This is a genomic window from Ignavibacteriales bacterium (assembly GCA_016214905.1).
Taxonomy (GTDB): Bacteria; Bacteroidota; Ignavibacteria; order UBA10030; family SZUA-254; genus PNNN01.
In genome coordinates this window covers 173015-230685 of sequence record JACRMQ010000004.1, presented here as the reverse complement: position 1 = coordinate 230685, position 57671 = coordinate 173015, and the positions used below count along the sequence as shown (strand labels likewise).

General features: G+C 39.7%; 61 protein-coding genes (2 of these 61 running past the window's edge). 40 read left to right on the top strand and 21 right to left on the bottom strand.

The features are described 5' to 3' along the window. Window positions 1-91: the 3' portion of a DHCW motif cupin fold protein gene (locus tag HZB59_02800; protein ID MBI5020341.1), read on the top strand. 269 nt of this gene lie to the left of the window's left edge; 91 of the gene's 360 nt are visible here — the last part of the coding sequence; its start codon lies beyond the left edge, outside the window; the stop codon is at window positions 89-91. 29 nt (window positions 92-120) lie between these two features. Here the strand turns inward: HZB59_02800 and hslU are convergent, their stop codons facing one another. The 7 genes from hslU to glmM all read right to left on the bottom strand — a co-directional run bounded on the left by hslU (window position 121) and on the right by glmM (window position 7036). Further along, window positions 121-1512: an ATP-dependent protease ATPase subunit HslU gene (gene hslU / locus HZB59_02795; protein ID MBI5020340.1), complete on the bottom strand. Its 1392-nt coding sequence runs from the start codon at window positions 1510-1512 to the stop codon at window positions 121-123. A 2-nt stretch (window positions 1513-1514) separates the two neighbouring features. Further along, window positions 1515-2051, bottom strand: coding sequence for an ATP-dependent protease subunit HslV (hslV, locus tag HZB59_02790; GenBank protein MBI5020339.1), 537 nt, complete (start codon window positions 2049-2051; stop codon window positions 1515-1517). A gap of 20 nt (window positions 2052-2071) precedes the next feature. Then, window positions 2072-3517, bottom strand: coding sequence for an RNA polymerase factor sigma-54 (rpoN, locus tag HZB59_02785; protein MBI5020338.1), 1446 nt, complete (start codon window positions 3515-3517; stop codon window positions 2072-2074). Window positions 3518-3541: 24 nt separating this feature from the next. Continuing rightward, window positions 3542-4117, bottom strand: a complete 576-nt coding sequence (locus HZB59_02780) for a DUF3109 family protein (protein ID MBI5020337.1) — start codon at window positions 4115-4117, stop codon at window positions 3542-3544. An 82-nt stretch (window positions 4118-4199) separates the two neighbouring features. Next, on the bottom strand, window positions 4200-5321 hold the full coding sequence (gene dprA, locus HZB59_02775; protein MBI5020336.1) for a DNA-protecting protein DprA: 1122 nt from the start codon (window positions 5319-5321) through the stop codon (window positions 4200-4202). A 68-nt stretch (window positions 5322-5389) separates the two neighbouring features. Continuing rightward, on the bottom strand, window positions 5390-5662 hold the full coding sequence (locus HZB59_02770; protein ID MBI5020335.1) for a EutN/CcmL family microcompartment protein: 273 nt from the start codon (window positions 5660-5662) through the stop codon (window positions 5390-5392). 6 nt (window positions 5663-5668) lie between these two features. After that, the gene (gene glmM, locus HZB59_02765) at window positions 5669-7036 is read right to left on the bottom strand and encodes a phosphoglucosamine mutase (GenBank protein MBI5020334.1); all 1368 of its coding nucleotides are present in this window, start codon (window positions 7034-7036) and stop codon (window positions 5669-5671) included. A gap of 147 nt (window positions 7037-7183) precedes the next feature. Here glmM and HZB59_02760 point away from each other — a divergent pair, with 147 nt between their 5' ends. The 12 genes from HZB59_02760 (at window position 7184) to HZB59_02705 (ending at window position 18018) form a co-directional block, all read left to right on the top strand. Next, a complete protein-coding gene (locus tag HZB59_02760; protein ID MBI5020333.1) occupies window positions 7184-8470 on the top strand; it encodes a hypothetical protein in 1287 nt (428 codons plus the stop codon). A gap of 149 nt (window positions 8471-8619) precedes the next feature. Further along, window positions 8620-9165: an AmmeMemoRadiSam system protein A gene (amrA, locus tag HZB59_02755; GenBank protein ID MBI5020332.1), complete on the top strand. Its 546-nt coding sequence runs from the start codon at window positions 8620-8622 to the stop codon at window positions 9163-9165. Then, on the top strand, window positions 9162-9989 hold the full coding sequence (gene amrB / locus HZB59_02750) for an AmmeMemoRadiSam system protein B (GenBank protein ID MBI5020331.1): 828 nt from the start codon (window positions 9162-9164) through the stop codon (window positions 9987-9989). The genes amrA and amrB overlap by 4 nt, the downstream gene beginning before the upstream one ends. Window positions 9990-9998: 9 nt before the next feature. Beyond that, complete coding sequence (locus tag HZB59_02745) at window positions 9999-10934, top strand: DUF2520 domain-containing protein (protein ID MBI5020330.1); 936 nt, start codon at window positions 9999-10001, stop codon at window positions 10932-10934. Further along, window positions 10931-11995: a glucose-1-phosphate thymidylyltransferase gene (locus HZB59_02740; protein MBI5020329.1), complete on the top strand. Its 1065-nt coding sequence runs from the start codon at window positions 10931-10933 to the stop codon at window positions 11993-11995. The genes HZB59_02745 and HZB59_02740 overlap by 4 nt, the downstream gene beginning before the upstream one ends. A gap of 22 nt (window positions 11996-12017) precedes the next feature. Further along, entirely contained in the window at window positions 12018-12800 is a 783-nt protein-coding gene (locus HZB59_02735; GenBank protein MBI5020328.1) for an enoyl-CoA hydratase/isomerase family protein, read from the top strand. Further along, on the top strand, window positions 12797-13252 hold the full coding sequence (locus HZB59_02730; protein ID MBI5020327.1) for a hypothetical protein: 456 nt from the start codon (window positions 12797-12799) through the stop codon (window positions 13250-13252). The genes HZB59_02735 and HZB59_02730 overlap by 4 nt, the downstream gene beginning before the upstream one ends. Window positions 13253-13271: 19 nt before the next feature. Next, window positions 13272-14741 (top strand): glycine--tRNA ligase, encoded by a 1470-nt coding sequence (locus HZB59_02725; protein MBI5020326.1) that lies wholly within the window; start codon window positions 13272-13274, stop codon window positions 14739-14741. A gap of 26 nt (window positions 14742-14767) precedes the next feature. Next, window positions 14768-15703, top strand: a complete 936-nt coding sequence (locus HZB59_02720) for a fibronectin type III domain-containing protein (protein MBI5020325.1) — start codon at window positions 14768-14770, stop codon at window positions 15701-15703. 23 nt (window positions 15704-15726) lie between these two features. Continuing rightward, window positions 15727-16104 carry a hypothetical protein gene (locus HZB59_02715; protein MBI5020324.1) on the top strand — a complete coding sequence of 126 codons (378 nt, stop codon included), beginning with the start codon at window positions 15727-15729 and terminating at the stop codon, window positions 16102-16104. Between the two features lie 6 nt (window positions 16105-16110). Continuing rightward, window positions 16111-17265: a hypothetical protein gene (locus tag HZB59_02710; GenBank protein MBI5020323.1), complete on the top strand. Its 1155-nt coding sequence runs from the start codon at window positions 16111-16113 to the stop codon at window positions 17263-17265. Between the two features lie 6 nt (window positions 17266-17271). After that, window positions 17272-18018 carry a ZIP family metal transporter gene (locus HZB59_02705; GenBank protein ID MBI5020322.1) on the top strand — a complete coding sequence of 249 codons (747 nt, stop codon included), beginning with the start codon at window positions 17272-17274 and terminating at the stop codon, window positions 18016-18018. A gap of 10 nt (window positions 18019-18028) precedes the next feature. Here the strand turns inward: HZB59_02705 and porQ are convergent, their stop codons facing one another. Next, window positions 18029-18985: a type IX secretion system protein PorQ gene (gene porQ / locus HZB59_02700; protein MBI5020321.1), complete on the bottom strand. Its 957-nt coding sequence runs from the start codon at window positions 18983-18985 to the stop codon at window positions 18029-18031. 232 nt (window positions 18986-19217) lie between these two features. Here porQ and HZB59_02695 point away from each other — a divergent pair, with 232 nt between their 5' ends. The 5 genes from HZB59_02695 to HZB59_02675 all read left to right on the top strand — a co-directional run bounded on the left by HZB59_02695 (window position 19218) and on the right by HZB59_02675 (window position 23517). Next, window positions 19218-19844, top strand: a complete 627-nt coding sequence (locus HZB59_02695; protein MBI5020320.1) for a hypothetical protein — start codon at window positions 19218-19220, stop codon at window positions 19842-19844. Next, entirely contained in the window at window positions 19796-21424 is a 1629-nt protein-coding gene (locus HZB59_02690; protein MBI5020319.1) for a T9SS type A sorting domain-containing protein, read from the top strand. The genes HZB59_02695 and HZB59_02690 overlap by 49 nt, the downstream gene beginning before the upstream one ends. A 150-nt stretch (window positions 21425-21574) precedes the next feature. After that, window positions 21575-22447, top strand: coding sequence for a deoxyribose-phosphate aldolase (gene deoC / locus HZB59_02685; protein ID MBI5020318.1), 873 nt, complete (start codon window positions 21575-21577; stop codon window positions 22445-22447). A gap of 64 nt (window positions 22448-22511) precedes the next feature. Then, complete coding sequence (locus HZB59_02680; protein MBI5020317.1) at window positions 22512-22970, top strand: SPOR domain-containing protein; 459 nt, start codon at window positions 22512-22514, stop codon at window positions 22968-22970. Next, window positions 22951-23517, top strand: coding sequence for an SPOR domain-containing protein (locus HZB59_02675; protein ID MBI5020316.1), 567 nt, complete (start codon window positions 22951-22953; stop codon window positions 23515-23517). The genes HZB59_02680 and HZB59_02675 overlap by 20 nt, the downstream gene beginning before the upstream one ends. A gap of 8 nt (window positions 23518-23525) precedes the next feature. On the opposite strand, the gene HZB59_02670 is transcribed toward HZB59_02675, so the two are convergent. Further along, the gene (locus HZB59_02670) at window positions 23526-25226 is read right to left on the bottom strand and encodes an Ig-like domain-containing protein (GenBank protein ID MBI5020315.1); all 1701 of its coding nucleotides are present in this window, start codon (window positions 25224-25226) and stop codon (window positions 23526-23528) included. A gap of 121 nt (window positions 25227-25347) precedes the next feature. Here HZB59_02670 and HZB59_02665 point away from each other — a divergent pair, with 121 nt between their 5' ends. Then, window positions 25348-26265: a 2-dehydropantoate 2-reductase gene (locus HZB59_02665; GenBank protein MBI5020314.1), complete on the top strand. Its 918-nt coding sequence runs from the start codon at window positions 25348-25350 to the stop codon at window positions 26263-26265. On the opposite strand, the gene mltG is transcribed toward HZB59_02665, so the two are convergent. Genes mltG through tsaD form a run of 3 tightly spaced genes read right to left on the bottom strand, consistent with a single transcriptional unit; the run spans window position 26250 to window position 30551 of the window. After that, entirely contained in the window at window positions 26250-27266 is a 1017-nt protein-coding gene (mltG, locus tag HZB59_02660; protein ID MBI5020313.1) for an endolytic transglycosylase MltG, read from the bottom strand. The genes HZB59_02665 and mltG overlap by 16 nt on opposite strands. Beyond that, window positions 27250-29520: a YfhO family protein gene (locus HZB59_02655; GenBank protein MBI5020312.1), complete on the bottom strand. Its 2271-nt coding sequence runs from the start codon at window positions 29518-29520 to the stop codon at window positions 27250-27252. The genes mltG and HZB59_02655 overlap by 17 nt, the downstream gene beginning before the upstream one ends. Continuing rightward, complete coding sequence (gene tsaD / locus HZB59_02650; GenBank protein ID MBI5020311.1) at window positions 29520-30551, bottom strand: tRNA (adenosine(37)-N6)-threonylcarbamoyltransferase complex transferase subunit TsaD; 1032 nt, start codon at window positions 30549-30551, stop codon at window positions 29520-29522. Before tsaD ends, HZB59_02655 begins: the two co-directional genes overlap by 1 nt. A gap of 228 nt (window positions 30552-30779) precedes the next feature. On the opposite strand from tsaD, the gene HZB59_02645 reads away from it, so the two are divergent. The 16 genes from HZB59_02645 (at window position 30780) to HZB59_02570 (ending at window position 44377) form a co-directional block, all read left to right on the top strand. Then, window positions 30780-32483, top strand: coding sequence for a hypothetical protein (locus HZB59_02645; protein ID MBI5020310.1), 1704 nt, complete (start codon window positions 30780-30782; stop codon window positions 32481-32483). Window positions 32484-32574: 91 nt separating this feature from the next. Further along, the gene (locus HZB59_02640; protein ID MBI5020309.1) at window positions 32575-33774 is read left to right on the top strand and encodes an efflux RND transporter periplasmic adaptor subunit; all 1200 of its coding nucleotides are present in this window, start codon (window positions 32575-32577) and stop codon (window positions 33772-33774) included. 56 nt (window positions 33775-33830) lie between these two features. Then, entirely contained in the window at window positions 33831-34499 is a 669-nt protein-coding gene (locus HZB59_02635) for an ABC transporter ATP-binding protein (protein MBI5020308.1), read from the top strand. 10 nt (window positions 34500-34509) lie between these two features. Then, window positions 34510-35670 carry an ABC transporter permease gene (locus HZB59_02630; protein MBI5020307.1) on the top strand — a complete coding sequence of 387 codons (1161 nt, stop codon included), beginning with the start codon at window positions 34510-34512 and terminating at the stop codon, window positions 35668-35670. A gap of 9 nt (window positions 35671-35679) precedes the next feature. Further along, window positions 35680-36855, top strand: a complete 1176-nt coding sequence (locus HZB59_02625; protein MBI5020306.1) for an ABC transporter permease — start codon at window positions 35680-35682, stop codon at window positions 36853-36855. A 16-nt stretch (window positions 36856-36871) separates the two neighbouring features. After that, a complete protein-coding gene (locus HZB59_02620) occupies window positions 36872-37333 on the top strand; it encodes a hypothetical protein (GenBank protein MBI5020305.1) in 462 nt (153 codons plus the stop codon). 79 nt (window positions 37334-37412) lie between these two features. Next, complete coding sequence (locus tag HZB59_02615) at window positions 37413-37604, top strand: 50S ribosomal protein L28 (protein ID MBI5020304.1); 192 nt, start codon at window positions 37413-37415, stop codon at window positions 37602-37604. A gap of 101 nt (window positions 37605-37705) precedes the next feature. Then, window positions 37706-38314 carry a CDP-alcohol phosphatidyltransferase family protein gene (locus HZB59_02610; protein ID MBI5020303.1) on the top strand — a complete coding sequence of 203 codons (609 nt, stop codon included), beginning with the start codon at window positions 37706-37708 and terminating at the stop codon, window positions 38312-38314. Next, window positions 38286-38783, top strand: a complete 498-nt coding sequence (locus tag HZB59_02605) for a phosphatidylglycerophosphatase A (protein ID MBI5020302.1) — start codon at window positions 38286-38288, stop codon at window positions 38781-38783. The genes HZB59_02610 and HZB59_02605 overlap by 29 nt, the downstream gene beginning before the upstream one ends. A gap of 55 nt (window positions 38784-38838) precedes the next feature. After that, window positions 38839-40080, top strand: coding sequence for a competence/damage-inducible protein A (locus tag HZB59_02600; protein MBI5020301.1), 1242 nt, complete (start codon window positions 38839-38841; stop codon window positions 40078-40080). A gap of 3 nt (window positions 40081-40083) precedes the next feature. After that, the gene (thpR, locus tag HZB59_02595) at window positions 40084-40662 is read left to right on the top strand and encodes an RNA 2',3'-cyclic phosphodiesterase (GenBank protein ID MBI5020300.1); all 579 of its coding nucleotides are present in this window, start codon (window positions 40084-40086) and stop codon (window positions 40660-40662) included. 7 nt (window positions 40663-40669) lie between these two features. Further along, window positions 40670-41077, top strand: coding sequence for a response regulator (locus tag HZB59_02590; GenBank protein ID MBI5020299.1), 408 nt, complete (start codon window positions 40670-40672; stop codon window positions 41075-41077). 32 nt (window positions 41078-41109) lie between these two features. Then, a complete protein-coding gene (gene recA / locus HZB59_02585) occupies window positions 41110-42174 on the top strand; it encodes a recombinase RecA (GenBank protein ID MBI5020298.1) in 1065 nt (354 codons plus the stop codon). Between the two features lie 19 nt (window positions 42175-42193). Next, window positions 42194-42853 carry a RecX family transcriptional regulator gene (locus tag HZB59_02580; GenBank protein MBI5020297.1) on the top strand — a complete coding sequence of 220 codons (660 nt, stop codon included), beginning with the start codon at window positions 42194-42196 and terminating at the stop codon, window positions 42851-42853. Next, window positions 42854-43525, top strand: a complete 672-nt coding sequence (locus HZB59_02575) for a ribonuclease H-like domain-containing protein (protein ID MBI5020296.1) — start codon at window positions 42854-42856, stop codon at window positions 43523-43525. Window positions 43526-43534: 9 nt separating this feature from the next. Beyond that, window positions 43535-44377: a WYL domain-containing protein gene (locus tag HZB59_02570; protein MBI5020295.1), complete on the top strand. Its 843-nt coding sequence runs from the start codon at window positions 43535-43537 to the stop codon at window positions 44375-44377. 59 nt (window positions 44378-44436) lie between these two features. Here HZB59_02570 and HZB59_02565 read toward each other — a convergent pair whose 3' ends face one another. Together HZB59_02565 and HZB59_02560 are read right to left on the bottom strand one after the other, a co-directional pair. Then, window positions 44437-44985: a biotin transporter BioY gene (locus HZB59_02565; protein MBI5020294.1), complete on the bottom strand. Its 549-nt coding sequence runs from the start codon at window positions 44983-44985 to the stop codon at window positions 44437-44439. 11 nt (window positions 44986-44996) lie between these two features. Next, a complete protein-coding gene (locus HZB59_02560; GenBank protein MBI5020293.1) occupies window positions 44997-45848 on the bottom strand; it encodes an alpha/beta fold hydrolase in 852 nt (283 codons plus the stop codon). A gap of 161 nt (window positions 45849-46009) precedes the next feature. Between HZB59_02560 and HZB59_02555 the strand changes: the two genes are divergently transcribed. The 4 genes from HZB59_02555 to uppP are packed head-to-tail and all read left to right on the top strand — an operon-like array spanning window position 46010 to window position 51118. Beyond that, complete coding sequence (locus HZB59_02555) at window positions 46010-47557, top strand: amino acid permease (protein ID MBI5020292.1); 1548 nt, start codon at window positions 46010-46012, stop codon at window positions 47555-47557. 9 nt (window positions 47558-47566) lie between these two features. Continuing rightward, window positions 47567-49015 carry an amino acid permease gene (locus HZB59_02550; protein MBI5020291.1) on the top strand — a complete coding sequence of 483 codons (1449 nt, stop codon included), beginning with the start codon at window positions 47567-47569 and terminating at the stop codon, window positions 49013-49015. A 33-nt stretch (window positions 49016-49048) separates the two neighbouring features. After that, entirely contained in the window at window positions 49049-50263 is a 1215-nt protein-coding gene (locus HZB59_02545; protein ID MBI5020290.1) for a cation:dicarboxylase symporter family transporter, read from the top strand. A 15-nt stretch (window positions 50264-50278) separates the two neighbouring features. Beyond that, window positions 50279-51118, top strand: a complete 840-nt coding sequence (gene uppP, locus HZB59_02540) for an undecaprenyl-diphosphatase UppP (protein MBI5020289.1) — start codon at window positions 50279-50281, stop codon at window positions 51116-51118. Between the two features lie 269 nt (window positions 51119-51387). Here the strand turns inward: uppP and HZB59_02535 are convergent, their stop codons facing one another. Both HZB59_02535 and HZB59_02530 read right to left on the bottom strand, forming a co-directional pair. Continuing rightward, on the bottom strand, window positions 51388-51942 hold the full coding sequence (locus HZB59_02535; protein MBI5020288.1) for a zf-HC2 domain-containing protein: 555 nt from the start codon (window positions 51940-51942) through the stop codon (window positions 51388-51390). After that, window positions 51939-52514: a sigma-70 family RNA polymerase sigma factor gene (locus HZB59_02530; GenBank protein MBI5020287.1), complete on the bottom strand. Its 576-nt coding sequence runs from the start codon at window positions 52512-52514 to the stop codon at window positions 51939-51941. The genes HZB59_02535 and HZB59_02530 overlap by 4 nt, the downstream gene beginning before the upstream one ends. A gap of 148 nt (window positions 52515-52662) precedes the next feature. Here HZB59_02530 and HZB59_02525 point away from each other — a divergent pair, with 148 nt between their 5' ends. Further along, window positions 52663-53016, top strand: a complete 354-nt coding sequence (locus HZB59_02525; GenBank protein MBI5020286.1) for a hypothetical protein — start codon at window positions 52663-52665, stop codon at window positions 53014-53016. 63 nt (window positions 53017-53079) lie between these two features. Here HZB59_02525 and HZB59_02520 read toward each other — a convergent pair whose 3' ends face one another. The 5 genes from HZB59_02520 to HZB59_02500 all read right to left on the bottom strand — a co-directional run. Beyond that, window positions 53080-53568 carry a ferritin gene (locus tag HZB59_02520; protein ID MBI5020285.1) on the bottom strand — a complete coding sequence of 163 codons (489 nt, stop codon included), beginning with the start codon at window positions 53566-53568 and terminating at the stop codon, window positions 53080-53082. A gap of 109 nt (window positions 53569-53677) precedes the next feature. Then, on the bottom strand, window positions 53678-55192 hold the full coding sequence (locus tag HZB59_02515; GenBank protein ID MBI5020284.1) for an amino acid permease: 1515 nt from the start codon (window positions 55190-55192) through the stop codon (window positions 53678-53680). 45 nt (window positions 55193-55237) lie between these two features. Then, the gene (locus tag HZB59_02510) at window positions 55238-55465 is read right to left on the bottom strand and encodes a DUF2007 domain-containing protein (protein MBI5020283.1); all 228 of its coding nucleotides are present in this window, start codon (window positions 55463-55465) and stop codon (window positions 55238-55240) included. A gap of 81 nt (window positions 55466-55546) precedes the next feature. Further along, a complete protein-coding gene (gene tadA, locus HZB59_02505; protein ID MBI5020282.1) occupies window positions 55547-57349 on the bottom strand; it encodes a Flp pilus assembly complex ATPase component TadA in 1803 nt (600 codons plus the stop codon). Window positions 57350-57544: 195 nt separating this feature from the next. Then, window positions 57545-57671: the end of a hypothetical protein gene (locus HZB59_02500; protein ID MBI5020281.1), read on the bottom strand. 884 nt of this gene lie beyond the right edge of the window; the window shows 127 of its 1011 coding nt (coding positions 885-1011); the start codon falls outside the window, past its right edge; it ends in the stop codon at window positions 57545-57547.

Genomic DNA, 57671 nt, shown 5'->3' with positions numbered 1-57671 from the left:
GGATGAACTGAGTTCACACCGTTCAAAATCAAAAGACGGAATAAAATTGCTTATAATCGATGGTGATTTTTTGAAACAAAGGATTGAATAAAAATACCCGCCATCATCCTACAGTACGGATTATAACACGTACCTGCTTAAATCTTTATTCTTAATTATACCGCTGAGTGCGTCTTCCACCATATCTCTTGTTATGTTGATAGTTGTATTGGAGTATTTATCAGGCGCATCGAATAGTATTTCTTCCAACAAAGTCGTCATAATCGTATGCAACCGGCGGGCGCCAATGTTTTCCACCTGCGAGTTTACCTCTGCCGCTAATTTAGCAATCTCACGTATCGCATCTTTACCGAAATTGAGCGTAACCTGCTCGGTAGCGAGCAATGCTGTGTACTGAGTTATCAGCGCGTTCTGCGGTATCGTAAGTATTTTTACAAAATCTTCTTCTGTTAAACTTTCAAGTTCAACACGTATCGGGAAACGTCCTTGCAATTCAGGTATCAAATCGCTTGGTTTTGCAACATGAAACGCGCCTGAAGCGATGAAAAGTATATGATCGGTTTTTACCATCCCGTACTTCGTCATCACCGTTGATCCCTCAACAATCGGAAGCAGGTCGCGTTGAACACCTTCGCGCGAAACATCGGGACCACCAGAATGTCCGCGTTCCCCTGCTATCTTATCTATCTCATCAATAAAAACAATACCTGAATTTTCAACCCTCTCAAGAGCTTCTTTCACAACAGAATCGGTATCGATAAGTTTTTGAGTTTCTTCCTGAATAAGATGCGCGCGAGCTTCGCCAATCGTCATCTTGCGCTTTTTTGTTTTCTTCGGCATTATGTTTCCGAACATCTCCTGAATGTTCATACCCATCTCTTCGGTGTTGAACGGACCGAACACTTGCATGGCAGGCATCGAGGAGGTGGTAACATCTAATTCTAAAACCCGGTCCTCCAACTCTCCGTTTCGTAGCTTCTCACGGAATTTTTCGCGTGTTGCTTTATTATCTTCAGTTTCAACTGCATCTTCAACTGCCTGCGGATTCGTATCATTTTGCTGTTTGCGTCGTATTGGAGGCAATAAAAGATCGAGTATTCTATCTTCAACCAGACGAGTAGCTTTATCCTGCACTTCCTCTGCTTTTTCGCCTTTAAGCATGTTAACAGAGAATTCCATCAGATCGCGCACCATCGATTCAACATCACGCCCCACATAACCAACTTCCGTAAATTTTGAAGCTTCCACTTTGATGAACGGAGCATTCACTAACTTGGCAAGCCGCCTCGCAATTTCGGTTTTACCAACACCTGTCGGTCCAATAAGGATGATATTGTTCGGCATTATCTCTTCGCGCAATTGGTCAGATGTCTGCAATCTGCGCCATCTGTTTCTGATCGCAATCGCAACCGATTTCTTCGCGGCATTCTGTCCGATAATATATTTATCAAGTTCTTTTACAATCTCACGCGGCGTCAACTCGCGCGCCGGTGACTTTTTTGATTTTTTCATCTTTATAATTCTTCTATTGAAATATTCTTATTCGTGTAAATGCAAATATCGGATGCAGCATCTAAAGAAAGCGTTACAATTTCTTTTGCATTCATTGAGGTATGCTTTTTCAGCATACGTGCCGCGGCAAGAGCGTAGGTTCCACCTGAACCAATGGCTACAATACCATCATCAGGTTCGATTATCTCACCTGTACCCGAGATAACCAACGCTTGTTCTTTATTCAGGACTGCGAGAAGCGCTTCAAGCTGGCGAAGATATTTATCTGTGCGCCATAGTTTGGCAAGCTCGACTGCAGCTCTTAAAAGGTTACCGTGATATTGTTGGAGACGGTCTTCGAAACGTTCAAAAAGTGTGAAGGCATCGGCTGCCGCACCTGCAAATCCGGCAAGTACAGTATCGTTGTACAATCGCCGCACCTTCTTTGCGTTCTGCTTCATGACTGTTGAGCCGACGGTTACCTGTCCGTCAGATCCGATTACGGTTTTTCCATTATGCGTTAATCCGATTACAGTTGTAGAATGTATTACTTCAATCATGGGATTGTTAGACCTCCAATCTAAATTTTTCTTCTTAAACGTGCTACAGGAATTTTCATGGCCTCGCGGTATTTAGCAACGGTGCGGCGTGCGATATTCAGTCCTTGCCCGTTCAGCATCTCTGCAATTTTATCATCGCTCAGCGGATTGTTATTATCCTCCGCATCGATTATTATTTTCATTTTGTTTTTAACTTCTTTATTAGACACTTCTTCTCCCGATTGTGTGGTGAGTTTATCACTGAAGAAATGCCTCAACTCGTAAACACCGTATTCAGTTTGCACATATTTACCGTTCACCACGCGGCTGATTGTCGAGATATCCATACTGATGACTTCTGCGATATCTTTGTAAATCATAGGACGGAGATTTTCGCCAGTTTCAAAAAATACCTTTTGCTTTTCTACAATCGTACGCATCACCCTGAGCATCGTATCACGCCTTTGATTGATTGATGCAATGAACCATTTTGCGGCCTCAAAACGTTTTCGGATGAAATCCTTTACGCCGTCTTCCTGACCTTTTTTATTCTTCTTCGACATCAACTCTTTATATCCCTTGTTTATGCGGATGGGAGGAATATTTCTATCGTTCAAAGAAATGATAAAATCACCGTCGTCGCGTTCAACCGTGAAATCGGGAATTACGTAATTTTGCTGTTGAGTTATTCTTCCTTCTCCCGGTTTAGGATTCAGCTTTTGAATCAGTTCTATCACGGGTTTAAGTTGTTCAATCGTGATATTCAGATTCTTAGAGAGTTCTGCGAAATGTTTCATCGTGAAATCCTCGAAGTAATCACGGAGGATTATCATTGCCTTATCTGCCAAATCTGGACTTAATTCGCCGACCTCAAGTTGAACCATCAAACATTCGCGCAGGTTTCTTGCGGCAATACCAGGCGGTTCCATACGCTGAATCAATTTTAAAATATCTTCGGCTCTTTCGGTAGTTATCATCAATCCGTGCGAGAGATTGAGATCCTGGACGATCAATGATAATTCGCGCCTGAGATATCCATCCTCATCGATATTACCGACAATCTCATCTCCTAAAAGTTTCTCTTCATCGTTTATATCGAGAAGAAGAATTTGATCGTGCAGTTTTTGTGCGAGAGTTATTTCGGCGGGTTGAGGAAAATCTTCACGGTCTTCATCGTAATTGCGGGATACGGTGGCTTTATACCCGTCAAGATTATCATTCATAAAATCTTCAAATGTATATCCATCTTCATTGTTCGACGGCTCAGCTTTTTGGATTTCGGCTGCCACTTCTTGAGCATCCTGAACTTTATCTTCTTCTTGCTGCTGGGTAAGCTCATCGACTTCTTCTAAGAGCGGATTCATCTCCAATTCAGCTTGTATCCGTTGTTCAAGAGCGAGAACCGGCAACTGCAGCAATTGCAGATACTGAACCTGCTGCGGTGTGAGCTTCATCTGAAGCGTTTGTCTTTGAGAAAGATGTAACATTTATGATTATATATTTTAATTATTTTATTTCAAACTCTTATTTGATCTTCGTTCGCACTCTTCCAAAAATTCGGCATACCATCTCTCGCCATATTTGCGAACGAGTGCTTCTTTAATGAAATCGTGCAAATAAATATTTTCGCTGATACCTTTTACCCGTGCAGTTGAGCATTCGGCAATCGATTCGTATCTTACCCGTTCTCCATCTGATCTGCCGACGCGGAGCGGAAATAAATGACACGATATCGGTTTCCTGAATTCAACTTTACCTTCAAACCATGCCCGTTCAACCGAGCATTTTGCAATTTCATTTTCATAATAAACGAACACACAATCCTTTCCATCGAGACAAACAGTCGCGTACATCCCCGGCGCACCTTCAACTATTCCTTCCTTCTCGATGAGCGATTTATTTTCTTCACTCAGATAATTTATCGCCGCCGGTAATGCCCTGTGAAGCATTTCAACTTCATCATCAATCAGCGGAGCGCCTCTGCCTCCTGCCATTGTGCAGCAAGCGCCTTTACAATCAGAGAGAGAACACGCGAAACGCTCATACGCAATATCTTCTTCTATCTTTGTTTCGCCTATTTTAAACATTGCAGTATAAAATACAAAAGTTTTTAGAAAGGAAAAAATATTACAAAAAGGTAGGATAGTGTAAAATACATCTTACATCGCATCAAAACCTTATGAACATCTTCCCCGGAAGTTGTTTCACAATTCCTTTGAATTCAAGATTGAGAAGATTCACTAGTACATCGGAAATCGATAATTTAGATTTTTCGGAAAGCTCATCGATATGTGTAGGATTTTCTGATAGAAGGTCATAAATATTTTTTTCACTTGGAGGAATGGGTGTCATCTGTTTCAATTCACGATGAGATGTTGATTTTAGAATCGGCTTTAATCCGACAATTAACTCATTTATCACGTCGTCAATGCATTCGACCAATTTTGCTCTTCCCTCTCTGATCAGCAAATTACATCCTCTGCTTTTTTTTGAGTTTACGTTTCCGGGAAGAGCGAACACCTCACGATTTTGATCGAGCGCGGTATTAGCAGTGATCATTGCGCCACCACCGATGTCTGTTTCAACCACTATCGTGCCAAGTGTCAACCCGCTGATTATTCTGTTTCGTTTAGGGAAATTTACGGCATCGGGTTTTGCACCCATCTCATATTCACTTATCACAGCACCATTTTTTGTTATCTTTTCAAATAAAGTTCGGTTCTCAGGCGGATATATCACATCGATTCCGGAACCAATCACCGATAAAGTCCTGCCACCCGACTTCAGCACGTTTGTGTGAGCAACTGTATCGATTCCACGGGCAAGTCCGCTTACCACTATAATTCCGAGACGGGATAATTCATCGCAAAATCTTTCCGTGATGGAGATTCCATACTCAGATGGATTTCTTGTACCAACAATTGCTATTGAGTATCGATCGGTTTCTTGAAATGTACCTTTATAAAAAATAAACGGCGGCGGATCATATATTTTCTTTAAAAGCTCAGGATATGATTTTTCCCATAGCGAAACAATTTTACCTTCACTTTTATTTAAACGGGAAAGTTGTCTCTCTGAATACTTTTGTGCCTCGTCGTATTGTGAGCTTCTGTAAAAATGAACGATAACGGATGCTAACTTTTTACTGAAGCCATCGCAAACTCCTATCTCACGAACTGAAGCATTTATAATCGATTGAGTGTCTCCGAAGTGCGTAACGAGTGTTCGTATCCTGTTGGCGCCCATCCCGGGAATTTGTGTAAGAACTAAAAGATCTTTTACGGATACCATTACTTCCCCCCTATATTTTTATTTATCCTTTTTCATAATTGTTCGCAATTATAATTCTTAATCTGCTCTTACTCTTTAATCTCCATCCCATCCACAACAGCGACAATCACGGAATGCACCGGTGCTTTTTTATCTTTTAGCACCTGCGCGGCGCCCTGTCCTTCTTGATTCACTAAAACCGTATCACCTACACCCGCATCAACGGAATCGAGAGCAATAAGATCGCGTCCGATCAATTTACCTTCAAGATCAATAGGTTGAACAATAAGCATCTTTTGGTTTTTTAGGTGATCATTTTTTTGTGTTGCGACGAGAGTACCAATAACCTTGCATAGTGTCATAATTATTTATTTCAATTGTTGTTTAAAATCTTCAACTAACTCTTCCGCTTTAGTCATGGTGGGCGCTTCAGCTATTATCCGTATGATAGGTTCTGTGTTCGATTTACGGAGATGAACCCATGAATCAGGGAAATCAATTTTTAAACCGTCATCTGTGTTGATTTTTCCAATATGCTCGTATATCGTTATCAATCGCTCGAATAATTTTGATGTTTTCTTCCCGGCTACACTTATTTTTGATTTTGCAATTGAATACTGTGGCAGAGATTTTTTTAATTCCGATAAACTGCTGCCGTGCTCAACCAACTGTTGCAACATTAATGGAATGCCAACGATAGCATCTCTTCCATAATGGACTTCCGGCAGAATAACACCGCCGCTACCTTCACCACCAACGATTGCTCCGATCTCTTTCATCTTTTTCGCGACGTTAATTTCTCCGACTGCAGTCCGCATTACTGATCCACCGAATAATTTTGTTACATCATCAACCGCACGAGTTGTAGAAAGATTAACAACCACCTTGAGTGGTGAATTATTAGTGGTTATTTGTTTTTGCTTTTCGAGAATGAATTTAACAATCGATGTAATCGTATATTCTTCGCCGATCGGTTCACTGCGCTCATCAATAAAAACGAGTCTGTCGACATCTGGATCGACAACAATTCCAATATCTGCCTTTTCTTTCTTAACGCGGTCACATACAGCAGTCAGATTTTCGGGAATCGGTTCCGGTGTCCTCGTGAATACTCCGCTTACATCGCAATTCATTTCGATAACAACACATCCAAGCTGTTTCAGCATTTTCGGAACAATATCACCACCAGCCGCATTTATACTATCAATTACAATTTTGAATTTTCTGTTTTCGATCTTATTTTTGTCAATGTATTTCAATTTCAATACTTCATCGATGTGCCGCTGAATGAAGGTATCATCATTTTTATGCAATCCAACTTTATTCCACTCAGCATATTTGAAGTCTCCCCTATCAGCGATATCCCACAAATGTTTATTTTCATCTTCATCAAGAAAAAGTCCTGTTGATGAAAAGAACTTTAATCCGTTCCACTCAATAGGATTATGACTTGCAGTGATGGATATACCACCAGCCGCGCCGAGTTTTTCTACCGCAAGCGCAACTGTCGGAGTTGGAACAACACCTAACGCAACCACATTACATCCCATCGAAATCAATGTTGATGAAACAATATTGCCTATAACTTTTCCTGTAATTCTGCCATCGCGACCGATAACGATTGTACCACCGCCACAATATTCAGCGTATGCGGCTGTATACTTAACAATAATTTCGGGAGTAAGTGTATCGCCCACGATGCCGCGAATTCCCGATATGCTTACCATTAAAGACATTGAATTGAGTAGTTGATTAAATGAGTATTTGAGTAAACAATTTTAAATTAATATAGTAGAAATGTAGCAAAGATGGAGATGAGAAGCAAAATTTGGTTTTAACTTCTATATTTATTACAATCAAATAATAACATTTGAGGTGGAAAAATGAGGAAGTTATTTTTTACACTCTTGTCGACTTTAATTACCATCAATCTATGTAATGCGCAAGGTGAAGCAGCAGCCGTTTTTCTTCTGATCTCACCAACAACTGAAGCAAACGGAATGGGTGAAGCATCAATCGCGATCCCAATGAACGATCCACTTGCTGCTTTGCGAAATCCGGCACAACTGGGACTCCAAAGTGCAAATAATTATTTTTCTTATTCAACAAATGCAAGCAACTGGCTTCCGAATTTCAACATATCTGATCTCCGATACCGAACTGATGGTTTTACAGGTGGCGTTAATTTTCAAAATATATTCGGCCAGGGACACAATCTAAGTTTTGGATATGGATATTTTCATACGTTATTAAATTTAGGAGAATTTTCAAGACGTGGTGAAAACAACGAAGATCTAGGCACCTTTTATCTAACTGAATATGCAAATCAATGGACAGTAAGTTCAGCTATCGATTATTATCTAAAACTCTCAATTGGATTTTCATATAAAGCAATAACGACATTACCTATGGTAAGCTATAATTATAACTATTTCGGTGGTAACGTAAAGGCAAAAGATTATGGAATCATACTTGACATTCCCATCATTCGTTTGAGCAACGATCTTTTCGAAACACCTCAACAAATTACACCTGATATTTATTACTCAGCCGGCATTTCTTTGGGAATGGCCTGGCAAAATATCGGAGATCGATTTAAAACTGGTTTGTACTATAGTGATCCATTACCACGTATCGGACGAGTCGGAGTGGGTATAAATATTTGTTTTGATTACCGAAAAGGAAATTACTCTTTTCAATTATTTGGATTCAAATGGACAGTCGAAGCAAGCGACATGCTAATAGACCGCTGGAGAGAAATCAGAGATCAATATGGAAATCTAATCAAACGTGCCGGTTGGTCTTACAGGGGAGGTTTAGGTGATATAAAGTTTTTTGACGAAGTGATATTGGGACATTCAAACTACCGGACAGAAAGAAGAAGAGGTTGGAATTTAACTCTTATGGAAATGATAAATGTTCGTTACGGTAGATTAACCGACAGAATGGGTAACAGACATGTTAGAACAGATGGAATCGGATTTCAATCAAAAGGATTATTTCAAATCATTAAAATTATTGCTCCTGATATCGACAAAAGTCCCATTAATAATTTTATTTTAAATCATCTGGATTTTCGATATGATCAATCTACTTGGAGTACAGCAGAAACTGATCACCCATTAGACAATACTAAATTTGAAGGATTCAGTTTTTCAATTTATAAATAAAGTTAGTGCAAATCTTGTTTCTACACTTCATAGACAGATTTGATCATATCAAACGCTCGTTTGAATCCAATAACATTCCGAGTTTGATTCTTGAATCTCACATATAAATTCCGTAAGTTTCTTTTAAGATATTTCATTTCAACAAACAGATGCTTACAGAAGAAGAAAAAGAAATACTTCTAACAATTGCACGAAACTCCATAGAAGCGGCTGTGAAAAGAATACCTTACTCCCTGCCGCCAATTAAAAACCCTTCACTCATAGAAAAGTGTGGCGCTTTTGTAACATTGCACAGTAATGGAGAATTACGCGGATGTATCGGTTACATAGAAGGGATCATACCACTCTTTGAAACTGTGCAAGAAGTAGCTGTAAAAGCCGCACTTGAAGACCCTCGCTTCGAGCCTGTGACAGTTGATGAACTTGATAATATCGATTTAGAAATTTCGGTTCTCTCTCCTCTTAAGAAAATTAAGGATGTAAATAAAATCGAAGTAGGTAAACATGGGCTTGTAATCAAGCGAGGTTATTCACGGGGACTCCTGCTCCCGCAAGTCGCTGTTGAATATAACTGGGATCGAGAGGCATTCTTAAGTCATACATGTCGCAAAGCAGGAATCGGTGCCGATCAATGGAAAGATCAAGCAACAGAAATATATATTTTTAGTGCAGAAATATTCAGTGAAAAGAAATGAGTAAAAACGTCCGCTTGCCGGCTGTTGCAGGAACATTTTATCCTGCCGACCCTTCGATATTGACACAGGATCTCAATAGTCTGATTGATGATGCTGAAAAAACGGCAGTCCATGGAAAAATAGTTTCTTTAATCGTCCCGCATGCCGGATATATTTATTCCGGTCTCACCGCGGCTCATGCATACAAGCTAATTGAAGGAATAAAATTCCAAACCGTCGTCGTGATCTCTCCGAGTCATAGAGAATATTTTGGTGGCATTTCGATTTTCGACGGAACTCATTACAGAACTCCTCTCGGAGATATACAGATCGATACTCATTTAAGAGAATTACTTGTAACAGGTGATAAGATAATCGAATCATCTCTCCGTGGACACGGAGGAGAACATGCAATCGAGATTCAATTACCGTTTCTGCAATTAGTACAAAAAGATTTTAAGCTGCTTCCAATAGTAATCGGCGATCAAAGTGCCGATAATTGCTATCATCTCGGAAAACGTCTCGGTGAAATCCTCAAAGATAAAAATGTTCTAATCATAGCATCCACCGATTTGTCTCACTTTCATGAATCGAAATCGGCAAGAAAGCTCGACCAGATTGCGATTGATAAGGTTTCGAAATTCGATTATGAAGGATTGATGTACGATTTAGAATTTGAAAAGACAGAAGCTTGCGGCGGTGGACCAATGGTTGCGACGCTGATGGCATCAAAATTCTTAGGAGCCGATTCTGTTAAAATTCTTCACCATTGTAATTCAGGTGACATTACAGGTGAACATGATTCAGTCGTAGGTTACTTTTCTGCGGTGATATTAAAATCATAATATTCATTAATGGCATCAAAGCTTCCCAAAATATCGATTATCGGCACCGGAAATGTTGGCGGTGCTCTTGCTCTTGCTCTCACAGATAAAGGTTACAAAATTGCAAGCATCATAGACTTAAACGGTAGCAGAATTTTAAACATTTCAAAAATTATCAAATGCGAAAAAGTAGGGGTAACGGTTGCCGATGTCGCATTGTCGTCTGATATAATATTTATTACTGTGAACGATAATCATATCGCCAACGTGGTGTCTGATCTTCTGAAGAATAAAAAACTATATCTCAAGAAGATGCTCATCATCCATTGTTCAGGTGCGTATCCTTCGAAGATACTCGAACCGCTGAGAAAAAAAGGAGCATTGATAGGCGCTATGCATCCTATTCAAACATTCCCATCTTCTCAAACTCCAGGAAAATTAAAAACAAAGTTTCGTGGAATATATTTCGGTATCAGCGGAAGTGAAGAATCGCTCAAGTGGATTCAGCAGATTGTTAAAAACCTTGAAGGAAAAGCGCAAGTTATTCCGGATGATTTAAAACCTCTTTATCATGTTGCATCAGTCTTCGCCTCAAATTATGAAATGATTTTATTGAATTCGTTGAGTGAGCTGACAGCAAAGTTACGTCTCTCAATCCCATGGTCGGAGTTATTTGGACAATTGCTCACCGCTTCGATGGAAAATATGATGAAAGATGGAATTGGTAAAGCGCTAACCGGACCAATCGTACGCGGGGATATTGAGACTTTAGACCTTCATCTAAAAACACTCAACGAACATTCACCTCACCTTCTACCCCTCTATACAATCTGCGGAGTCGAAGTCGCAAGGTCAGCAAAAGAGAATAAACGATTAACCGATGAGGATTTTACAGAAATAATTCTTAAATTCAGAAAGTTTATTCAATCAAGTTCAATCAAAAAAATTATAAAGGGAAAAAAGTGAAAGCTCTCATAGCCAGCGGCGGGAAAGGAACCCGTCTTCGCCCGTTAACCCACACCCAGAATAAGCACCTTATCCCGATTGCCAATAAACCGATATTGTACTACGCGATAGAGGCGGCTGTAGATGCAGGTATAAAACAGATCGGTATCATCCATACTGCCGATAGCAGCGAAGTACCAGATGCCATAGGTAACGGAAAACGTTGGGGCGTTAAGATCACCTACATCCCTCAAAAAACTCCCGCAGGTCTTGCTCATGTAGTGAAGATAGCCCAAAAGTTCATCGGCAAAGATAACTTCATTTTTTATCTCGGTGATAATATGGTTGTTGGGGGTGTAAAACGATTCATCGATGAATTTGAGAAAAGTGATTGCAACTGCTGGCTTACTCTCTCAAGAGTGAAAGATCCTGAAAGATTCGGTGTTCCGGTCATCAAAAATAATAAAATTGTAAAAGTTGAAGAAAAACCAGCTAAGCCAAAAAGTCAATTTGCCGTTGCAGGAATATATATTTACGACAGTCATATTTTTGAAGCTGTAAAAAATATTAAACCAAGCGAACGTGGTGAACTTGAAATTTCGGATGCCCATACTTATTTAATTGAAAAAGGATACAAGGTTGGGTACAGTGAAATTACCGGCTGGTGGAAAGATACCGGAAAGCCTGCCGATCTGCTTGAAGCAAATCGGTTGATACTTGATAATATTGAACCGAATTTTAAAGGTGAAGTTGATAAAGTATCATCCGTTCTCGGAAAAGTTATTTTGGATGAAGATTCAAAAGTCATAAACAGCGTTGTAAGAGGACCTGCGATAATCGGTAAAAATACAATAATCGAAAACAGTTACATCGGACCGTTCACATCTATCGGCGATAGAACAACGATTCGCAATGCTGAGGTTGAATACAGTATAGTCCTGAGAGATTGTAAAATTCATAATGTCAAATTACGAATCGAAGGCAGCATCCTTGGCAACGATGTCGAAGTAGTTGACGCGATTGGAAAGCCGCTCGTGCACCGTTTTATGATCGGAGACCAGAGCAGGGTTGAAATTGCGTAGAATTTATTAAACAGGAGATATTATGGACTTTCAAACTATACTTGTTGATATTAAAGATAAAATCGCAACTGTCATCTTCAATCGACCGGACAAATTGAATGCGGTCAACCTTCAAGTAATTGATGAACTCCGACAAGCATTCGAAGCTTTCATCAACGACTCAAATGTCGGCGTGATTGTTTTAACCGGTGCAGGCGAAAAAGCATTTGTTGCCGGATCTGATATAAGTGTGCTTGCAACTTATGACACATCGGCTGCAAAAAAATATTCTGAAGTCGGGAATGCGCTTCTCAGCTACATTCAGAATTTCCCAAAACCTGTTATCGCGGGGATAAATGGATTCGCACTCGGCAGCGGATGTGAAATCGCAATGGCATGTCATATCCGGATTGCTTCCGAGAATGCAAAATTCGGACAGCCTGAGGTAAATTTAGGTTTAATACCTGGTCACGGCGGAACTCAACGTCTCGCGCGCATTGTTGGAATCGGTAAGGCAATGGAACTGACACTTACTGGAAATGTAATTGATGCGGCAGAAGCACTGCGTATCGGACTTGTAAACAAAATTGTCCCATTAGCTGAATTGAAACCAACTGTTGAAGCCATGGCACAAACAATTTTATCTAAAGCTCCCACTGCTGTTGCCCTTGCAATCAAGGCATTGAATTCTAATCTTGAAATGTCGTTAGAAAACGGATTGAAATATGAAGCTGAACTGTTCAGCAAATGCTTTTCAACTGAAGATATGAAAGAAGGAACAAAAGCTTTTATCGAGAAACGCAAACCCAACTTCCCGGGTAGATGAAAATACTTTTTTTCAATATCGTTTTACTGGCTTTTTCATCTTTAGGAATGCAGTTATTATCACAATCATCCGATAATTCCAACGATGAATTCAATTCACTCAAAGATCGTGCATTTAAAATTGATGCCGAAGTTGATTCAATTCTAATACATGCGAAAATCAAACCGGATGCGATAAAGAAGAAGATCATAAATACAACCGATCCTGAAATCAAACGAATTGAACGCCGGATAAATATACAGGAAGATTTTTCTGTAATAGAATTAAATAAATCGCTTAACTTGATGGCGCAGAAATATGGCGGCAGAGCGATCGGCTCAGAAAATACTAAGGAGAAATCAGTAACAATACATATAAAATTGGATAGGTATATTATTGAATCAATTATATTAAAAACCACAAAAGAGATAAAGCCTTTAGTTGTGGATAAGCAAAAGAAAAAGAAGAAATAATTCATATCATTAGGATATTATGGCAAAACAAAATACAGAAGCACAATTAATGGAAAAACTCGTCTCACTCTGCAAGCGAAGAGGATTTATATTTCAATCATCGGAAATTTACGGCGGATTAAACGGCGCGTGGGATTACGGTCCACTTGGTGTAGAGCTTCTGCGCAACATCAAAGATGAATGGTGGAAATCAATGACCTACCGAGATAACGTTGAAGGTCTTGATGCGGCAATCCTGATGCACCCGCGTGTCTGGGAAGCATCCGGTCATGTTGAAAATTTCACAGACCCGATGGTCGATTGCAAACAATGCAAATCGCGTTATCGTCTTGATATCCTTTTCGAAGAAATATCTCTTAAAAAACAGAAAGATGTTTTACGTGAAATTGACCCACAAAAATATCAAGGTCAACAAAAAGATGAATTTATAATCGAAGAATTCAAGAAATTATCAGAAACAACTCCAAGCTCTGTGCTCTCCGCTCTAAGCTGCCCTAATTGTGGCAACAAGGGAACTTTCACAGATGCCCGCAAATTCAACCTGATGTTTAAAACATTTGTTGGACCTGTTGAAGATTCGGGTGCCGTTGTTTACCTCCGCCCCGAAACCGCCCAGGGAATTTTTGTGAATTTTTTAAATGTGCAATCTGCTTCGCGGCAGAAGTTACCATTCGGAATTGCGCAAATCGGTAAAGCGTTTCGTAACGAAATCAACACTAAGAATTTTCTTTTCCGAACCCGTGAGTTCGAGCAGATGGAAATGCAGTTCTTCGTAAAACCCGGAACAGATGACAAATATTTCGAGTACTGGCGGGCTGAAAGGATGCAGTGGTTCATAGATTTAGGAATGAAAAAAGAAAAACTTCAATGGCACCAGCATCCACCGGATAAACTAGCGCATTACGCTAAGGATGCGTACGACATTGAATACCTCTTCCCTTTTGGCTGGGGTGAGATCGAGGGGATTCATAACCGTACAAATTTCGATCTTTCGCGGCATGAGGAATTTTCGGGCAAGACGATGAAATATTTTGATGAAGAAACAAAAGAAAAATTTACCCCCTTCATCATCGAAACATCCGCAGGCGCGAGCAGATCGTTGATGGCTTTTCTTGTAAATGCTTACCAAGAAGAAGAAGCCCCATCAGCAGAGGGACAAATGGAAACACGCGTAGTTTTGAAATTCCACCACAAACTATCTCCGGTTAAAGCTGCAATCTTCCCTCTTGTTAACCGCGATGGAATGCCGGAAATATCGAAGAAGATCGAGGCAGATCTTCGACCGCATCTGAGAGTGTTCTATGACGATAGCGGCGCCGTTGGCAGACGTTATCGCAGACAAGACGAAATTGGAACTCCCTTCTGCGTTACCGTAGATTCGGAAACTTTGCAAAATCAAACCGTAACCGTTCGTGAAAGAGATTCAATGCTGCAAGAACGTGTTGCGATTGATCAGTTACTTAATTATCTTAAAAACAAATTGAGCTAAACATAAATCATATCAAAGGAGCAATTATGAAAACTCATTCATTAATATTGACAACGTTAGTTATAAGCATCATTTTGATCGGTTCCCTGCTGATCACCGGATGCGACAATAACTCTACAAGCACAGAGAAAACAGCGCTATCGCCGGTAACTAATTTAAAAGCATATTCTGCAGGCAATACATCAGTTGGATTAACATGGACTGCCTCATCTTCAGAGAATGTATCTGATTTCGGTGAATATTCAATAGATATCAAAAATCCGGCTGGTGTCATCGTAGCATCGACCAGCGCTTCAAAAGGAGACACAGATTTCGTTGTAATAAGTCTAACTGAAGGTGTAATTTATACATTCGAAATGACCGCTATAGTTATTGAAGGTGCAACAAATTATAAAAACAGCACGCCTGTAACCGTAAAATGGTCACCCGCCCAGCGGTTAAACTCGGATGATATCGGAGTTGATATTAAAGTTTATGAAACATCAAGTTCCAGCAGTTTCGGCAGCGGTTTAATTTTATATCATCCCACTGCTCATAAACCGAAAGTAGTTTCAATTGGAAATCCGGGTGCTGACAGTTCGTATATAGATTTATATTTAAAAACCAGCACTACAACTCCCGGCTCAGTAACATTACAGAGCGCTTCGTTATTTAAATCCGCTTGGCGTTTAACGCGATTTTCAACTGTCAACCGGAATGTAGAAACTTTGGATAATGCTCAACTGGCACCTCCAGACACAAACACCTACAGCTTAACAGCTATCCAATTTGATTCTACAGCAGCCGTTTCAACATCACGGATTTATTATGTAAAAGGTGATAACGGAAATTATGGTCGCATTCTTGTTCAACGTGCTTCCAACGGGACCTTAATCTGGGGTACTACTCCTGAACAATATCTGAATCTCAAAATATCATTCCAAACTGTCGCGTACAATCCATATTCTAAACAAAGTAGATAAATTATTTTTGAAAGGTAAATCTTATGTTGACTAAAATATTTCGTCTCGGAATCTTCTTGGCATTAGCCGTTCTGATTTCTCTCGGTACAGCTTCTGCGCAGAAGAAAGTTACTGTTCATGGTGAAGTTGTTGAGGTAACATCTTTTATAAAGGAAGGATTGAAACCGACAAGTCCTTCTAAAAAAGAAGTCATATTAGAAAATCTAAAAAAGGGCGGGATGTTCGGAATTGTAAATAAAGCAAACGTACTTTATCTGATTGTCCCGAGTGCCAATGATACTGCGTTTGTGAAAAACGTATCCCCTTATCTCGGTGTAAAATCATTCATCAAAGGTACAACCTACATGAGAGCCGGAGTTCGTATTCTGATGCTCGAAGATATCGGTAAATCACTTAAGTAATTCCGAGTGAAAAGATTGGTTTTAGTTGTTTTATTAATCCGGGCATGGCAATTTAATTATTGTCATGCCCAATGGATTGAAGATCCTGTTACCGATATCCATATTCGGAATGGGATTCAATTCGTTTATAATCTTTCATTCGATAGCGCACGCGCTGAATTTTCTTACGTTTCCAAGGCATATCCCGAACATCCTGCCGGTCATTTTTTCCTCGCTATGGTTGATTGGTGGAGGATTGTAATAGATATTGACAATCAATCGCACGATAAGAAATTTATTCAAACTCTTGATCATGTTATCGATTTGTGTGACAAACGATTGGATGAAAATGAAAATGATATAACCGGACTGTTTTTCAAAGGCGGAGCTCTTGGTTTTCAGGGACGTCTTTACGGTAACCGTGAAGATTGGTTGAAAGCCGCTAATTGCGGTCGTGAGGCACTTCCGGTTGTTATGAAAGCCAACGAGATAGCCCCAAATAACAACGATGTACTTCTCGGCATCGGAATATATAATTATTACGCGGCTGTAATCCCTGATATTTATCCGTGGGTGAAACCTCTCATGTTTTTCCTCCCAAAAGGTGATAAAACAAAAGGGATCGGGCAGCTTCACCAAGCATCGATGAATGCACGGTACGCAAATATAGAAGCGACATATTTTTTGGTACAGGTATTCCACAATTTCGAGAAAAGGTATCAGGAAGCGTCTGAAATTGCTATTCAACTGCATAATAAATTTCCTAATAATGTTTTATTTCATAAATATGTCGGCAGATCTTTCGCATCTCTCGGCAATTGGAAGAAAGTAATAGAAATTTATAACGATATTTTATTCAGACATTCGTTGAAGATGCCCGGATACGAATCGAACTCTGAACGTGAAGCGCATTTCTTCGTTGGTACTTCCATGTTGGAAATCTCGAAATTAGACAGCGCGCTCATTCATTTTTATCGTGCCGATGAACTATGCCGCACATTGGATAAAAAGGATAATTCATCTATCATTGTTTTTACGAATCTTCGGATCGGAATGATATACGACTTGCAAGGAAAACGCGAACTCGCAATTATCCAATATCGTAAAGTTCTCGATATGAAAGAATTCAATGATTCACAAAAATTAGCCAGGCAATATATCGATTCACCATATCATAGATAGGAATCAATGTTAGTAACAATTCTTTTCGGATTTATCGCGGCGGCGGCAGAAATATTAGGCGGCTTTCTTATCATAATGAAAAAAGAATGGCCCCGAAAGGTTCAGGAATATCTGATTGCGCTAAGCGCGGGTTTTATTCTTGCTCTCGTTTTATTCGAATTGATTCCTGAAAGTCTAGAGCTCCTTGGCGGTACCGCACCGCTTTATATGATAATCGGGTTCGGTTTACTTCACTTCTTTGAACATACAATCGTCGGGCATTTTCATTTTGGCGAAGAAACTCATCATGATGTTATGGTTTCGCCTGTCGCAAGTTTATCGGCATTTGCAGGATTGTTTATTCATGCTTTCTTTGATGGATTATCGATATCGGCAGGTATGGAATTTAACTTCGCAATCGGACTGCTTATTTTTATCGCGGTACTTTTGCATAAAATTCCTGAAGGATTAACCATTGCGTCAATAATGTTGGCGGCTAAGCAACCTAAGAAAAACGCTATGATTGCCTCAATCGCAATCGGTGTTGCTACGATGCTTGGAATATTTACTGTCTATTTTCTCGAAAGTGTCGATGCTAAGTCTGTTGGAATTGCCTTCGCGCTTTCTGCCGGTGCGGCGCTGTATGTTGGCGCGAGCGACTTGATTCCCGAAATTAATCGTTCCGATAATCGTGTTACCCCGATTATAGTTTTCGGTGGAATGTTGTTGTTTTATCTGAGTAAGCAGATACTCGAAAATATACTCCTCCACTAATCATTTTATTTTATTCGAAACGAAAACCGATGTTGATACGGTGAATTGCGCCAATCATACCGAGCGATGTAAATCCATAATCGATATTATACATATCGTTAAAAAATCCACCGCCGATTGAAAATCCTGCCATACCTGCGGTTTGTCCGAGTTCCAATTCCTGACGTCTCTCGTTGTTATATCCAACTCTCAATTGAAAATTGGGGCTCGCAAGAAATTCAACACCAACGGAAAATTGTTTGAAATGATTTATAAATTTCTTTTCCGATTCTGTAAGTTTGTGAAAATCGATAAAAACAATAGCCGGCAGATGCTCGGGATAAACAGCTGCACCGATTGCAACATCGACAGGTAATTTCTCCCTAGTATTCATATATGGATCCAGTTGTGTTCCCAGATTCATAACACTTGCACCAACATGTAATCTTCCCGGAATTGCAGAATAACTTAAACCAAAATCGAGTGCAGCGCCTGAAGAATTAACTTCGGCAATCGATGAATATACGAACTTCGCGTTTGCCCCATAACTTAGATTATCCAGCAATTTATCGCCGTAACCAAGAACAAAAGCAAATTCTCCCGCACTGAATGTACCGAGGTCTTGTCCTTCTTCACCGGTTCTCTTGAAATCTCCGTAGTTTATATATTTTACTCCCGCGCCAATCATACCGATATCTTTCAATTCCATACCGTAACTTAAAATACCGGCGTTGATATCGAGAAGATGTTTCATAAATCCAACCGATAATTTGGTTGATGAGAGAGTTGTAATTCCGGCAGGATTATAAAATATTGTATTTGGGTCGTCGGTTGCCATCAAAAAACTTCCACCAAGAGCCGCTACCCGTGCACTGGGTTCGTTCCTTAAAAATTCATAAACCGTATTCCCCTGCCCGAAAGCAGCCACTGATGTAAAAACCAGCAAAATTAAAATGTGAAAGATTTGCTTAAAGTTTGACCTATTCATTTTCTTCAAATTAGATTGTTTATTGGATTCAATCTAACAAATTGTTCGATTAGATTCAAGCTGAAGATTATTTATAAATCAGGGATTTCCCAATTGATTTTTAATATAATTGTTCCTAACTTATTCAATGAATCAGGCGGGTGATTAACTTTTCGAATAATGGCATTCAGATGGAAGGGATCACCGGTTGTTAATATTTTTTATAATCTAATAATTAAAAAGAGGGGTTGGTATGCGGATATTTTTATTAGTAATTATAGTTTGTAGTCAGATCACTTTTGGGCAGGTGAAATATCTAGTCTCACCTAACAATGAAGTAATTCCACTCAAACCGAGTGAACGGGCTGTTAATTATATCAATTCAAAAAGTGGAGTTAGATTGCAATCGAGTTGTAAGGTTGATTTTATTTTCGGCTACTCACCCGATGTATATCAACCTACCTCATATTTTGGAGGAAACCACAAAGATGTATTCGGTCAATGGTTTGTTGCTCCTGCGGATGGAACCATTGACACACTTTTTTGGTCAATGAGTGAAGTTAATAATTACGATTCAACTGTCTCTATAAGAATTTTTAAATCGAATATATTTCGGGGACAAGGTCCCGGCTTTTCACCATATCCCCCGCCCTGTTTGAATTGGGGATATTATCTCGATACAAATGATTTGGATAATGGCATTACGCCATTCCGCGATAAGGCAACCGACACAAACTGGATATCAACCGCACCGATAGATACAGCAACATTTGATCCACTTGGAGACGAGATTTGGGGGAACGGCGGATATCAATTTAAATTGAATCCGTCATGGATAAACGCGTTCCCCTTGATACACTTGGACATGGGATTGATGTAAAAAAAGGTGATGCATTTTTTATTACTATGGATATAACCTCACCTAATTATCATGTGACAGATTTCGCTACGAGGATGCGAGCATGGGGTTCAGATGGTCCAATCAGCACAACAGATGAGAACTATCCGTCTCGTGTTTGGAAATTTTACGAGCATGATAGCGGTCCATCAAATTGCGCAGGCGTTCCAACAGCTTTAGTGAAACGCGGTTGGGTCGCACGAGGTCCTTTTGAGGATGACACTCTTTATACTTCTGCATACAATTGGTGGTATTCGATGAGGGTAAGAACTAATATACCACCTGTAATTCCTTATTATTCTTGGGAAGGTGGTATCACCGATAGTGAATCACTACAAATAAATTTTCTCAAACTCTGTTCACTTGATGATTCTGACAAAATAGGAAGTTATTGGGTTTATTATCAACGAGATCAAAAACTATTCGATTCGATAAAGGCAACAATAAATAGCGACAGCATTCTTCAAGTAATAATTCCACCATTTCCTTCCGGTTCTGTTGTACAATGGTATTATAAGTATTTTGGACTTGACAGCATTATCGGTATTTCGAATACAGTTCGTTTCGTAGTCGTTGGTTTAAAACAAAATGGTTACTCGCTTGATACCACAGCAGTATATGATTGGGTTGAAGCAGATACCACATTTGTACGATTGACACAATTCTTCCAGCGTCCACCAAACACAAATTCTTATTTAGATCCGTTAGATGATGGCACAAGCGGGCCAGTTGATATTGGATTTCCTTTTACTTTCTTTGGAGAACAGTTACAATATGCCTGGGTTGGCGTCGATGGTGCCATTTCTCTTACAGCATCGTTAATAGATACTCAACATATAAATTTAAACGGTTATACTGGAAACTGGGATATTCCTGGTTCTCAGAGACAACCTACAGGTCTACCAGGTAATTTTATTGTACCATATTACAGAGATTTTCAACTGGATAAAATAATGGGTGATCCACCTCTTCTTTATTCGATGATCAGATATAAAACGGAGCCTGAAATTTTCACGATAGAGTGGAATTTCAATTCATCTACATGGTATTCAAATAATAATGGAATATTCCGGTTAATACTTGATAAAAGTGATTCGTCGATATCATTCGTTTACAAAACTGTCGACTCGATCGGAACAAATCGACCAATTTTAGTCGGCTTTGAAAAAGATTCACTCTCATGGTTCCATGTTTGCCGGTATGGTTTGCCGATTCCATACACACCACGCCCCCAAACTGTCTTTAAATTTTCACCATCAACGATTGTAGCTGTCAAAGATAAATCATTCGAATTGCCATCTACATTCGCAATTGAGCAAAACTACCCCAATCCTTTCAACCTCGTAACTGAGATTCGATACCAGATATCCAGTAGGAGTCATGTAAAGTTGGTTATATACGATGTGCTCGGACGTGAAGTGGCAACAGTTGTTGATGAGATGCAAGATGCAGGGTTCAAATCGGTAAGTTGGGATGCTTCTAAAACACCGAGTGGAGTCTATTTTTATAAATTAAACGCCGATAGATATGTGGCAACAAAGAAGATGGTTCTTACCCGATAAACAAGGAAGAGCCATTCTTTTTAAAATACAGCGTAAATTAAGATATTTTAGACATATTTTAACAAATGCTCCTGCTCCCAACGGGAGCATTTGTTTTTATTATGGAAAATCTTATATTGTGCAGAGCAATAAATTTGATGGAAAATTAAGATGCGCCAGAGCGAAATAGATAAGATTATTCAAAATATTCTTGGTGAAAGGCCCGGAGTTGCTTGCAGCAATGGTATCTGCACAGATGGTTTATGCGTGGTTCATAACCGTGATGGAGTCAATAATATTGTTAAGAATGGCGCTGAACGTGTTTCTGCATCAATCGGGATTGAAGCTGCCGGTGGCATTGAAACCGATTTAGCAAAGATGATTGACCATACATTGTTGAAGCCTGAAGCGACTAAAGAACAGGTAACCGAACTTTGCAACGAAGCGAAAAAATATTCTTTCGCGTCTGTCTGTGTTAATCCAAGCTTTGTCCCGATATGCGCGAAACTTCTACGTGATACACCTGTAAAAGTGTGCACAGTTATTGGTTTTCCACTCGGCGCAACTTCATCTGCCGCCAAAGCATTTGAAACTCATCAAGCTCTTCGCGATGGCGCCCGCGAGATTGACATGGTAATTAACATCGGTATGTTAAAATCAAAAGATTATGATTATATTGAGAACGATATTTTCGGTGTAGTGATGACTGCCCGCCGATATGGCGCCCTCGTAAAAGTTATCATCGAAACCGGATTGTTGACTGATGAAGAAAAAATTAAAGCGTGCTTACTGGCAAAACGTGCCGGTGCTGACTTTGTAAAAACCTCTACCGGATTTGCTAAAGGCGGCGCAACCGCAGGTGATATTGCCTTGATGCGGAAAGTAGTCGGATCTGCGATGGGTGTGAAAGCTTCAGGCGGCGTTCGTACTCGAGAAGAAGCACTTGCGATGGTTGCAAGCGGTGCCGATAGAATAGGCGCAAGCGCAAGTGTTAAAATTGTCAGCGGTGAAAGTGATTCTAAAGAAAAATCTCAATCATACTAACACAACAGAAAGCGTGGTGCTTATGAAGCGGGTTTTAATTACATCTTTTATTCTGTCGTTATTTATGTGCATCTCATTAATCGGTTGCTCAGGATCGGAACAATCTGAAAAAGATGAAATGCCTCCCCCACCACCCGTGACTCAAGAACCGGTAAAAAAGCAAGCAGAACCATCACCTGTGGTAAAACAAGTTGACACCTTGAAGGTTGAAGTGAAAGATATAGATAAGCCAAAATTCGAACCTGCACCGATTAATCCTGAGAATAAATTTGAGCGTGGCAATTATTCCATCCAACTCGGCGCCTACAAAATGCCCGACAATGCAGACCGTATTGCAGCAATCACCAAAGAACGTTTTAATATGAATGTTTATACCTCATTTGACACAACCGATGAGCTTTATAAAGTTTATCTCGGTGATTTTGAAACTAAGGATGCCGCCAGAACATTCCGCGATGTCATATCATTTAAATATCCTGAAGATTATAAAGGTGCCTGGGTCTTTGAAAAACCAAATAAATAATTTCGCCTTCTTATTAAACGGACTTTTCCTCTTATTTTCGTTAATCATCGGATGTAAATCTCCCGAAGCTACACGTAAAGGGATGGATCCCAATAACGAATTTAACTCGTTCTTACAAAAATACGAGAAAACTTTTCAACCGACTGAATACAATGATGAAGTTGATTTTATTCTTCAGGAAGATAAGAAAGAACGTGATATCATTGAAGCCGCTCGTGTCCTAAAAATAGCACCACCCGAAACAATACCCGGATTCCGCGCGCAGGTAATTTTCACATCAGAAATTGAAGAAGCAAACCGTGTTCGCGATTCACTTCTAAATATGCTGAGCGATGAATGGACGTATATCGTTTACGAAACGCCTTATTACAAGGTGCGGGTGGGTAATTTTATTGAGCGTGCCAGCGCAAATATGCTGGTAAAGAAATTAAGTACCATCGGTTACAAAGATGCCTGGGTTGTACCTGATAGAATAATAAAAAATCCACCCAACAGAATACCGGACTCTTTCATACAACCTGATCTCCAGCCGGTCCCAAAAAATTAATTTGATAATTACTTCAATTTTAACGAGATACCTTCAAGCGGCCATCGTGCTCTAAGCTTTAGAGTATCAGGATATATCGTATACCGCTCAGCCGGAACATATGGATAAATTTTACCGTAAGTGAATTTCCCATCTCCGTTTGAATCACGAAACAGATTAATAATATATTTTCCTTCGAAAAGATTATCAAACGAAAATGATCCGGAGGATTCAAGAACTGAATTTTTTGATTTGATATCTTTCTTCGATACATTCGAAACATTTATATGTATTCTGCCTGACCCGGCCGTTCGCTCATCGAACACAGTTCCCTTTAATCCACTCAACGACCTATCTTCTACAGTTTGAAACGGTAGTTTTATTACCGAATCTCGCTGTGAATTTCCGGAATAATCCTCAATGGAATCCAACACACACTTAATCGTATATTTCATTCCTTTAAACAACAAAGTGGTTGGAATGAATGAAGCTTTAGCAGAATGTTCCCACATGAATTTTCCATCTACTAAAGTACCTGTCGAATCAACTATCTGAAAACCTTTCTCAAATTTATGTTTAATGATTGGCTCATTGAAAGTTACTTTTATACTGTCGTCTACCGGATAATTGACGTTTCTATTTTTAATATTTTTTAAATCAATTTTTGGAATAGAAGTATCTACCAACATTTCAGATGCAAATTCACCAGTATTGAGAGGTGGAAGCATCGCATTCCCCGATTCATCCTTCCACCCTGATAACCATACCCGAAAATTCCTTCCTACATCCTGTTTCTTAGTAACAACTTGTGCATCTTTATTATCTTCATCCACAAATGATAAATCCAGGACATCAAGTTTTGTTTTCGACAAAGTATCTTCAATAGACACATTTTGAACATCAACAGTATGCCAATCAATTGATTCACTAAGCCGCAAAAGAATATGTGAATCATCGATGGCGCGCACACTTGAAAGAAACGGTGGAGTTGTATCTTCCATTGCCATTTTGAATTGAATACCTTCGATATTTTTAATCGAATCCGACAGACTTATATCATTGACGGTAACACCGTATTGATCTATCCCTGCATCGTAAAGTAAATTTTTGTATTCATCCCGAATCGCGAAGATGCGATAACTTCCAATCTTCAGGAACGGTAAAACGAACGATCCATTTTTACCGGTTTGTGTTACATAAACAGGTTTTATCTTTGCAGGATTTAAAGTATCTGGTGAAATTAGCTCAAGAGGATAAGCGAAAATCATTATACCTTCAGGTTTGTCATCATTAACAATACCCGCGATAGATGCCGAATCAATTTTATCGCTCGATGAAAACGGAACCGTATACGATTGAAGAAGTTTGTTCCCCCTTATATCTGTTAGATCGGTGCCAAGAGTGATTATATAAGTCGTGTTTGGGCGAAGCGATTCCTGGAATACGACTTCAAGATCTTTTCCATCCCACTCGAATTCAAGATCACCGATTGGGGGTGAAACAAAAAACGATTCTTCAAGAGACCGTCGGTTGATATATTTGTTGAATGAAAAAGAAAACCGTTTGCCGTTATAATTAAGCTCGCCCGGTTTTGGATAAGTCTTTAAAATAGTCGGTGGATTTTTATCTGGTGGACCACCGGAAGGAGAATCTATACCGGCACAATTAAAAATTGTGAAGGTCGATAGCAGCAGCAAACTGTTTAATATGATTTTTTGCAATACTCTCATCGGTCAATGTGGTTATTGGATGTTAAAGTGTAAATATAGCTATTTTTTTTTATTTATGCTTCATATTTGCCAGTACCATAATATTCAAAAATTCTTATATTATTATCACGGAAAACTTTTTATGAGAATCGCAATCATAGGCACAGGCGGAGTTGGCGGATATCTCGGCGCCAAACTCTGGAAATCAGGCAACGATGTTACATTCATTGCTCGCGGAGAACATCTGATCGCTATGCAACAGAACGGCTTGCGGTTAGAAAGTCCGGAAGGCAGCATCAATGTTAAATCAACATTCACCAATATTCTCACTGGGTTCGTACCATTCGATTTAATTATCATAGGAGTTAAATCTTTAGACACAAAAGAAGCAGCTAAACTCGCGCTCCCTGTTTTGCACGATAATACGATTGTTCTTAGCATTCAAAATGGAGTTGAGAACGAGAGTATTCTTGCAGATTCACTTGGTAAAAAGTATATCATACCGGGTGTTGCTTATATTATAAGCACAATAGCTTCACCCGGAGTTATTCTTCATGAAGGTGGTACAGGCAAATTTAAATTTGGAGAATCAAATAGCTTGGTAAGCGACCGTTGTATGTTATTAAAACATCTGTTCGATAATGCCGGAATCAATGGCGAGCCGACAGATAATATCGAGAAAGCTCTCTGGTGGAAATGGATATTTATTTGCGGTATTGGAGGCATGACGGCTTTTACAAAAAAACCGATCGGGGATATTCTTGCCGATACTGCATTGACTTCGATGTTGAAGGATGTTGTACACGAAGCCGCAACAATTGGACGTGCAAAACGGATGGATGAATTTACAGATATTGAAGAGAAGGTGTTCGCGCATTATCAAAGATTGCCATTCGCGACTACCTCATCTATGTACTACGATGTTACACATGGTAAAAGAGTTGAAGTTGAAGCACTCAACGGTGCGGCGGTACGTTTCGGAAAAGAATTACAAATCTCAACACCACAGAATGAAATAATATACATTTCGCTCAAACAATTATCTCAATCAAGTTCTTGAGCAGCTTTTCGCTCTTCCCTGGTTCTCCTGTACTCTTTAATCGCTTTTTGGTGTTCGCTGAATGAGGATGTAAATCTATGTCCACCTTCACCTGTTGCAACAAAATATAAATATTTGTGTCTGGAAGGATAAAGCGCCGCGAGTATTGAATTTTTACCGGGATTATTAATCGGACCCGGTGGTAAACCATAATTTTTATATGTGTTATACGGAGAATCATAATCCAAATCGCTGTAACGCAACCGGTGCGGAGTTCCACCAAGTGCGAATTGCACTGTCGGATCTGCCTGCAGACGCATTCTTTTTTGCAATCGGTTGTAATAAACTCCGGCAACAATAGCCCGCTCGGTATCGATTGCTGTTTCGAGTTCTATGATTGAAGCCATTGTGAGAACCTCGTTCATCGTCATCTTCCTTCGGTTCATTTGACGAATCATGGAGCTATCTAACTCTTTCCAAAACTCCTGAACAAGCGTACGGATAATATCTTCCTCATCCGTTTGCCAGTAAAATTTATAGGTCTTCGGCATCATATAACCGATTAAGTTATGAGCGTCAATTCCCAAAGATTTTGCAAAAGATTTATCCTCCACCAATTCCATGAACGTGCTTGAATCTATTCCTAATTTTTGTGAGAATATTTGCGCTTGTGTAGTCGAGCGGAGTCCTTCACGAATTAGCACTGTTATCGTTTCAGCGGTTCTGCCGTTTTGAACATTATCAATGATCGATAGATTTGATGCTCCACTTTTAAATCGATATTTTCCGATCTGAAGTTTTGTTGTGGACGCCGTTAATTTCCCCGCTATCTTAAATAGAAACACGCTTCGAATTATTCCCGCCTCCTTCAGCGAATCTGCAACATCGCTGAATGTTTGTCCTTTTGAAACTTTCAATATTTTATCGCCATCGAAATTATTCGGTGCCCATAACACTCCATAAGCGAATAATATGATGCCAACAATCCCAACAGTAACAATAATTCTAAGCATTCTTTTCATTTTTTCTCTTTCTATTAAATTGAAAAAATAAAAATCCAAAGATGATTATACTAGAAGTCGATATCCAGAATCCGACTTGAACGGTTCGTGGTTCAAATATAAATTTTACGATATGATTTCCTTTTGGTACCGCAATTGATCGTTGAGTGACGTTTGCGCGATATATTTTCGATTCTGTTTCATCTATGTAAGCTTTCCAACCGGGATAATATGAATCTGAAAAAACCAGAAACGCATCCTGTAAAGATGAAACTTTCATGATTATTTCATTTGGTGAATATAGTTTGATATCAACGGTTCCGCTAACACTTTCAGTTGGTATAAATCCTACCGGATTATCAAAAAGAATTACTTCCTTCCGTGGATTGAACTGGATTGAGGCAATCAATTGCAAGGCATGCTCTTCGCTCCGGACTGTAGTTGTTTTACTAACTAAATAAGCCCGCGACATTGATCCATTATTCTTATAAAAAAAAGCATCGCCAAACTTTCCAATATCTTCAACATTTGAATTTGTTTCGATTTGCCACAATGAACTGATATATTTAACATTATACATATCCATCAATCGCCAAAATACAGGAGATGGTCTAAAAACATCTCCATCAATCGATGCGGTTTTATTTAAAATACCGGCACGGTTCTGATCACCCCAAATATCCACGACGTAATTCGGTGTCAAATTCGCGTATCCATTTGCTGCAGAAATTCCATAAAGTACATTACTGCTCGGCTGAATATATTCACGCTGATCGATGAATGGCTGTAAATCTCCCTCCCACCCTTTTGCGTCCTGAAATGTTTTTATGTGCGCTTGATTCGCTCCGACAGAAAAATATCTGTACAAACTTGTGTCGCGTTTGAGATATTCAACTGATTTCGGAACTGTCAACCATTTATCCGCATTAACAATCGGATTTTGGCGAAGTTGAAAATAGAACAGATCGGCGACGCACAGTAATATTATCAATACCTCAACAGGATGATGAATAATATTTTGAGAAACATTAGCTTTTGCAGATTTATTTTTGATAAAATAATATTTAACGAAGTGCGGAATACCGATAGAGGCAAGTACTACCAGAGATAGATCGGTTATCAATAGAAATCGAGTCGGGAATCTGAAGAATTTCATTCCCGGCACATAATTAAAAACAAATTCATATACAGGGCTGTTTGGTCCTAAGACAAGAATAATCGAGATCAATCCGGCGATTGTAAAAAACTTTACATGCCATTTCTTCCAGTTACGAAATATTGCATGAAGCGCGAATAGTAATGTAACTATTCCAACATAACCGAAATCTTCCCAAAAAATACTTTTCCCTGTATAAGTTCCTTCCCCTATATCACCATTTATATAAGGGTAGATAAACATTCCCAAATTCTTTGGATCGAAAGCGTAGTTAGATGCATACTCGAAAGTAACCCCACCCGATCTTTGCGAAAGGAAGACTAATTCATAAGTCGGAATTAATTGAATGGCAGCAAGGAGCGAACCGAGCGCAAGCATTCCGGCGAATAGCCAGCTTTGTTTACCCAAGGTGAGTTGTTTCCATTTTTGAAAAACTGATAAAATATTTTTTCCTGAGTCAACAACTGAAAGCGATCTGAAAATGAAATAAAATATATACAACACACCGGAATAATACGCGACCTGAGTATGGCCCGATAAATGTTGAAAACCGAAGATGATACCAAAGAATAAAAGCATTCGGTTGTCTTTCGATTTAATCGCGCGTTCAATAAGGTAAAGTCCTAACGGCAACCAGCACGCGGCGTTGACATTGCTCAGATGCTTCAGATGCGATAAAAGATAGCCGCTAAAACCAAAAGCGATGCCCGCAACAACAGCACCGGTGAAACTTGATCCAATTTCTTTCGCATAAAGATAAGTTGAAATACCGGCTGTAATAATTGTAAGCAACAAAACGAGATTTAACGCAATCCATGGAGATAGCAATCCGAATAATATCAAATTAATTGGATAAGCGATTCCAGCTTCAGCACGAGCAAGCAGCGGGAAACCGCTGTAAATTTCCGGAACCCAAAGTGGAAGATGCCCCGCTTTTATTGATTCGCTCATTGAATAGCGATACGGGAACCCTTCATTCATGATATCGCTTGTGAAAATATCGTCTGTGATGATAAAACCACGCATAGTAGCTAATTGCCAAAACGCCGTAATCACAAGTAAACAAATGAGGGTAACAGCGAAAAGTGTTTCTCTTTTTATATATTTATCGATCGTCATCAAACAGGATGAATGCTGATATTTAAATTTGGAATTGCGTTCAAAGAAAAATCTGATTGGAATCCGAGTTCAAGTTTCATTTTTCCAAGCTGGGCTATCATGGCTCCATTATCAGTGCAATATTCAAAAGCGGGAATAAATAATTTAAAACCATTTTCTTCGGAAACTGATTTTAAACGTGCACGCAACTCAGAGTTTGCCGATACACCTCCTGCCACTGCTATATCCCGAACGCCAAGATCGTTTGCCGCCTGAATTGTTTTCCGAACCAGCACATCAACCACCGCCGTCTGAAAACTTGCGCAAAGATCGGCGAGTTCTTGCTTTTGAATTGGTTTTATATTTTCATTGTTCCGATATCCATGATCGCGAAGCCAGTAAAGTACAGAAGTTTTTATTCCGCTGAAACTGAAATCATATTTTCCTGGATCGAGATAAGAGCGCGGGAATTTTACAAAATTTGGATTCCCTTCTTTCGCTAATTTATCTATGACCGGTCCTCCCGGGAAACCAAGTCCCAACATTTTGCCCACTTTATCATACGCTTCACCAGCCGCATCGTCAAGTGTTTCGCCTAACAATTCATGCTGAAGCGGTTTGCGGACATAAACAAGTTGTGTATGCCCGCCTGAGACTATAAGACAAAGAAATGGAAACGATGGTTTCGGATCATCGATAAAATTCGAGTACATGTGTGCTTCCATGTGATTGATACCAACGAGGGGTATCTTCAAACCGTAAGCGAGAGATTTTGCAAAGCTCATTCCAACAAGTAGCGCACCCATCAAGCCGGGTCCGTGTGTAACAGCGACGGCATTGAGTTGTTCTTTTTTGATTTGAGCAACAGTTAATGCTTGCTCAACAACCGGAACAATCAGCCGTTGGTGAGCGCGGGATGCCAACTCCGGGACAATTCCGCCATATTGTTGGTGAATAAGTTGTGACGAAATTATATTCGATTTCAATTTTCCGTCAGCCAACACAGCAGCGGAAGTTTCATCGCAGGAAGATTCTATACCTAAAATAATCATAGTGATTATAATAAGCGAAATATCTAAATTTTTTCCAAGAAAGCACAAAAGAAAACCTCCGGTATCTCCTTGAGACTATGTGCGACTCACCTTCAAACAAGCACCACCACAGGAGGTGAGTCGCACTTGAGATACCGGAGGTTTATCGCGGCAAGCTTGTATTTGTTTTTATAATAACCTATTTTAAACGATGCAAATGCACAATATCGATAGGCAATGAGATACCTAATGAGTACTTTTCTGCAAATGATCAACAATCGCATCTGGATTATTCTCTTATTGGGTTTAATTTTAACCATAGGACTAATCCATGCTTATCATTATGCTTTCGTTAACGATGATGCGTTCATTTCGTTTCGCTATGCCGAAAACCTGGTAGCAGGAAATGGATTGGCTTACAACGCCGGTGAACGGGTTGAGGGTTATACAAATTTCCTCTGGACACTTCTAATCGCCCTCGGCTTAAAACTGCAGATCGATCCGGTTCTTTTTTCAGCAATTCTAGGGATAACATTTCATTTAGGAACGCTAATTTTATTTATTTTCATCAGCAATAAAACTCAACGACAACTAACATCTTCGATCTTTGTTATACCGCTGACCTCTTTACTGCTCTCACTTAATCGCGATTTCAACGTTTACGCAACCAGCGGTTTGGAAACATCGATGTACACATTCTTTATCGTCGCCGGTTTTTTATTTCTATCTCTCGATAAAATTCGATGGAATATCTTAATTGCCGGCATATTCGCGCTTCTTGCAATGCTCACACGTCCTGATGGAATTATTTTCCTTGCCTCTGTTTTAATATATTTTATTATCATCACAGAGAATAAATGGAAAAATTGTTTAATCTTCCTGATCCCTTCTATTTTCATATTCCTCCCGTACTGGTTTTGGAGATGGAATTATTTTGGATTTTTCTTCCCAAATTCTTTTTATGCTAAATCAATCGGTTTGACTTATTACAGTCAGGGTTTAGAGTATGTCTGGCTTTACTTCCAGACATATTACGGACTTATCATCCTTTTTGTTGCAGGGATAGTTGCACTATGGCGATTTAAAACTTTCAACCGAATAACGCAAGAACTGAGATATAGTTCGAATCATACAATCCTTCTTACCGGAATATTTTCATCTCTCTATATTCTTTTTGTAATAAGGATCGGCGGCGATTTCATGCACGCACGATTCCTGATTCCTGTTACTCCTTTTTTATATTATTTGATAGAAAGATTTATACTCTCGCTTTCAAAGTCTTACTTACGAATTATTCTCGCCTTCATAATTACACTAACGACTATTTTTAGATATGATCTTTATACAAAAGAGATAAGTGTAGGTTACGTTGTTGATGAAGTGCAATATTACACGCATGATCATCTTGAACGTACAAAACTTTTGGGGTTCACAATCAAAAAATATTTTGAACGATTACCCGTTCGGTTCGCATTTTCAGGAGCACACGCGAGAGTGATTTATTATTCGAAAACACCTTATGCTTTGGAAGCGTTAACCGGATTGACAGATACCGGCTTAGCTCATCAGAATATTTCCAAACGGGGTCGACCGGGACACGAGAAGTCTGCCTCTATCGAGTTTCTTCAAGAGAAGAAAATTGATTTTTTCATCGGTCCCGTAAGCACGCTTTCAAATGGTGAATTGCCGATTAACGCTGTAAAGATTGATACTTTTATCTTGCAAATAGTCAGATACAATAAAAGTATCATGGACTCTTTGCAAAAGTTCCCCCAAATTCAATTTACCCAGATTGATCAATATATAGATTCATATTTGGCGAATATGAAAAACATATCAAAAGAAACCGCACTCAGTGATTACAAATTTTTCCATGATTACTACTTCCTTGTCAACAAAGATTCGGTACGAGAACGTGAATTCCTTCGGCAATTAGAGAATATCAGGTACTGAAACATTAATCTCACTTTCGACGTTTTATTTGGAAACAACTTGAGATTTATATATCTTTTTCATCATTTCAACCATTAGCGGCACATTTTATATGACTGAAAACCAACTTGATTTATCAAAATTAAAGATTAAACGTGAGGAAGAAAAACAATCCGGACCGCATGAACCTCCTCATAAACCGCACTTCGCGTATTTCATGTATTTCGTTGGAGTAATATTTTTGGGGATAGCAATTTATTATGCTGTCAGAAATATTTTTGTGGAAGATCCGATCGTTGAGATTACAACTGTCTCGTACATATCACCTGCACAGGCAGATGCAATATTGACAGCAAGCGGATATGTAGTTGCACAGCGTAAAGCAGCCATTGCATCCAAAGCAACAGGCCGGCTTGTTTACTTAGGTTTTAAAGAAGGAGATAAAGTAAAAGAGGGGCAAATCATCGCTCGAATTGAAAGCGCTGATGTTGAAGCCGCGCTCACTCAAGCCAAAGCCGAGTATGACGTGGCGCAGGCAGATAAGGTTGAAGCTGAGCAATCGTACGAGCGAGCGAAAAAGTTATTAGACCAGCATTTAATTTCTCAAGCTGAATTTGATATCGCAAAATCGCGTTTCGATCGGGTAACTGCATCAATCGCGTCGCGTAGTGCTGCGGTTAAAGCGGCAGAGGTACAAATGGAGAATACACGCATTCGTGCACCGTTTGATGGAACAATTTTAACTAAGAACGCCGACATCGGAGAGGTGGTTGCTCCTTTTGCCGCAGGCGCAAGTTCGCGGGTTGCCGTAGTAACGATTGCCGATATGAACTCACTCGAAGTTGAAGCAGACGTTTCAGAATCAAACATCGAAAGAATCCAGAGTGAATTACCTTGCGAGATCACACTTGATGCGTATCCCGACAAACGTTATCGTGGTGTGGTGGATAAGATTGTCCCTACAGCAGATAGAGCAAAAGCAACGGTTATGACAAAAATAAGATTTGTTGAAAAAGATAGTCGTGTATTACCGGAGATGAGCGCCAAGGTTCACTTCTTAAAGAATAAATCAAAGAATAGCATAAATATAACCCCAATGATCGCTGTTGATCCGGCCGTAATAACAAAGCGGAAGGATGAAATTGTTGCGTTTGTTCTGAAAGGACAGATAATTCAGGAAGTCACCGTTGTAACCGGCAATAAAATTGGATCTTTGATTGAAGTAAAATCTGGTTTGAATCCGGGCGATAAAGTTATATTACATCCGAATGAAAAACTGCAATCAGGCGCAAGCGTGAAACTTAGAGAATGAAATTATCGTTATTAATAAGCAACCGTTGATAATAATAATAGCTGGAAAATTGAAATATGAATATTGTATCTGTTAAAAATGTTTTTAAGTCGTACTGGAGAGATTCTTTAGAAATCCCGGTGCTTCATGATATTTCCTTTGAGGTTCCCGAAGGAGAATTTTTAGGTTTGATGGGACCATCGGGTTCAGGCAAGACAACCCTGCTAAATTTGATAGCGGGAATAGATCAGCCATCAAAAGGTTCTTTAGTTGTAGCAGGTACCGATGTAGCAAAACTAAGCGAATCACAATTAGCAAAATGGCGGGCTCAACATGTCGGATTCGTTTTCCAATTTTATAATCTTCTCCCCGTATTAACCGCCTTTGAAAACGTTGAGCTTCCTCTTCTCCTTTCCAAACTTTCTAAAAAAGAGAGGAAAGAACATGTCGAATTTACATTAAAAGTCGTGGGGCTGGAAGATAGGATGAATCATTATCCAAAACAATTATCGGGCGGACAAGAACAGCGTGTTGCGATCGCACGCGCGATCGTTTCAGATCCGACACTTTTAATCGCTGATGAACCTACCGGCGATTTGGATAAAACCTCCGCAGAAGAAATATTAAATCTTCTCGTGCAGTTGAATACCCAGTTCAAAAAAACCATAGTCATGGTAACCCATGATCCGCGCGCTGCCGAACGGGCTCACGTGATAAAGCATCTCGATAAAGGCGAGTTAACCTAAGGAGGATGCCATGCACATAATTAAATTAATCGTAAAAAATATGCTCAGGCATAAACTCAGAACGTTACTGACTGTTTTAGGAATCGCGATAGCAGTTGTTGCCTTTGGATTGTTACGAACGGTTGTAACCGCCTGGTATGCAGGCGTAGACGCATCATCTGCCAACCGCCTGATTACTCGACATTCAGTATCATTCATTTTCCCTCTTCCACTTGCATACAAAGACCGGATCAGCAAGATCGATGGGATTGATAATGTAACTTATGCCAATTGGTTCGGTGGTGTTTATATCGACAAGAAGCAGTTCTTCGCACGGCTTGCGGTGGATGCTGAAACTTTTTTTGATGTCTACCCCGAGCTTATGATCCCGAAAGAACAGCTCGAAGCATTCAAGCGTGAACGAAATTCTTGCGTAATCGGTGAACAGTTAGTCCAAAGATACAATTTGAAGATCGGCGATATAATGCCTATTGAAGGAGATATATATCCGGGGAGATGGGAATTTGTGATTCGCGGAATCTACAAACCTCGTGATAAAACAACCGATCCTTCGAATATGCTGATACAATGGCAATATTTAGAAGAACGAATGAAAGAAGAAACTCCCTCGCGTGCCGGTTACGTTGGGTGGTACATAGCCCAGATTAAAGACCCGAATAACTCAGCATTTATATCGGGTCAAATCGATGAACAATTCAAGAACTCTCCTGCGGAAACAAAGAGCGAAACTGAGCGGGCATTCCAACAAAGTTTCATGGCGTCTGTGAGCGCGATTATAACTGCGATGGATGTAATGTCGTTTGTAATTATCGGTATCATCTTATTGGTTCTCGGAAATACGATGGTTATGTCTGCACGCGAACGGGTTCGCGAATATGCTGTATTAAAGACACTTGGATTTTCAACATTCCACTTAATTGGTCTTATCGGTGGAGAGTCGTTAACGATTGCAATAACCGGCGGCATCATCGGAATCGGTTTAGCATTTCCGATGATTGATGGTTTTGCGGCAATATTGCCGAAAGGATGGTTTCCAATATTTAATCTTGAACCGATCACACTGCTTCTTGCGAGCATATCTGCATTGATGGTTGGATTTCTTGCCGCGGTATTTCCAATTCAACGTGCGACGAGCACTAAAATTGTCGACGGTTTACGGCAGGTAGGATAGGAGATTACAATGAAAATTCCATTTAAATACATTACAAGAAATCTGAAAACTCGCCGCCTCACAACCATTTTGACCGTAGTTGGTATTTCATTGGTTGTATTTGTTTTTGCCGCGGTATTAATGATGGCACACGGCATCCAGAAAACTCTCATTCAAACCGGCTCGGATGAGAATGTGATCGTACTCCGCAAAGCCGCAACCGCTGAGATTACGAGTATCATCATGCAAGATCAGGCAAATGTTGTTCAGACAATACCATCAATCTCTAAACTGTCATCGGGCAAACCATTCATCTCTAACGAAATTGTCGCCATCATCAATCTCCCCTACTCGCAAAAAGAAGGCGGATTAGGGAATGTAACCGTGCGCGGTGTTACACCGGAGGGATTCCAGTTACGACAAAATATGAACTTATCCGGCGGCAGATTCTTCAACTGGGGATCACGTGAGATTATTGTTGGTTCTTCCATTAAGAAACGTTTCAAAGGGACAGAGCTCGGAGACAAAATAAAATTCGGCGGCGATGAATGGACGATTGTCGGTTCGTTCGATGCTGGTGGTAACGGTTTTGATTCTGAAATTTGGGGCGACCAAATCCAATTAGCGCAGGCATTCGGATACACAGGAGCGTACTCATCTTTACTCATCCGTCTCGATAACGTAAATGCGTTTACACAATTTCAAGAAGCATTCAATAAAGATCTCCGGCTTCAAACATTGGAAGTAAAGCGCGAGAAGAAATTTTATGAAGAACAGTCTGAAGATATGGCAATGTTTATAAGAATTCTCGGCATCGCTGTTACCATAATATTCAGTCTGGGTGCTATGATCGGAGCAATGATCACGATGTATGCGGCTGTATCCAATCGAACAATTGAAATAGGTACTTTACGGGCATTAGGTTTCCGACGCCGTAATGTTTTATTCGCTTTTCTGATTGAATCATTATCAATTTCAATATTCGGTGGATTGATTGGTTTATTCCTCGCATCGTTTCTCCAATTCTTCGATATCTCGATGATAAATTTCGGCTCATTCGCCGAACTCGCATTTAGTTTTTCTCTTTCACCTTCAATAATAATAAATTCATTAATATTTACTGTTGTGATGGGATTGGTCGGAGGTTTCCTCCCTTCAATCAGAGCTTCGCGCTTAAATATTGTTAACGCATTAAGATCATCCTGACATCTATGAGGTTTATATGAAATATCTGAAACTTATATTATTTTCTGTCATATTACTTTTTTCGATTAATTATTCATTCGCACAAGACCGCGGATTCGGTTTAGGAATAATGATTGGCGAACCGACCGGAATAAACGGCAAAGGATGGCTAACGAAGCAATCCGCTATAGATGCCGGATTAGCATGGTCGTTTGTTCACAGAACGTCTCTTCACATTCATGTAGATTATTTGATGCACTCTTTCAATGTATTTCCGCATGCTGAACGATTGCCATTGTATTACGGGATCGGCGGCAGAATCAGAACGAATGAAGGAAATGATACACAACTTGGATTGAGAATGGTGGGTGGAATTGAATATATGTTCGCGTCTGCTCCTTTCGATATTTTTTTTGAGATAGCACCAATACTTGACTTAACTCCGAAGACTGAATTGAACATGAATGCCGGTATCGGTGCCAGGTTTTACTTCAAATAAAAGAACTATTGCGAGATATTCTAATTTTTAGTATATTTGTAACATTGAAATTGATTAATCTTTTCACCTTGAGGTAATAATGGCAAAAATTTGTAGAATTTGCGGAAAAAAACCGGTAACCGGACATAATATCAGTCACGCTCATAACAGAACAAAAAGACGCTGGCTGCCGAATTTACAAAAAGTCCGCGCGCAGGTTGATGGCAGAACCCAACGCTTGCGTGTATGCACCAATTGTATTAAGAGTGGTAAAATAACCAAAGCCGCCTGACAACAAGATAATTTTTGTAATTGAAGCCCGAATAAAATCGGGCTTTTTTGTTTTTGTAAATCAGATAATATTTGGTAAATTAGTGAAAATTTTATCAGCCAATGTCAATCCCTAATTCACTTACAGCGCTTCGCATTTTATTAACACCGGTATTTGTAATACTGTTGTTCGATGAATCATCTTTCTGGAAACAGATTGCGCTTCTCGTTTATATTGTTGCCGCCCTAACAGATTGGTACGACGGATGGGTTGCGCGAAGATACGGATACGTATCGCGCTGGGGACAATTCTTCGATCCACTCGCCGATAAAATTTTATCGCTCTCCGCCCTTTTCGCTTTTGTACATTTAGATTTAATCGACGGTTGGATGGTTTGGATTATCGTTATCCGAGATATAATTATCACCTCTTTGAGAAGTTATGCTGAATGGACAGACAGGCCGATTGTTACATCAAAATCGGCACAGGCAAAAACATTCGGAGAGTATATCGTCATATATTACATCTTAATCCTTTATGTCGCCGGCTCAGTTTCTTTCATCAAACAAGATTTCCGATCCCTTCTCGATTCTTTGATGCATCCTCAGGTTTTATTCGGGATGCTGCTGTTAGTAACCATATCGACTATCGGAACAGGAGTAATGTATCTCTTCGACAATAGAAAATTGTTACGCGAATTATATGCACGATACTTCAACCAATCAACCTAATCCTAATAAAAGATCAGTACCTTTCTTTTCACACCTGATTGCCACAGGGTTATTCTCAGGATATTCACCAATAGCTCCAGGAACTGCAGGCAGCATCGTCGGTATGTTATTTTATATGATCCCGTCATTTGAGTATCCTATCATCATCTCATCTTTGATATCCATCTTCTTTTTTATCGGTGTTTATGTTTCTTCTAAAATGGAAAGATCATTTGGTGAAGATCCGCAAATTGTTGTGATCGATGAAGTTGTAGGGATGTGGATATCAATCGCTTTTCTTCCAAAAACTATTCTAATAGCATTTCTTGGATTTTTATTATTCAGATTCTACGATATTTTTAAACCACCTCCCTGCCGAAAATTAGAATCGCTTAAAAATGGTTGGGGAATTATGCTCGACGATGTTATGGCTGGAATTTATGCAAACCTCACTATTCAATTAATTCTCTTTTCATTTTTAAATCTTTGAATATGTTTTACTTTCAATATTCAGGCCCTTTTTTACTTTTAACTTTTTAATTGATATGAGAGCCGCCATAATTTCAATCGGGGATGAGATTCTTATAGGTCAGGTGATAAATACAAATGCCGCGTTCATCGCCCAAAAAGTAAGTCCACTCGGTATCTCTGTTTCTAAAATAATTGTAGCTGGTGATAACGAGGAAGATATCATATCTGCTCTTGAAACGGAATACTTATGTCATGACATCCTATTTGTAACCGGTGGTTTGGGACCTACGCACGACGACATTACGCGATCTGCGATCTGTAAATTCTTCAGAACTAATCTTGTTTCTTCTGCTGATGCAAGAAAATATGTTGAAGAGTTTCTGAGGCAACGCAATCGCCCGTGGTCTGAAGCGGCAGAAAATCAAACATTAATACCCGATGGTGCAAAGCCAATACCCAATAAATTCGGCACAGCGGCAGGTGAATTCTTCGATTGCGATGGTAAGTATGTTATCGTAATGCCGGGAGTTCCATATGAAATGGAGAGCATGATAACCGATTTTGTTATCCCATATTTTCAAAATATATCTCAAACATATTTTATAATTCATAGAACGCTTATGACAACCGGCATCCCTGAGTCGGAATTAGCAACTCGATTAGGAGATTTAAACCAAATGCTACAAGGAGCTAAGTTGGCATTCCTCCCCTCTCCCGCCGGTGTGAGATTGCGAATTACTGTTGAAGGAAAAGATTCAGATGAGAGTAACCGGCTCATCAAGACTATCGAATCTGATATCAGACAGAAAGCTGAAAAATATATCTATGGCGTCGATGATGAATCTTTGGAAGAAGCTTTGGGCAAGTTAATGATCGAGAGAAAGTTAACACTTTCAATAGCAGAATCATGTACCGGTGGTTTAATCGCGAACAAACTGACTAACGTTTCAGGTAGTTCAAAGTATATTGAACGCGCAGTTGTGACATATAGCAATAAATCTAAAATAGAGATGCTAAGTATTCCCGAAAAACTTATTTCAACTCATGGAGCGGTAAGCCGGGAGGTTGCAGAAGAGATGGCTCGCTCAATCAGAAATTTATCTTGCACGGATATCGGTATCTCTACAACGGGAATTGCCGGACCGACAGGCGGAACTCCCGATAAACTGATCGGGTTAGTATGGATAGGATACTCCGACTCGAATGAAACAATCGCGCTTAGATTTAATTTCGGCGAGGGTCGTCTCAGAGTGAAAGAAAGAGCAACGCAGGCAGCAATGGATTTGATCAGAAGAAAGATAATGAAGATTAAATAGGATATGAAACTCATTCGCACATTTTTGGCATTTGACACTCCTTCAATTATCAAGGATGAAATGGAAAAACTTCAATCGGAGCTAAAGAAATCGGGCGCCGACGTAAAATGGGAGAGAAAAGATAAATTTCATGCGACAATAAAGTTTTTAGGAGATGTGAAGGAAGAAACTCTTCCAAATGTTTTAAATGAAATTGATTCGATCGTCTCAACTATGGAAGCAACACAGGTTATTTATCAACATTTGGGTGCTTTCCCGAATAAGAAGAATCCGCGTATCATCTGGGTCGGTTGCGAGAACAGCGAGGGAATCCTTCTAAATTTAAAAAACACGCTCGATCAAACACTTTCAAAATTTGGTTTTGAGATTGAAACCCGACCATTTCATCCTCATATTACTTTGGGGAGGATAAAATCATCAAATCGATTAATAAACTTGCTTCCGATGTTAGAAAATCTTACCTTTGAACCACAGAAAGCTATAATTAACGAGATATTAGTAATGCGAAGTATTTTAAAGCCGGAAGGGTCTGAATACTCCATCATTAAGAATATTCCATTACGTAAGAAAATCACGGTATAAACTGTATATGAAACCGGTACAAAAACCTAACCTTAAAACTGTTCTTTTCATAGATGATGAATCTATGTGGCTTGAAGCGATTCGTTTATCATTGAAGGGAGAAAAATTTAAAATACTGACCGCTGACGGTGGTGAAGACGCATTGAAGAAACTTGAAAAAAAGAAACCTGATCTGATCATGAGCGATGTTCGTATGCCGTTTATGAATGGATTTGATCTTTACGAAAAAATCAAAGGCAACCCTAAATTCAAAGATATACCTTATGTCTTTATGTCATCAATAGATGATTTCGATGCGAAACGAACAGCGAAAGATTTAGGCGCGGATGGGTATATCGAGAAACCGTTCGATTCGAACCAGATTAAAACGATCGTGATTGATTTTCTCGACCGGTTCCCGACAAAAGGTAATTAAAAAAGATTCTAAAGAAATAGAAAGGATATAACATGGCAGAAGAAAATAATAAAGAAGCTCGAATGCAAGCATTGAAAATTGCCGTTGAGCAAATTGAAAAACAGCACGGCAAAGGTGCTATCATGAAACTTGATGAAGGACCGATAGCAAAGATAGATTTCATATCCACAGGTTCGATATCTCTTGATGCGGCAGTTGGAATCGGAGGTATACCTCGTGGGAGAGTGATAGAAATATTCGGTCCCGAGGCATCAGGGAAAACAACTATCTGTCTTCACGTGCTTGCGGAAGCTCAGAAAAAAGGCGGCATTGCTGCATTCATCGACACAGAACATGCCCTCGATTTAAACTACGCGAAAAAATTAGGTGTTGATACAAACAATTTAATGCTTTCACAACCAGAATATGGTGAACAGGCGCTCGAGATTGTTGAAACACTTGTTCGGAGCGGCGCACTCGATGTTATCGTAATTGATTCAGTTGCAGCACTTACACCACGTGCCGAAATCGAAGGAGAAATGGGTGACCCGACTATGGGCGTTCAAGCGCGGCTTATGTCGCAGGCACTTCGCAAACTAACAGCTGCGATCAGCAAATCGAAAACAACCGTCATGTTTACGAATCAACTGCGTCAAAAAATTGGAATAATGTTCGGTAATCCTGAAACAACAACCGGCGGAAACGCATTAAAGTTCTATGCTTCCCTTCGACTTGATGTTCGGCGTATCGAAGCCATCAAAGATGGTCAGAATGTAGTCGGCAACCGGGTGAAAGTGAAAGTCGTTAAAAATAAAGTTGCTCCTCCATTCAAAGAAGCTCAATTCGATATACTTTATAACGAGGGTATATCAAAGTTAGGTGATCTTATCGATACAGCAGTGGAACATAACATAATCGCCAAGAGTGGTTCATGGTTCGCTTATGGTGCTGATCGAATCGGACAGGGTCGTGATGCAGTTAAGAAATATTTACAGGATAATGAAAAACTTGCAAAGCAGATCGATACAGAAGTGAGGAAGAAATTGGGATTAATTGATGCTGAATCGAGCAATAAATCACCCAAACCCGAAACGGTTAAGAAACCCGCTTCAAAATAAAACTTTATTACAGTTTGGTGTGAAGAATATTTCCAAACTTGAACAACAAAAACGCCATCCCGACCGTGTAAACGTTTATCTGGATGGCGAATTTGCTTTCGGGCTTAACAAAGAAGTTGTCCATAAATTTTCTCTGCGGAAAGGTGACCAGGTCACCGATGAATTGATCGATAAATTAACGGGTGAAGAAGAATATTCGACTGCAAAAAATAAAGCATTAAAATATATAAGTCGCAGAATGCGAAGCGAATATGAAGTTAAGAGTAAGCTCAGAGAATACGAATTCCCGGTTGAAATCATCGACAAAGTGATTAAATATCTTTCTGAAATCAATTTCCTCAACGATTTGGAATTTGCAAAAGCGTACATCGCCGACCTGCAAAGAACTAAATCTGCCGGCAAACGTCTCCTGTTTCAGCAATTAAAGAGAAAAGGTATTGCAAAAGATACAATCGAGATGGTTCTCAACGATATTAAGTGTGACAAAGAAGAATCCCTCGCAATCGAGACAGCGAAGAAATATTTCAAGAAATTCAAGACATCAAGAAAACCGGTTGATAGGAAAGATCAAATCAGACGTATTTCACAGGCATTAATGCGTCGGGGTTTTGATTGGTCTCTAACATCCAAAGTATTAAAACAAATATTCAAAAATTATTCTGCTCAGGAGGATGAATAAATGGCATCTGTTATTTTCGATATCGAAACGCTCGCGCTCCCTTTTGAAACATTCGACGAGGTTCAACAGGAATATCTGATGAAATTCGCCGACACTGTTGAGAAACAGGAAGCCGAATTACAAAAACTAAACCTTTATCCGCTCACCGCACAAATCATCGCTATCGGAATGCTTAATCCCGATACGATGAGCGGGAAAGTCTTTTATCAATCAAACGTAAAAGATAATTATTCTTCGGAAGATGGTAAGATTGAATATGTTTCAGGAGATGAAAAAGAGATTTTGAAAAACTTTTGGACAACGATTCAGCGATATGATCGATATGTAACATTTAACGGTCGAGGATTCGATAATCCTTTCATCATGCTTCGTTCAGCTATAAACGGAGTTAAACCTATACGCAACATAATGCCTTACCGTTACGATACATCTGAACATTGCGATCTGCTTGAGCAACTCACTTTTTATGGAGTTGTGCGAAAATTCAATCTCGATTTTTATTGTAAATCGTTTGGAATTAAAAGTCCGAAGAGTGAAGGTATAACAGGTTTAGATTTAGGACCTTTATACAAAGATGGACAATTTCGGAAGATCGCCGAGTACTGCATTGGCGACGTAATTGCAACAGCAGATTTATATAAACGCTGGAACGAGTTTTTAAATATAAAATAGAATGTATAAATGAGATCATCGAAATTATTTTCAACTGATTCAGAACTGATTAATGAAAGAGATTATCTTGTAATCGATGTGGAAACGACCGGTCTTTCTGCTGATCGCGGTGATAGAGTTTGCGAGATCGGCGCAGTAAAGCTTCGAGGCGGTGCGATAATTGAAACTTATGGAACGCTAATTGATCCACAGCAGCCAATCTCTGCCGGCGCGTATGCAGTTAATGGTATATCACCGGAGATGTTAATCGACGCACCTCTATTTTCAGATGTTGCTGAACGATTGTGGAAAATGATGAAAGATTCTGTGCTCGTAGCTTACAACGCTCCGTTCGACCTGTCATTCATAACATCTGAATTTAGACTTATAGGTTATCCTCCAATTGAGAATTTGGTAGTCGATGCATTATCAATTGCGCGGCAACTTTTGCCGGGACTTCAATCGTATCAACAAGGCAATGTGGCAAGAATCGCAGGAGTATCCTTCCCTGTCCGGCACAGAGCATTGGAAGATGCAACAGCCACTGCGCAACTCTTCACAATATTCACATCAATTCTTAAAGCCCACGATTGTAAATTTGTTTCTGATTTATGGCGAAAAGATTTGAATCAGCTCCTGCACAATTTTAGATTGAATATTGTCAACAACGCTTTAGAAGCGCGGCAAAACCTTTGGATTAAATACCTCTCCCCTTTGAACGGAGAAATCTCAGACCGGATTATAACTCCGAAAGAATATTTCACAGATCAAATCGGTAAGAACCGCGCGACATACCTTATTGCTCATTGCCATTCCGCAAATACCGAGAGAAATTTTAGGATAGATAGGATTTTGGATTTGCGGGTTGTATGACGTGCGGCTCACCATCAAGGGAGAAACACCGCTGGAGGTGAGTCGCACATAACAAATATTTATTTCCTCAACCGATATGCAATACATGCCGCGGCAAATAATTTTAGTCCATCCCACCACGAAAATATAAAGAATCCTCCAGCAATTGAATCACTCCAATTATGGAAATAAATCAAATTGAGATGCAATGTTCCTAAACTGAAAATAATAAACAATCCTATGAACATTGAAATTAAAGTCCAAATAAAACTCTTCCGTTGTTCAAGCAGATAACCCACAACAAATGCGGCAATCGGAAAGCTTAACAAATAACCGCCGGTTGGTCCGATGATTTTCACCAAACCAAAACTGAAGCCCGCAAATACAGGAACTCCAATTACACCTGCCAGTAAATAAGCAACTTGACTTATTGCGCCATTGCGTTTTCCAAGAACTGCGCCTGCAAGCAGTACGAATAATGTTTGCAACGTGTACGGAACCGGCTGATGCTGAATTTCGAACTGCGCGCCAACAGCAGTAAGCGCGGTAAACCCCACTATCCAGAGCACCTGAGTTATCGCTTTCTCTTGACTTAAAATACCTGTTTGAATTACTGAACTTTTATTCATCTAAAATCCTTTCATTTGATTTTTTGTAGCCAATCTTTTGTTTTCTGAAATACCATTTCTATTGTTTTGTAATCGTCTTCTTCTTTTGTTGCAGCATCATAAAGATGCCCGACATGATCGAGCAATAATAATTCGGCTTTCGAATTTACAGCTGCTGTGAGTAACATTTCTGTTTCTTTCACCGATACTGTTTTATCGGTTTTACCATGAATTAATAACCATGGTGTTTTAATTCTTGCTGCCGCGCTTAGTAAATCGAGTTGAACTTTCTCGTTCTCAATTTCATGCAACAAATCGGTTCCAAGCCGCAGAGGGCTCGCTGTTGTATTTTTAGCGAGAGGGAAAAATCCATATTCCCGCCAAACTTTCTTTTGATGTTCAGTCCACCTGATAAATGTCCCGATTGTAGACCAACTCACCATGGCTTTAACCCGATCATCTCTAGCTGCTTCAAGTATCGCAACACCACCGCCTCGTGAATGTCCGAGTAATATGATATTTGATCTATCAATTATTCCGGCGCCTATTTCGCCATTCCATATCGAATCGATTACAGTTTTAAGATCCTCAACTTCCTTTAAGAAAGTATTTTTCTCGAAACTGTCGAAGTTGGTTATGCGATCATTATCTCCTTCAACACCATTACCGGAGAAATTAAATATTACCGTAACATAACCGCACTCGGCAAATCTCGTTGCAACGAACGGGAAAAATCCCCAGTCCTTAAATGCCATGAAGCTGTGGCAAATAACAATAACCGGCATCTCTTTCAGTGTCGGTGCATACCGAATATCTCCGTGAATGCGATTTCCGCCCTGATTATAGATATCAAAATGTTCTAAGCGGATGCTGTATTCATTCATTTTGATTAAAATACGAAAACATTCGTCTACAATCAAGAAAAGAGTTTTAGAATATTTTAGATTTTTATTGAGCTTCTCGTTATTTTTTCTTATTTTCAACAATCAGTTTTTATCTGAAATTAATTCATTTTTAAGATCCAATTAAATAGGAGAACCTTTGCATGGGTAATCAACTGTGGCAGCGCAAGCCGGTAGAACATTTTGAAACAGAGATGAAGGAAAGTAAACTCAAGCGAGTTTTAGGCAAATGGGGTTTAACATCTCTTGGCGTAGGTGCGATTATCGGAGCCGGAATTTTTGTAATGACCGGCGTGGGAGCGAAAGAGTACGCGGGACCCGCACTTGCTCTTTCGTTCGTAGTTGCAGGTATAGGTTGCACTTTTGCTGCGTTATGTTATGCCGAATTTGCATCGTTCCTACCGGTTGAAGGTTCTGCTTACGCATATTCTTATGCAACGATGGGAGAATTTTTTGCATGGATAATTGGATGGGACTTGATTCTCGAATATGGAATGGGTGCATCTGCCGTGGCTGTGGGTTGGTCCGGTTATTTAGCAAAATTTCTGCACTTGTTCGATATAAAATTTCCGATCTGGTTGATGAACGATGTGTTCACCGCAAAAGAAATGATTGCAGATGCGACGCACAAAGGGACAATAGCTAATCTTGCAACGAGGTATTCCGATTTAAGCTTCCCGAATATTATGGGTGTGGATATTGCTGTCAATCTTCCCGCGCTGATTATCATCTGGATCATTACTGCTATCCTTGTGCGCGGAATTAAGCAAGCGTCAGGCACGAATAATATTATGGTTGCAATAAAGGTAATTGTGGTTCTTTTCATTATTATTCTGGGAGCTCAATATATTAACACTGCGAATTGGAAACCATTCATTCCGGAGAGAGGATATTATATTGATGCTCTTGGAGGAACCCACAGCGCGTATGGATTATTAGGAATTGTGGCCGGAGCCGCATACATCTTTTTCGCCTACATAGGATTCGATACTGTCTCTACTCATGCTGGTGAAGCTAAGAACCCTCAGAAGGATGTTCCCTTCGGCATTATAACATCTCTGATCCTGTGCACCATCCTTTATATACTTGTCGCTTTGGTATTAACAGGTATGGTTAATTATAAAGACATAGATATCACCGCACCCATTGCAGCCGCATTTGGTTCGCAGGGATTGAGTTACGCGGTTTTTATTATCTCAATAGCAGCGATAGCCGGACTCACATCTGTACTTATCGTTATGCTGCTTGGTCAATCACGTGTCTTCTTTGCGATATCGAAAGACGGTTTGCTTCCGAAAAAAACATTTGGTGAACTCCATCCAACCTACCGCACACCATACAAAGCGAATATTCTTATCGGTTTTATTGTCTCGCTTGTTTCTGCCTTCACACCGATAGATTCTATTTCCAAAATGGTTAATATCGGCACGTTGCTCGCTTTCGTTATGGTTTGCATCGCCGTTTGGGTGATGAGGAAAAAAGAACCAAACAGGCATCGCCCATTTAAAACGCCTGCGATTTGGTTTGTTGCACCAATGGGGGTTATTTTTAACCTCGGCATGATGTTGACATTAGAGTGGCAAAATTGGGCCCGACTTGTAGGATGGCTTGCAATTGGAATGCTAATATATTTCATGTACGGTAAGCATCATAGTGTGTTGGCAAAACTACTCTCAAAAGAAAAAGCATAAAAATATTGGATGACAGAACAAACGCATTTTAAGCGCGAGCTCGGATTATTTGATTCGACGATGATTGTAATAGGGTCGATGATCGGCTCAGGCATTTTTATCGTGAGCGCGGATATCGCACGCACGGTCGGATCACCCGGCTACCTACTTCTTGTGTGGCTGATTACCGGAGTCATCACCATTATTGCGGCACTTAGTTACGGCGAGCTTGCCGGTATGATGCCTCATGCGGGTGGCCAATATGTATATTTGCGTGAAGCATATAATCCGCTTATTGGATTTTTATACGGCTGGACTCTGTTTGCAGTCATACAAACCGGAACCATTGCCGCGGTGGGTGTTGCCTTCGCAAAATTCACGGGCGTTTTAATTCCTTGGTTCAGTGAATCGCATATTCTTTTTTACTTATTCGGATTAAAGATTACAGCCGCACAAGTTTTGGCTATTGCGAGTATAATGGTTCTGACACTCGTCAATATTGGAGGATTGAGGGAAGGAAAATATGTCCAAAATATTTTTACATTTACAAAGGCAATCGCATTATTCGGCCTGATATTGCTCGGGATATTCATCGGTCGTAATTCGAGTGCGATTGCGGCTAACTTCTCTAATTTCTGGAACGCCAACTGGACACACATTGCAGATGGTAAGATAGTTTCCTTTGAATCATTATCCGGTATTGCAATATTTTCTGCAATCGGTGCGGCGATGGTTGGCTCTTTATTTTCCAGCGATGCGTGGAATAATATAACATTCACAGCAGGTGAAGTTATCAATCCGAAGAAAACTATTCCATTAAGTCTTGTTCTGGGAACCGGTATAGTAACAATACTTTATATCGCCGCAAATTTCTCTTATATCTTTGTTCTCCCTTTAACCGGCGATCCAAACGGAGCAAATGTAACGGAACGCGGAATTCAATTTGCGACAAGCGATCGAGTTGGGATTGCGGCGGCTACAACTATTTTTGGTGAGCCAGCAGCAATCATAATGGCGATATTAATTATGATTTCTACTTTTGGCTGTAATAACGGTTTGATTCTTTCTGGTGCCCGTGTTTATTTTGCAATGGCAAAGGATAATCTTTTCTTCAAAAAGATCGGAACACTTAATAAAAATTCAGTCCCGGGAGTTGCATTGATAGTCCAGGGTATCTGGGCGAGCGCACTTTGCCTTTCAGGTACATACAATGAATTGCTCGATTACGTAATGTTCGCGGTAATCATATTTTATATATTGACAATAATCGGGCTATTCATCCTTCGTAAAAAAAGACCAAATGATGAAAGACCGTATAGAGCATTCGGTTATCCATTTCTTCCGGCGATATATGTATTTATCGCCACTGCAATCGCGGTTGACCTGTTAATCTATAAATCTTACACATGGTATGGATTTCTTATTGTCATGACCGGTGTCCCGATTTATTTCCTTTGGCGAAATTTTTCAAGCAAATAAATCATTGAATAATCATTCTTACAATTAAGTATCATGAAATTTCTCAAACCAACTCTCACTCAATGGATTTTTATAGGGATGGGAATTGGTTTATGCGTTGGATGGATATTCCCAGATGTCGGCACTCAGCTCCGCCCTCTTAGTATTATATTCCTCAGATTGATTAAGTCCATTATCGCGCCTCTCATCTTCGCAACTCTTGTTGTCGGAATCGCGGGTCACGGAAACCTTAAGCAGGTTGGACGTATGGGATTGAAATCGATAATCTATTTTGAAATCGTCACAACGCTTGCCCTAGTGATTGGATTAGTTGCAGTTAACCTTACACAACCCGGTGTTGGTGTTCAATTGCACATGGATCCACAAGCGGCAGATATCGTCTCCAAAAAGCAAACAATCACAGAAGTTATTACCCATATTGTCCCACAAAGTTTTTTTCATGCAGCGGCTGAAGGTGAAGTTTTGCAAATTGTTGTCTTTGCGATCATTTTCAGTTTTGCACTCGCATTAGTACCGCTGGAAAAAAGAACAACTATTTTGTCGTTTTGCGATTCACTTGCCGAGACGATGTTTAAATTTACCGGTATCGTTATGCGATACGCACCAATCGGAGTAGGCGCGGCAATAGCTGTTACGGTTGGGCATAAAGGCATTGGCGTTATGATGAACTTAGGATTATTGATATTAACAATGTATGGGGCTCTCATCTTTTTTATTGTTTTTGTCTTTGGTGCTGTAGCAATCCTCGCAAAAATACCGATAAAGAAATTTTTCAAGGCAGTCAAAGAGCCTGCTATTATAGCTTTTTCCACAACGAGTTCCGAGGCAGCATTGCCGAAAGCTATGGAGGTAATGGAATCATTTGGTGTGCCTCGCAGAATTGTATCGTTTGTTATACCAACAGGTTATAGTTTTAATTTAGACGGTTCAACTCTTTATCTTTCACTCGCTGCCATCTTTGTTGCGCAAGCCGCAGGTGTTGAACTAACAATTGGTCAGCAAATTCTAATGATGCTTACATTGATGCTGACGAGTAAAGGTGTTGCAGGTGTTCCCCGCGCGTCGCTTGTTATTCTTGCCGGTACGCTAAGTTCTTTCGGGTTACCTTTAGAGGGAGTTGCGGTAATCTTAGGAATAGATGAAATTATGGATATGGGAAGAACTGCTGTGAATGTTATTGGAAATTGTCTTGCATCTGTTGTTATCGCTCGGTGGGAAGGTGAATTCCAGCCGGGTCAGACTGTTTAATTGGAGTTGTAGAGAATGAATATTTTCGAAGCGATTATTTTAGGAATTATACAAGGCATAACTGAATTCCTCCCTATCAGCAGTACCGCACATCTCACACTCGCCGGGAAAGTATTTGGGATTGTACAAACTTTAGATCCGGAAGATTGGACAGCATTCATGGCAATTATGCAACTCGGTACGGTTGCTGCCGTAATCATTCATTTCCTGAAAGATTATTTACTCATGGGAAAAAATCTTTTAACCGATTACCAAACCGGTAAATTGAAGAATTATAATCATTGGAGTAACGAGACTCGCCTGTCATTATTTGTTATCATCGGGACGCTGCCGGTTGTAATAATCGGATTACTGTTTAAAGATTTTATTGAGGGAACTTTTACGAAAGAATTAAGCACTATCGCAACAAGTTTAATTGCGCTTGCTTTGCTTCTTTATTTTGCTGAGAAAGTTGGAAAACATAACAGAGATGAACAGCACACAGATTGGAGAGATGCCCTCATTGTTGGTATTGCTCAGGCACTTGCATTGATCCCGGGATCTTCACGCTCAGGCACAACAATCACAGCCGGTTTATTTCTCGGTTTAGACAGAGAAACAGCGGCAAGATTTTCTTTTCACCTGAGTATTCCTGCAGTTCTTGCAAGCGGCTTTTACCAACTCTACGAAGCGCGTCATCATATTGGTGATATCGGTATCGATACCATTTTGATTTCATCCGTGGTTGCCGGTATTATTGGATACTGGTCGATTTCTTTTCTCCTCAAATATCTTCAAAAGCATACTACATATATTTTCATTTCATATAGAATCTTACTTGGTATAGCGATCTGGATTTATATTCTTTACCGCTGACACCCACCCGTATACTATGAAAATAACTCGTTCTCTAACAAAATTTTTCTTTGAGTAAAAATAATATTTTTTTACCGAGTTTTTATTCGGAATAGATGTTTTTTGCGTGGAAAGGTAATAAAAAACCATCTTCAGACGGTGTGATGCCGTGGGAGGGCCGGCAGCACTAGGGGGAGTCCGAAGATGGTGTTAAACTTATGTAAATATAATATAAATGGATATTAAAATCAAGTCTTTAAACTATTTTTTATTGCAATGGAATATCCGCGCTACAATTTTCGTCTTGCTATTGGCATGAAGATAAATTTATCAAGCAATGCAACGATGATGAAGAATACAATCAGGAAAGCAGCCAAGCTGTAGCTGCTTTTTGTATAAAGAAAAGGAAATATATTTTTCATCCACTGAGTGAATGTAGAAATTCCGTTTGACACTCCCGATGAGGCGGTATTGAATACCGATTGCGTTGCCGTGATACTATCACCAACTCCTGATCCATCCAGTTTATCTGTGAATTTTAATACCCCGTAAATAATGCCAACGATTATTATTAGTCCGAAAAGTGGAGCAAGATTTTTAAATATAGACCAGATAATTGAGGGAGATTCTTTTATTCCTAAACGTTTTATCACATCATGAGTAAATTGAGGTTTCGTATTCTCCACCCGCATTTGATGAAGAGCCGAATCGACAACTTGAAAAGAATTTAGGTTATCTCGACAGATACTACACTCGTCTAAGTGCATTTTAATATTATCTTTCATTTCAGTATTTAGAACACCGTCTAAATATTCCTGAATTATTTCTGAAATAATATGATTCATACTGACTTCTCCAATTCATATTCTTTTTGGATGAGTTGCTGCAACATTTGCCTTGCCCGAAAGAGATGCGTTTTAATTGTACCGATCGGCATTTGAGTTACTTCAGCGATTTCATCGTGCGATAACTCCTGCAGATAAAATAGTGTCAGGATAGTTTGATATTTCACAGGTAAAGTATCCATCATTTTTTTTATGAATTCAATCGTATCGTTCAGCTCGTAATTGTTTGCACCATTATAAGCCAACATCGTCTCGGATTCGGAGTACTCCATTCCATCATTAAATTCGGTCGTCAATGAAATGTCCTTTCGCCTTGAAATCCGCGTTAGGCAAACATTGTATAGAATTCTGTAAAACCATGTACTAAACCGCGCCTTCCCTTCGAATCTGTTTAAAGCGTTATATGCACGAATAAAAGCATCCTGAGCGGCTTCTTCAGCTTCTTCGCGATTCCTTAGCATTCTTACTGCAAGTGTAAACGCGCGATCTTTATGACGATCTACTAACGTGGTAAAATACTGTCTTTTTCCACCTCGTATTTCGTCGATTATTTGATTATCCGATAAAGCCATATCTGAAATTTAGACTTCCAAAGTCCGCTCTTGGTTTCATATTTTATCATAATAATATTTTCTGAGAAAGTGAAACCTTCAGACAAAAGCTCAAGTCAAATATTTCAGAGCTACTATATAAAAAATGAATCATTAAAAGGAGATATTCATGAATCCGGAAGAAGTTCTAATACCAATAACCATGTTTTTGACTATGGCCGCAATATCCATCATTTGGATCATCACACGCCATAGAGAACGAGCGACAATGATTGAAAAAGGTTTGTCGCACGAGGAAATAAAAGCGATGTATCATCGGGATATCAAAAGAGATCCATTTACATCGCTCAAGTGGGGATTGATGGCATTGCTTGCAGGTATGGCTATCTTATTGGGGAATTACCTCCACATGGTTTACAATGTTGATGAAGGTGTGATAATCGGATTGATTACACTATTCGTCGGAATCGCGCTAATACTTTTCTACTCTATCGCGGTGAAGAAACTTAATCAACCTCACTAATATATCAAACAAATGAAAGAAGGGGTTTGTCTATTCAAACCCCTTCCGGTATGAGGAATTAAATTATTTTCTCTCAGCAAGTCGCCTATCAAGCATCATCAAACTGACAGGTGAATCACCAAGGGTTTCGAGGTAATTGATTATCTCGTTATCGTTTTTCTCTTCTTCCACTTGCTCGTTTATGAACCATTGTAATAAGTTTTGAGTAGGGTAATCTTTTTCTTTCAAAGCTTGCTCGTAAAGTTTGTTGATTAGTTTTGTAATTTTACCTTCATGAGCCAATACTTGCTTGAATATTTCGAGAGGTGATTTATATTTTGCTGGTGGCTGTGCAATCGCTTTGAATGTTACAGTACCACCCCGATCATATACATAGCTGTAAAATTTCATCGAGTGGGAACGCTCTTCTTCTGATTGTACTTTCATCCAATGCGCGAAACCGGGTAAATTCTGTGAATCAAAATGTGCCGCCATCGATAAATATAAATATGAAGAATATAGTTCCTCATTTATCTGTTCGTTTATTGCATCCTGCATAGATTTACTGATCATAATATTTCTCCTTGTAATGTTTATTTACGATAATACAAATGATATAATTGACTTACTGAAATATAATTTATTTCTCTAATTGATACTAAGAACCTATTAAAATATTCAATCATTCCGGTTGTCTCAACCGGCTATTTCGATAACCATAAACCAAATAGATGATAATTCCGATTAACAGCCAGATGGAAAACCTCCACCAGGTTATCCAAGGTAATCCTAGCATTAAATAACCGCACGAGAGAATACCAAGTATAGGTATCCATGGAACGAACGGTGTACGAAATCCCCTTGGTCTGTTCGGTTCTCGATATCTGAGGATGAGAACACCTATACAAACCAGAACAAATGCGAATAAAGTTCCTATGTTCGTCAACTCCACTATTTCATTGATGTTTGCAAACGCCGAAATAAACGCGACGACTATTCCTGTCCAGATGGTTGTAACATGAGGTGTTTTATATTTAGGATGTACTTTTGCAAAATATTTTGGCAGTAAGCCATCGCGCGACATAGAGAAAAATATTCTCGGCTGTCCCATCTGAAATACAAGAAGAACCGCGGTCATGGATATTACAGCACCCAATGCAACAATGCCGGCGGAAAAATCAGCACCTACATAAGCGAAAGCCGCCGCCAGTGGATCAGCAACACCCAACTTATACCATGGAACCATTCCTGTAAGCACACCGGCAACAAGAATGTAAATAATGGTGCAAATGATCAGCGAACCGAATATTCCGATTGGTAAATCGCGAGCGGGGCGTTTACATTCTTCAGCCACAGTAGAGATTGCATCGAAACCGATGTATGCAAAAAATATCAAGCTCGCCCCCACCCATACACCGGGGAACCCATTTGGCATAAACGGTGACCAATTTTCCGTCCTTACGAATTTCCATCCCGAATAAATAAAGAAAAACAGGATCACTAATTTGATGGCAACCATAATAGTATTTGCTCTCGCCGACTCTTTAATTCCTATTACGAGTAACCAGGTAATAAGCATCACTATACTTACACCTAAAAAGTTAAATATTATCGGTATACCAAATAGTGTGGGATGATTCATCCATGCGCTATAAAACAATGAGATTGAAGGATCGATATGTCCTCCGGCTTGAGTTACCGCAGCAGCAGCTTGCATAGCTGAGCGATAATCGACCGCAAGCCATGCAGGTATGTGCCAACCCAAACCCGCACACAATTGATGAAAATATGCCGACCATGCGATTGCCACAGCAACATTTCCCACTGCATACTCGATTATCAAGTCCCAACCAATAATCCACGCGACTAATTCTCCTAGTGTTGCATAAGAGTATGTATATGCACTACCTGAAATCGGAACTAACGAAGCGAACTCGGCATAACATAATCCACAAAACGCGCATGCAACCGCTGTTAAAAAAAATGAAAGGATTATTGCAGGACCTGCCCCGGGCCTTAAGGCATCACCGGCAACGGCAGTTCCAACAGTTGCAAATATTCCTGATCCGATTATAGCACCGATACCGAGTGCAACCAAATCCATGGATCCTAAGACCCTTTTTAATTTATGTTCAGATCGTTCAGAATCACGGATTATTCTGTCTAAACTTTTTGTTTCGAAGAGTTGACGTAACATAAGATTTATTTTAATTCAAATTGATTCAAAGATGAGTTGTGTTCGTCAACCTTCTGCATCTTGAGACGCGGTTGTCAGAATCGCTTTGGCTTCTTCAAGATTTTCCGGTAAGACAAATAATTTCACTCCTTCCGCTTGCTGTAACACGGGCATCATATGTCCGGTGTCTTCATATTTTAAAAACGATTCAATACCCGCGGCAGATAAGGTCGCCTGGGCAAGCTCAGCATCTATCTCATTTAAAAATGTTTCAGCAACAACATAACCTTCCATAAAATCCTCATTCTAAAATTAATCCATTCAGTTTGTTGTAGAACGTACTGAAACTTTTAGAAAGAAGCAAAAGATTCTTACTCAATCATCCATGGTTGTCGTCGCTACTTCTTCCATTGTGGTAATACCTTGCCTTAATAGTTCAATGCCCGATTGTCTGAGCGTCTGCATCCCTTGTTTGATTGCAAGCTGGCGTAATGCTTCTTCATTAATGGAAGAACCGGACTCTAAAATTAGTTGGCGAATCTCTTTAGTGAAGTAAAGAACTTCGTGGATTGCAGTTCTCCCTTTATAACCTTTCAGGCAATATAAGCAACCAACAGGACGGTATACTTTGGTATTTGGGATTTCTTCCTCGGTGAAACCGAGTCTTTCTAATGTAATGTGGGGTATTTCTGTGTCTACCGCTTTACAACGTGGACATAGCTTCCTGAGAAGCCGTTGAGCTACGATTATATTGATCGAGTATGCCAACAGAAATGGTTCAATTCCCATTTTATAAAGTCGTGCTATGACACTTGGAGCGTCGTTAGTATGAAGCGTCGAGAATGTCAAATGTCCCGTATTCGCAAGCTTGACTGCGAGATCAGCCGTTTGTTTATCGCGGATTTCACCAACCATCACGATGTCGGGATCGTGTCTAAGAATGGCACGGAGCGCTTCGTCAAAATTCAATTTGGGATTTAACTTCACTTGCCGAGCTCCGTCAATGAAATATTCAACAGGATCCTCGACTGTAATTATATTGAAAGCGGGATTCATTACTGCTCGCAATGCTGCAAGCAATGTAGTACTCTTACCACTTCCTGTTGGACCGGTGAGAATGACGATTCCGTAAGGTTTATCTATAGCTTTTTTAAACCGCTCCAAAGCAGCTGGTTGAAAGCCGATGTTTTCTACCGTTATGCTTGCCTCAGGATCTCGAAGCACCCGCAGAACAATAGATTCTAATTTTACTTTAAGTTCTTTTCCGATGAGTGGAATGATAGAAACGCGAAATCGGATGATTTTATTATCAATAGTCAATTGAACAAAACCGTCTTGGGCAGTGTTTTTCTCAAACCGATCTGTTCCCTTCGCAATATCTTTTATTACAGCCGCAACAGCGTCGGCTCTTAAATCATCAAGCGTCTGCCATAACGAGAGATGTCCATCAACTCTGAAATGAATTTCAGTTTTTCTTGCACCTTTCGGAATTATATGAATATCACTTGCGTTTAAACGAACTGCATCAGAAAATATGTTATCAACGATCTCATTAAGATGCCCTTTCCTGATTTCCTCATCGAGTTCATCAATCTGTACTTCTTGCTCTTCATCCAAATATTCCATGGAGGTCGAAGCAGGCCGACTTTGAGTGTCGGCAAGCAGTTCACGTGATAACGCATCGTAATTGTTCAGAGCCACATAACATATTTCATATTTAGGATATGGGAAAGCTCGTGCTATCGTGGCGATTTCAGGATTAGACGGGTCGGGCGTGATGATTTGAAGCTTTGAAGCATCCCCTTCCGCTTGTTGATACGGAAGAATTTTATTTAGAATCGCCGACTCCCGAATTTTTCGTGGGATTCCATCTAGAAGTTTATTAATGAAAATCAGACGATCACGTTCTAAATCTTTATCGCTAAGTTCTATAGTTTTGAATGAATAATAACGTGCGAACTCCGCATATACAGTTTCTCTATCAGCGTGAAATTCATCAATAAGAATTTGAAAAAGTAATCTTTTATCATTCCCATTGTTTATTTTTTTCCAAGCAACAGCATCATTGACAGTTTTTCGGGAAACTATATTATTCCGAATTAATGATTCTATGAATCCGGTGATACCATCGGCTACGAAAGGTTGTTTTTTTGCATCCTGATTCTCGATTGCTGGCATTTTATTTGATTCATCTGGATGGGAAATATAATTTGATTCTTTTGATTCCGACATACTTGATAGGTTGCTGATTTTTTTATACTAATCTTGAACCGTTTCATTCGATAATTAGTCTGAATATAATGATTTTTTAAATGAAGTAAAAAGAGATTTTGTGAATACACAAATCTCCCGAGAGAAAGATTTTTACTAATGTCATTCGTACCAATCGAGGATGTGATACGCTAAAAGTTTACCTATCCATTGTGATTGTCTTAATGCCTCGCTACTGTAAAGTATTTTAGAAGTTCCCCGCATTTCTAATGTGCTTCCTGCGGGTCCG

Coding starts and splice junctions, on each gene's coding strand:
- HZB59_02570 (MBI5020295.1), top strand. CDS start 43,535: ATGAGATCATCGAAATTATTTTCAACTGATTCAGAACTGATTAATGAA.
- HZB59_02695 (MBI5020320.1), top strand. CDS start 19,218: ATGCGGATATTTTTATTAGTAATTATAGTTTGTAGTCAGATCACTTTT.
- HZB59_02715 (MBI5020324.1), top strand. CDS start 15,727: ATGTTGACTAAAATATTTCGTCTCGGAATCTTCTTGGCATTAGCCGTT.
- HZB59_02545 (MBI5020290.1), top strand. CDS start 49,049: ATGAAATTTCTCAAACCAACTCTCACTCAATGGATTTTTATAGGGATG.
- HZB59_02560 (MBI5020293.1), bottom strand. CDS start 45,848: ATGAATGAATACAGCATCCGCTTAGAACATTTTGATATCTATAATCAG.
- HZB59_02610 (MBI5020303.1), top strand. CDS start 37,706: ATGTCAATCCCTAATTCACTTACAGCGCTTCGCATTTTATTAACACCG.
- HZB59_02665 (MBI5020314.1), top strand. CDS start 25,348: ATGAGAATCGCAATCATAGGCACAGGCGGAGTTGGCGGATATCTCGGC.
- HZB59_02550 (MBI5020291.1), top strand. CDS start 47,567: ATGACAGAACAAACGCATTTTAAGCGCGAGCTCGGATTATTTGATTCG.
- HZB59_02535 (MBI5020288.1), bottom strand. CDS start 51,942: ATGAATCATATTATTTCAGAAATAATTCAGGAATATTTAGACGGTGTT.
- hslV (MBI5020339.1), bottom strand. CDS start 2,051: ATGATTGAAGTAATACATTCTACAACTGTAATCGGATTAACGCATAAT.
- HZB59_02635 (MBI5020308.1), top strand. CDS start 33,831: ATGAATATTGTATCTGTTAAAAATGTTTTTAAGTCGTACTGGAGAGAT.
- HZB59_02680 (MBI5020317.1), top strand. CDS start 22,512: ATGTGCATCTCATTAATCGGTTGCTCAGGATCGGAACAATCTGAAAAA.
- HZB59_02630 (MBI5020307.1), top strand. CDS start 34,510: ATGCACATAATTAAATTAATCGTAAAAAATATGCTCAGGCATAAACTC.
- amrA (MBI5020332.1), top strand. CDS start 8,620: ATGCTTACAGAAGAAGAAAAAGAAATACTTCTAACAATTGCACGAAAC.
- HZB59_02525 (MBI5020286.1), top strand. CDS start 52,663: ATGAATCCGGAAGAAGTTCTAATACCAATAACCATGTTTTTGACTATG.
- HZB59_02670 (MBI5020315.1), bottom strand. CDS start 25,226: ATGAGAGTATTGCAAAAAATCATATTAAACAGTTTGCTGCTGCTATCG.
- HZB59_02745 (MBI5020330.1), top strand. CDS start 9,999: ATGGCATCAAAGCTTCCCAAAATATCGATTATCGGCACCGGAAATGTT.
- HZB59_02735 (MBI5020328.1), top strand. CDS start 12,018: ATGGACTTTCAAACTATACTTGTTGATATTAAAGATAAAATCGCAACT.
- dprA (MBI5020336.1), bottom strand. CDS start 5,321: ATGGTATCCGTAAAAGATCTTTTAGTTCTTACACAAATTCCCGGGATG.
- HZB59_02720 (MBI5020325.1), top strand. CDS start 14,768: ATGAAAACTCATTCATTAATATTGACAACGTTAGTTATAAGCATCATT.
- deoC (MBI5020318.1), top strand. CDS start 21,575: ATGCGCCAGAGCGAAATAGATAAGATTATTCAAAATATTCTTGGTGAA.
- recA (MBI5020298.1), top strand. CDS start 41,110: ATGGCAGAAGAAAATAATAAAGAAGCTCGAATGCAAGCATTGAAAATT.
- HZB59_02730 (MBI5020327.1), top strand. CDS start 12,797: ATGAAAATACTTTTTTTCAATATCGTTTTACTGGCTTTTTCATCTTTA.
- rpoN (MBI5020338.1), bottom strand. CDS start 3,517: ATGTTACATCTTTCTCAAAGACAAACGCTTCAGATGAAGCTCACACCG.
- glmM (MBI5020334.1), bottom strand. CDS start 7,036: ATGTCTTTAATGGTAAGCATATCGGGAATTCGCGGCATCGTGGGCGAT.
- amrB (MBI5020331.1), top strand. CDS start 9,162: ATGAGTAAAAACGTCCGCTTGCCGGCTGTTGCAGGAACATTTTATCCT.
- porQ (MBI5020321.1), bottom strand. CDS start 18,985: ATGAATAGGTCAAACTTTAAGCAAATCTTTCACATTTTAATTTTGCTG.
- HZB59_02770 (MBI5020335.1), bottom strand. CDS start 5,662: ATGACACTATGCAAGGTTATTGGTACTCTCGTCGCAACACAAAAAAAT.
- HZB59_02625 (MBI5020306.1), top strand. CDS start 35,680: ATGAAAATTCCATTTAAATACATTACAAGAAATCTGAAAACTCGCCGC.
- HZB59_02590 (MBI5020299.1), top strand. CDS start 40,670: ATGAAACCGGTACAAAAACCTAACCTTAAAACTGTTCTTTTCATAGAT.
- tsaD (MBI5020311.1), bottom strand. CDS start 30,551: ATGATTATTTTAGGTATAGAATCTTCCTGCGATGAAACTTCCGCTGCT.
- HZB59_02510 (MBI5020283.1), bottom strand. CDS start 55,465: ATGGAAGGTTATGTTGTTGCTGAAACATTTTTAAATGAGATAGATGCT.
- HZB59_02520 (MBI5020285.1), bottom strand. CDS start 53,568: ATGATCAGTAAATCTATGCAGGATGCAATAAACGAACAGATAAATGAG.
- HZB59_02515 (MBI5020284.1), bottom strand. CDS start 55,192: ATGTTACGTCAACTCTTCGAAACAAAAAGTTTAGACAGAATAATCCGT.
- tadA (MBI5020282.1), bottom strand. CDS start 57,349: ATGCCAGCAATCGAGAATCAGGATGCAAAAAAACAACCTTTCGTAGCC.
- HZB59_02605 (MBI5020302.1), top strand. CDS start 38,286: ATGCACGATACTTCAACCAATCAACCTAATCCTAATAAAAGATCAGTA.
- HZB59_02690 (MBI5020319.1), top strand. CDS start 19,796: ATGGATAAACGCGTTCCCCTTGATACACTTGGACATGGGATTGATGTA.
- hslU (MBI5020340.1), bottom strand. CDS start 1,512: ATGAAAAAATCAAAAAAGTCACCGGCGCGCGAGTTGACGCCGCGTGAG.
- HZB59_02555 (MBI5020292.1), top strand. CDS start 46,010: ATGGGTAATCAACTGTGGCAGCGCAAGCCGGTAGAACATTTTGAAACA.
- HZB59_02760 (MBI5020333.1), top strand. CDS start 7,184: ATGAGGAAGTTATTTTTTACACTCTTGTCGACTTTAATTACCATCAAT.
- HZB59_02645 (MBI5020310.1), top strand. CDS start 30,780: ATGAGTACTTTTCTGCAAATGATCAACAATCGCATCTGGATTATTCTC.
- HZB59_02565 (MBI5020294.1), bottom strand. CDS start 44,985: ATGAATAAAAGTTCAGTAATTCAAACAGGTATTTTAAGTCAAGAGAAA.
- HZB59_02655 (MBI5020312.1), bottom strand. CDS start 29,520: ATGACGATCGATAAATATATAAAAAGAGAAACACTTTTCGCTGTTACC.
- HZB59_02615 (MBI5020304.1), top strand. CDS start 37,413: ATGGCAAAAATTTGTAGAATTTGCGGAAAAAAACCGGTAACCGGACAT.
- HZB59_02620 (MBI5020305.1), top strand. CDS start 36,872: ATGAAATATCTGAAACTTATATTATTTTCTGTCATATTACTTTTTTCG.
- HZB59_02600 (MBI5020301.1), top strand. CDS start 38,839: ATGAGAGCCGCCATAATTTCAATCGGGGATGAGATTCTTATAGGTCAG.
- HZB59_02705 (MBI5020322.1), top strand. CDS start 17,272: ATGTTAGTAACAATTCTTTTCGGATTTATCGCGGCGGCGGCAGAAATA.
- HZB59_02780 (MBI5020337.1), bottom strand. CDS start 4,117: ATGTTTAAAATAGGCGAAACAAAGATAGAAGAAGATATTGCGTATGAG.
- uppP (MBI5020289.1), top strand. CDS start 50,279: ATGAATATTTTCGAAGCGATTATTTTAGGAATTATACAAGGCATAACT.
- mltG (MBI5020313.1), bottom strand. CDS start 27,266: ATGAAAAGAATGCTTAGAATTATTGTTACTGTTGGGATTGTTGGCATC.
- HZB59_02575 (MBI5020296.1), top strand. CDS start 42,854: ATGGCATCTGTTATTTTCGATATCGAAACGCTCGCGCTCCCTTTTGAA.
- HZB59_02725 (MBI5020326.1), top strand. CDS start 13,272: ATGGCAAAACAAAATACAGAAGCACAATTAATGGAAAAACTCGTCTCA.
- thpR (MBI5020300.1), top strand. CDS start 40,084: ATGAAACTCATTCGCACATTTTTGGCATTTGACACTCCTTCAATTATC.
- HZB59_02640 (MBI5020309.1), top strand. CDS start 32,575: ATGACTGAAAACCAACTTGATTTATCAAAATTAAAGATTAAACGTGAG.
- HZB59_02530 (MBI5020287.1), bottom strand. CDS start 52,514: ATGGCTTTATCGGATAATCAAATAATCGACGAAATACGAGGTGGAAAA.